General features: G+C 60.2%; 54 protein-coding genes, 1 tRNA gene and 1 pseudogene (2 of these 56 running past the window's edge). 15 read left to right on the top strand and 41 right to left on the bottom strand.

What is annotated here, in order from left to right; translation table 11 throughout:
- The 3 genes from ACX93L_RS09230 to ACX93L_RS09220 all read right to left on the bottom strand — a co-directional run.
- Positions 1-89, bottom strand: the 5' portion of a protein-coding gene (locus tag ACX93L_RS09230) for an Hsp33 family molecular chaperone (protein ID WP_459404579.1). 901 nt of this gene lie to the left of the window's left edge; 89 of the gene's 990 nt are visible here — the first part of the coding sequence; its start codon is at positions 87-89; the stop codon falls past the left edge of the window.
- A 152-nt stretch (positions 90-241) separates the two neighbouring features.
- On the bottom strand, positions 242-1,159 hold the full coding sequence (gene argF, locus ACX93L_RS09225; protein WP_459404578.1) for an ornithine carbamoyltransferase: 918 nt from the start codon (positions 1,157-1,159) through the stop codon (positions 242-244).
- Positions 1,160-1,166: 7 nt separating this feature from the next.
- Positions 1,167-2,378, bottom strand: a complete 1,212-nt coding sequence (locus ACX93L_RS09220; RefSeq protein ID WP_459404577.1) for an acetylornithine transaminase — start codon at positions 2,376-2,378, stop codon at positions 1,167-1,169.
- 430 nt (positions 2,379-2,808) lie between these two features.
- Between ACX93L_RS09220 and ACX93L_RS09215 the strand changes: the two genes are divergently transcribed.
- Complete coding sequence (locus tag ACX93L_RS09215; protein WP_169591085.1) at positions 2,809-3,351, top strand: GcrA family cell cycle regulator; 543 nt, start codon at positions 2,809-2,811, stop codon at positions 3,349-3,351.
- Positions 3,352-3,434: 83 nt separating this feature from the next.
- On the opposite strand, the gene phoB is transcribed toward ACX93L_RS09215, so the two are convergent.
- From phoB to phoR, 7 genes are all read right to left on the bottom strand, one after another.
- On the bottom strand, positions 3,435-4,118 hold the full coding sequence (gene phoB, locus ACX93L_RS09210; RefSeq protein WP_112827844.1) for a phosphate regulon transcriptional regulator PhoB: 684 nt from the start codon (positions 4,116-4,118) through the stop codon (positions 3,435-3,437).
- A 30-nt stretch (positions 4,119-4,148) separates the two neighbouring features.
- Positions 4,149-4,862 (bottom strand): phosphate signaling complex protein PhoU, encoded by a 714-nt coding sequence (gene phoU / locus ACX93L_RS09205; RefSeq protein ID WP_459404576.1) that lies wholly within the window; start codon positions 4,860-4,862, stop codon positions 4,149-4,151.
- 46 nt (positions 4,863-4,908) lie between these two features.
- Complete coding sequence (gene pstB / locus ACX93L_RS09200) at positions 4,909-5,724, bottom strand: phosphate ABC transporter ATP-binding protein PstB (RefSeq protein WP_169591092.1); 816 nt, start codon at positions 5,722-5,724, stop codon at positions 4,909-4,911.
- Positions 5,725-5,736: 12 nt separating this feature from the next.
- Positions 5,737-7,062: a phosphate ABC transporter permease PstA gene (gene pstA, locus ACX93L_RS09195; protein WP_459404575.1), complete on the bottom strand. Its 1,326-nt coding sequence runs from the start codon at positions 7,060-7,062 to the stop codon at positions 5,737-5,739.
- Positions 7,059-8,546 (bottom strand): phosphate ABC transporter permease subunit PstC, encoded by a 1,488-nt coding sequence (gene pstC, locus ACX93L_RS09190; RefSeq protein ID WP_459404574.1) that lies wholly within the window; start codon positions 8,544-8,546, stop codon positions 7,059-7,061. Before pstC ends, pstA begins: the two co-directional genes overlap by 4 nt.
- Before the next feature lie 126 nt (positions 8,547-8,672).
- Positions 8,673-9,698 carry a PstS family phosphate ABC transporter substrate-binding protein gene (locus tag ACX93L_RS09185; protein ID WP_459404573.1) on the bottom strand — a complete coding sequence of 342 codons (1,026 nt, stop codon included), beginning with the start codon at positions 9,696-9,698 and terminating at the stop codon, positions 8,673-8,675.
- 195 nt (positions 9,699-9,893) lie between these two features.
- Entirely contained in the window at positions 9,894-11,180 is a 1,287-nt protein-coding gene (gene phoR, locus ACX93L_RS09180; RefSeq protein ID WP_459404572.1) for a phosphate regulon sensor histidine kinase PhoR, read from the bottom strand.
- Positions 11,181-11,359: 179 nt separating this feature from the next.
- On the opposite strand from phoR, the gene ppk2 reads away from it, so the two are divergent.
- Complete coding sequence (gene ppk2, locus ACX93L_RS09175; RefSeq protein ID WP_459404571.1) at positions 11,360-12,247, top strand: polyphosphate kinase 2; 888 nt, start codon at positions 11,360-11,362, stop codon at positions 12,245-12,247.
- A gap of 24 nt (positions 12,248-12,271) precedes the next feature.
- On the opposite strand, the gene ACX93L_RS09170 is transcribed toward ppk2, so the two are convergent.
- A complete protein-coding gene (locus tag ACX93L_RS09170) occupies positions 12,272-13,456 on the bottom strand; it encodes a hypothetical protein (RefSeq protein WP_459404570.1) in 1,185 nt (394 codons plus the stop codon).
- A 287-nt stretch (positions 13,457-13,743) separates the two neighbouring features.
- Here ACX93L_RS09170 and ACX93L_RS09165 point away from each other — a divergent pair, with 287 nt between their 5' ends.
- From ACX93L_RS09165 to socB, 5 genes are all read left to right on the top strand, one after another.
- On the top strand, positions 13,744-14,703 hold the full coding sequence (locus ACX93L_RS09165) for an NAD(P)H-dependent flavin oxidoreductase (RefSeq protein WP_459404569.1): 960 nt from the start codon (positions 13,744-13,746) through the stop codon (positions 14,701-14,703).
- Positions 14,704-14,749: 46 nt separating this feature from the next.
- The gene (locus ACX93L_RS09160; protein ID WP_459404568.1) at positions 14,750-15,814 is read left to right on the top strand and encodes a DUF1176 domain-containing protein; all 1,065 of its coding nucleotides are present in this window, start codon (positions 14,750-14,752) and stop codon (positions 15,812-15,814) included.
- A gap of 259 nt (positions 15,815-16,073) precedes the next feature.
- A tRNA-Thr gene (locus ACX93L_RS09155) sits at positions 16,074-16,149 on the top strand.
- A gap of 36 nt (positions 16,150-16,185) precedes the next feature.
- Positions 16,186-16,737 carry a type VI toxin-antitoxin system SocA family antitoxin gene (socA, locus tag ACX93L_RS09150; RefSeq protein ID WP_459404567.1) on the top strand — a complete coding sequence of 184 codons (552 nt, stop codon included), beginning with the start codon at positions 16,186-16,188 and terminating at the stop codon, positions 16,735-16,737.
- Positions 16,715-17,434, top strand: coding sequence for a type VI toxin-antitoxin system SocB family DNA replication inhibitor toxin (socB, locus tag ACX93L_RS09145; RefSeq protein WP_459404566.1), 720 nt, complete (start codon positions 16,715-16,717; stop codon positions 17,432-17,434). The genes socA and socB overlap by 23 nt, the downstream gene beginning before the upstream one ends.
- A 5-nt stretch (positions 17,435-17,439) precedes the next feature.
- Here socB and ACX93L_RS09140 read toward each other — a convergent pair whose 3' ends face one another.
- On the bottom strand, positions 17,440-17,736 hold the full coding sequence (locus ACX93L_RS09140) for a hypothetical protein (protein WP_459404565.1): 297 nt from the start codon (positions 17,734-17,736) through the stop codon (positions 17,440-17,442).
- A 115-nt stretch (positions 17,737-17,851) separates the two neighbouring features.
- Between ACX93L_RS09140 and ACX93L_RS09135 the strand changes: the two genes are divergently transcribed.
- A complete protein-coding gene (locus ACX93L_RS09135; RefSeq protein WP_459404564.1) occupies positions 17,852-18,070 on the top strand; it encodes a helix-turn-helix domain-containing protein in 219 nt (72 codons plus the stop codon).
- 354 nt (positions 18,071-18,424) lie between these two features.
- Here the strand turns inward: ACX93L_RS09135 and ACX93L_RS09130 are convergent, their stop codons facing one another.
- From ACX93L_RS09130 to ACX93L_RS09075, 12 genes and pseudogenes are all read right to left on the bottom strand, one after another.
- Positions 18,425-20,725 (bottom strand): virulence-associated E family protein, encoded by a 2,301-nt coding sequence (locus tag ACX93L_RS09130; protein WP_459404563.1) that lies wholly within the window; start codon positions 20,723-20,725, stop codon positions 18,425-18,427.
- Positions 20,718-21,563 carry a hypothetical protein gene (locus ACX93L_RS09125; protein WP_459404562.1) on the bottom strand — a complete coding sequence of 282 codons (846 nt, stop codon included), beginning with the start codon at positions 21,561-21,563 and terminating at the stop codon, positions 20,718-20,720. Before ACX93L_RS09125 ends, ACX93L_RS09130 begins: the two co-directional genes overlap by 8 nt.
- 524 nt (positions 21,564-22,087) lie before the next feature.
- Positions 22,088-22,570: a hypothetical protein gene (locus ACX93L_RS09120; RefSeq protein WP_459404561.1), complete on the bottom strand. Its 483-nt coding sequence runs from the start codon at positions 22,568-22,570 to the stop codon at positions 22,088-22,090.
- Positions 22,571-22,574: 4 nt separating this feature from the next.
- Positions 22,575-23,459, bottom strand: a complete 885-nt coding sequence (locus tag ACX93L_RS09115) for a tyrosine-type recombinase/integrase (protein ID WP_459405358.1) — start codon at positions 23,457-23,459, stop codon at positions 22,575-22,577.
- 15 nt (positions 23,460-23,474) lie between these two features.
- Positions 23,475-23,741: pseudogene (locus ACX93L_RS09110) on the bottom strand (integrase arm-type DNA-binding domain-containing protein); the annotation flags it as partial.
- Between the two features lie 318 nt (positions 23,742-24,059).
- Complete coding sequence (locus ACX93L_RS09105) at positions 24,060-24,956, bottom strand: restriction endonuclease (RefSeq protein ID WP_459404560.1); 897 nt, start codon at positions 24,954-24,956, stop codon at positions 24,060-24,062.
- Positions 24,953-26,566, bottom strand: a complete 1,614-nt coding sequence (locus ACX93L_RS09100) for a hypothetical protein (protein ID WP_459404559.1) — start codon at positions 26,564-26,566, stop codon at positions 24,953-24,955. The genes ACX93L_RS09105 and ACX93L_RS09100 overlap by 4 nt, the downstream gene beginning before the upstream one ends.
- Positions 26,563-27,906, bottom strand: a complete 1,344-nt coding sequence (locus ACX93L_RS09095) for a restriction endonuclease subunit S (protein ID WP_459404558.1) — start codon at positions 27,904-27,906, stop codon at positions 26,563-26,565. The genes ACX93L_RS09100 and ACX93L_RS09095 overlap by 4 nt, the downstream gene beginning before the upstream one ends.
- A 77-nt stretch (positions 27,907-27,983) precedes the next feature.
- The gene (locus tag ACX93L_RS09090; protein WP_459404557.1) at positions 27,984-30,080 is read right to left on the bottom strand and encodes an N-6 DNA methylase; all 2,097 of its coding nucleotides are present in this window, start codon (positions 30,078-30,080) and stop codon (positions 27,984-27,986) included.
- A gap of 78 nt (positions 30,081-30,158) precedes the next feature.
- Positions 30,159-30,422 (bottom strand): helix-turn-helix domain-containing protein, encoded by a 264-nt coding sequence (locus ACX93L_RS09085; protein WP_459404556.1) that lies wholly within the window; start codon positions 30,420-30,422, stop codon positions 30,159-30,161.
- 337 nt (positions 30,423-30,759) lie between these two features.
- A complete protein-coding gene (locus ACX93L_RS09080) occupies positions 30,760-31,239 on the bottom strand; it encodes an ImmA/IrrE family metallo-endopeptidase (RefSeq protein ID WP_459405357.1) in 480 nt (159 codons plus the stop codon).
- A gap of 99 nt (positions 31,240-31,338) precedes the next feature.
- Positions 31,339-31,656: a helix-turn-helix domain-containing protein gene (locus tag ACX93L_RS09075; protein ID WP_459404555.1), complete on the bottom strand. Its 318-nt coding sequence runs from the start codon at positions 31,654-31,656 to the stop codon at positions 31,339-31,341.
- A gap of 222 nt (positions 31,657-31,878) precedes the next feature.
- Between ACX93L_RS09075 and ACX93L_RS09070 the strand changes: the two genes are divergently transcribed.
- The 3 genes from ACX93L_RS09070 (at position 31,879) to ACX93L_RS09060 (ending at position 32,631) form a co-directional block, all read left to right on the top strand.
- Positions 31,879-32,010: a hypothetical protein gene (locus ACX93L_RS09070; RefSeq protein ID WP_008835993.1), complete on the top strand. Its 132-nt coding sequence runs from the start codon at positions 31,879-31,881 to the stop codon at positions 32,008-32,010.
- A gap of 72 nt (positions 32,011-32,082) precedes the next feature.
- Positions 32,083-32,361, top strand: a complete 279-nt coding sequence (locus ACX93L_RS09065; protein WP_459404554.1) for a hypothetical protein — start codon at positions 32,083-32,085, stop codon at positions 32,359-32,361.
- A 12-nt stretch (positions 32,362-32,373) separates the two neighbouring features.
- Positions 32,374-32,631, top strand: a complete 258-nt coding sequence (locus tag ACX93L_RS09060; protein WP_459404553.1) for a hypothetical protein — start codon at positions 32,374-32,376, stop codon at positions 32,629-32,631.
- Positions 32,632-32,996: 365 nt separating this feature from the next.
- On the opposite strand, the gene ACX93L_RS09055 is transcribed toward ACX93L_RS09060, so the two are convergent.
- Positions 32,997-34,166 (bottom strand): Fic family protein, encoded by a 1,170-nt coding sequence (locus ACX93L_RS09055; RefSeq protein WP_459404552.1) that lies wholly within the window; start codon positions 34,164-34,166, stop codon positions 32,997-32,999.
- Positions 34,167-34,837: 671 nt separating this feature from the next.
- On the opposite strand from ACX93L_RS09055, the gene ACX93L_RS09050 reads away from it, so the two are divergent.
- Positions 34,838-36,151 carry a hypothetical protein gene (locus ACX93L_RS09050; protein WP_459404551.1) on the top strand — a complete coding sequence of 438 codons (1,314 nt, stop codon included), beginning with the start codon at positions 34,838-34,840 and terminating at the stop codon, positions 36,149-36,151.
- Between the two features lie 9 nt (positions 36,152-36,160).
- Here the strand turns inward: ACX93L_RS09050 and ACX93L_RS09045 are convergent, their stop codons facing one another.
- From ACX93L_RS09045 to ACX93L_RS09000, 10 genes are all read right to left on the bottom strand, one after another.
- Positions 36,161-37,102: a glycosyltransferase family 2 protein gene (locus tag ACX93L_RS09045; protein ID WP_459404550.1), complete on the bottom strand. Its 942-nt coding sequence runs from the start codon at positions 37,100-37,102 to the stop codon at positions 36,161-36,163.
- Positions 37,066-37,695: a class I SAM-dependent methyltransferase gene (locus tag ACX93L_RS09040; RefSeq protein ID WP_459404549.1), complete on the bottom strand. Its 630-nt coding sequence runs from the start codon at positions 37,693-37,695 to the stop codon at positions 37,066-37,068. The genes ACX93L_RS09045 and ACX93L_RS09040 overlap by 37 nt, the downstream gene beginning before the upstream one ends.
- Complete coding sequence (locus ACX93L_RS09035) at positions 37,685-38,257, bottom strand: LbetaH domain-containing protein (protein WP_459404548.1); 573 nt, start codon at positions 38,255-38,257, stop codon at positions 37,685-37,687. Before ACX93L_RS09035 ends, ACX93L_RS09040 begins: the two co-directional genes overlap by 11 nt.
- Positions 38,254-39,387 carry a glycosyltransferase family 4 protein gene (locus ACX93L_RS09030; RefSeq protein ID WP_459404547.1) on the bottom strand — a complete coding sequence of 378 codons (1,134 nt, stop codon included), beginning with the start codon at positions 39,385-39,387 and terminating at the stop codon, positions 38,254-38,256. The genes ACX93L_RS09035 and ACX93L_RS09030 overlap by 4 nt, the downstream gene beginning before the upstream one ends.
- Positions 39,384-40,655, bottom strand: coding sequence for a hypothetical protein (locus tag ACX93L_RS09025; protein WP_459404546.1), 1,272 nt, complete (start codon positions 40,653-40,655; stop codon positions 39,384-39,386). The genes ACX93L_RS09030 and ACX93L_RS09025 overlap by 4 nt, the downstream gene beginning before the upstream one ends.
- Entirely contained in the window at positions 40,652-42,016 is a 1,365-nt protein-coding gene (locus tag ACX93L_RS09020) for a lipopolysaccharide biosynthesis protein (RefSeq protein WP_459404545.1), read from the bottom strand. Before ACX93L_RS09020 ends, ACX93L_RS09025 begins: the two co-directional genes overlap by 4 nt.
- The gene (locus ACX93L_RS09015; RefSeq protein ID WP_459404544.1) at positions 42,013-43,257 is read right to left on the bottom strand and encodes a WcaI family glycosyltransferase; all 1,245 of its coding nucleotides are present in this window, start codon (positions 43,255-43,257) and stop codon (positions 42,013-42,015) included. Before ACX93L_RS09015 ends, ACX93L_RS09020 begins: the two co-directional genes overlap by 4 nt.
- Entirely contained in the window at positions 43,254-44,237 is a 984-nt protein-coding gene (locus tag ACX93L_RS09010) for a GDP-L-fucose synthase family protein (RefSeq protein ID WP_459404543.1), read from the bottom strand. Before ACX93L_RS09010 ends, ACX93L_RS09015 begins: the two co-directional genes overlap by 4 nt.
- A 447-nt stretch (positions 44,238-44,684) precedes the next feature.
- Complete coding sequence (locus ACX93L_RS09005; RefSeq protein WP_459404542.1) at positions 44,685-45,992, bottom strand: UDP-glucose dehydrogenase family protein; 1,308 nt, start codon at positions 45,990-45,992, stop codon at positions 44,685-44,687.
- A 259-nt stretch (positions 45,993-46,251) separates the two neighbouring features.
- Positions 46,252-46,638 carry a PRC-barrel domain-containing protein gene (locus tag ACX93L_RS09000; RefSeq protein ID WP_459404541.1) on the bottom strand — a complete coding sequence of 129 codons (387 nt, stop codon included), beginning with the start codon at positions 46,636-46,638 and terminating at the stop codon, positions 46,252-46,254.
- Positions 46,639-46,940: 302 nt separating this feature from the next.
- Here ACX93L_RS09000 and ACX93L_RS08995 point away from each other — a divergent pair, with 302 nt between their 5' ends.
- Together ACX93L_RS08995 and pgi are read left to right on the top strand one after the other, a co-directional pair.
- Positions 46,941-48,656 carry a long-chain-fatty-acid--CoA ligase gene (locus ACX93L_RS08995; protein WP_459404540.1) on the top strand — a complete coding sequence of 572 codons (1,716 nt, stop codon included), beginning with the start codon at positions 46,941-46,943 and terminating at the stop codon, positions 48,654-48,656.
- 130 nt (positions 48,657-48,786) lie between these two features.
- Entirely contained in the window at positions 48,787-50,415 is a 1,629-nt protein-coding gene (pgi, locus tag ACX93L_RS08990; protein ID WP_459404539.1) for a glucose-6-phosphate isomerase, read from the top strand.
- Positions 50,416-50,529: 114 nt separating this feature from the next.
- On the opposite strand, the gene ACX93L_RS08985 is transcribed toward pgi, so the two are convergent.
- The 3 genes from ACX93L_RS08985 to ACX93L_RS08975 all read right to left on the bottom strand — a co-directional run bounded on the left by ACX93L_RS08985 (position 50,530) and on the right by ACX93L_RS08975 (position 52,798).
- Positions 50,530-50,958 carry a hypothetical protein gene (locus ACX93L_RS08985; protein ID WP_459404538.1) on the bottom strand — a complete coding sequence of 143 codons (429 nt, stop codon included), beginning with the start codon at positions 50,956-50,958 and terminating at the stop codon, positions 50,530-50,532.
- A 143-nt stretch (positions 50,959-51,101) separates the two neighbouring features.
- A complete protein-coding gene (locus tag ACX93L_RS08980; protein WP_459404537.1) occupies positions 51,102-52,028 on the bottom strand; it encodes a carbohydrate kinase family protein in 927 nt (308 codons plus the stop codon).
- Positions 52,029-52,105: 77 nt separating this feature from the next.
- On the bottom strand, positions 52,106-52,798 hold the full coding sequence (locus tag ACX93L_RS08975) for an orotate phosphoribosyltransferase (RefSeq protein ID WP_459404536.1): 693 nt from the start codon (positions 52,796-52,798) through the stop codon (positions 52,106-52,108).
- 323 nt (positions 52,799-53,121) lie between these two features.
- Between ACX93L_RS08975 and ACX93L_RS08970 the strand changes: the two genes are divergently transcribed.
- Entirely contained in the window at positions 53,122-53,724 is a 603-nt protein-coding gene (locus ACX93L_RS08970) for a ferritin-like domain-containing protein (RefSeq protein ID WP_459404535.1), read from the top strand.
- Positions 53,725-53,796: 72 nt separating this feature from the next.
- On the opposite strand, the gene ACX93L_RS08965 is transcribed toward ACX93L_RS08970, so the two are convergent.
- The 3 genes from ACX93L_RS08965 to pyrC all read right to left on the bottom strand — a co-directional run.
- A complete protein-coding gene (locus ACX93L_RS08965; protein WP_459404534.1) occupies positions 53,797-54,810 on the bottom strand; it encodes a hypothetical protein in 1,014 nt (337 codons plus the stop codon).
- A gap of 897 nt (positions 54,811-55,707) precedes the next feature.
- Complete coding sequence (locus tag ACX93L_RS08960; RefSeq protein ID WP_459404533.1) at positions 55,708-56,061, bottom strand: DUF805 domain-containing protein; 354 nt, start codon at positions 56,059-56,061, stop codon at positions 55,708-55,710.
- A 108-nt stretch (positions 56,062-56,169) separates the two neighbouring features.
- Positions 56,170-56,866, bottom strand: partial view of a dihydroorotase gene (gene pyrC, locus ACX93L_RS08955; RefSeq protein ID WP_459404532.1) — the 3' portion only. It continues 341 nt past the right edge of the window; 697 of the gene's 1,038 nt are visible here — the last part of the coding sequence; its start codon lies beyond the right edge, outside the window; it ends in the stop codon at positions 56,170-56,172.

The following is a 56,866-nucleotide window of genomic DNA, read 5'->3' as shown; positions in this document are numbered from 1 at the left end:
CGTACGTCGAGCCCTTCCACCTGGAAGGGTACGACCCGGTCATCACCGGCGAAACCGAATTCGCCAAGCTCGGCAGGCCTGTTCGTCATGATTTTACTCCTGGCGCCGCAGCGCTCAAACAACGTGAGGCCCACAGGGGCCTCTTTCTCATCCGCACAAATGGGAAGCGGACCGACAAAGGTCAAGCGCGGCGAGACGTGCGCTCAGCCGCGTGATCCGCCCATGCTCGATGGGTCTGCGCTCAGATTGCGCCCAGGCACCAGGCCAGGATCGACTTCTGCGCATGCAGGCGATTTTCAGCCTCGTCGAACACCACCGACTGCGGACCGTCGATGACATCGTCGGTCACTTCCTCACCGCGATGGGCCGGCAGGCAATGCATGAACAGGGCGTCGGTGCCGGCGTGCTTCATCAGGGCCTGGTTGACCTGGAAGGGCTGGAAGATGTTGTGTCCGCGCGCCTTGTGCTCCTGGTTCATCGATACCCAGGTATCGGTCACCACCGCGTCGGCACCTTCGACGGCTCGTTCCGCATCATGGCACAGCATGATGTTGCCGCCGTTATCACGCGCCCAATTGAGGATCTTGTCGTCGGGCTCGGACCCCATGGGCACGGCCATGTTCATCCGATAGCCGAACCGTGCCGAGCCTTCGACGAGCGAATGCAATACGTTGTTGCCGTCGCCGGTCCAGGCGATCGTCTTGCCCTTGACCGGGCCACGATGCTCCTCGAAGGTCATGATATCAGCCATGATCTGGCACGGATGGGTCAGGTCCGTCAGGGCGTTGATCACCGGTACGGTTGCATGTTCGGCCATTTCAAGAAGGCGCGTGTGGTCGGTCGTGCGGATCATGATCGCATCGACGTAGCGCGACAGCACCTTGGCCGTATCGCCGATCGTCTCGGCGCGGCCCAGCTGCATTTCCGTACCCGACAGGAAGAGGGTCTCGCCACCCAACTGGCGCATGCCGACATCAAAGGACACGCGGGTGCGCGTCGACGGCTTTTCGAAGATCATGGCGAGCATCTTGCCGGCCAGCGGCTTGTCGGCAGAGCCGGCCTTGGTCGCCTGCTTGCGGGTCTTTGCATCCTCCAGGATCAGGCGCAGATCGGGCGCCGTCATGGCCGAGAGGTCGAGAAAATGCTTCGCGGATGCCATTTCTTGCTTACCTGCCTTCGTTCTGAGCTGTTACAGCGAGCTTCTCGTGGAGGTGCTCAGCCGCTTTTTCGATGCGCGCCAGACCTTCGCGCGCCTCTTCTGCCGTCGTGACCAGCGGCGGAAGCAACCGGATGACGTTGTCGCCGGCAGGTACGCCGAGCAGATGCTCGTCGCGCATGGCCATGAGCAGTTCGCTGTTCGGGATCTTTGCCTTGATGCCGATCATCAGGCCTTCGCCGCGGATTTCCTCGATGATATCCGGGAAGCGATCCTTCAGCGAAGCGAGCCCCTGGCGGAAGACCAGCGCGACGTCGCGAACATGGTCCAGGAAACCATCGGCCAGCACGACATCGAGCACGGCATTGCCTACCGCCATGGCAAGCGGATTGCCGCCATAGGTCGAGCCGTGCGTGCCGGCCTTCATGCCGGAAGCCGCCTCTTCCGTGGCAAGGCAGGCGCCGAGCGGGAAACCGCCGCCGATACCCTTGGCGACCGCCATGATGTCCGGCGTGACGCCGGCCCATTCGTGGGCGAAGAATTTGCCGGTCCGGCCGACGCCGCACTGGACCTCGTCGAAGATCAGCAGCAGGTCGTTGTCGTCACAAATTTTGCGCAGAGCGCGGAGGAATTCGTTCGATGCGGCGCGGAGACCACCCTCACCCTGCACAGGCTCGATCAGGATCGCTGCCGTCGCGTCGGTGATCGCGGCCTGAACCGCATCGAGATCACCAAAGGGAACCTGGTCGAAGCCCGGCGCCTTGGGTCCGAAACCTTCGAGGTATTTTTCCTGGCCGCCGGCGGCAATCGTCGCAATCGTGCGGCCATGGAAAGCGCCTTCGAAGGTTATGATGTGAAAGCGCTCGGGATGCCCCTTGGAGAAATGGTAGCGCCGGGCTGTCTTGATCGCGCATTCCAGCGCCTCGGCACCCGAATTGGTGAAGAAGACGCGGTCGGCGAAGGTCGCTTCGGTCAGGCGGCGGCCGAGCGTCTCCTGGCCCGGCACGTCGTAGAGATTGGACAGGTGCCAGACTTTGCCGGCCTGTGCCGTCAACGCCTCGATCAGATGCGGATGCGCGTGGCCAAGAGAATTCACCGCGACGCCGGCGGCAAAATCCAGATAGCGCTCGCCATTCTCAGTGAAGAGCCAGACACCCTCGCCTCGCTCGAACCGCAAGGGTGCGCGCATGTAGGTCTGGTAGAGTGGCGAGGCTTCAGCCATGGCGGAAACACTCCTTCTGGAGAGCGTGACGGAACGGGGCGACTTCGACTTTCCAAACAGGGTCCGAAAAATCAAAAATGCCGCCTTGCGGCGGCGGGTCGCACTATCATCATTTCAGCCTTGCCTGTCAACGAAACAGCGCAGTGCAGCGGAATTTTCGGGTACGCGGAAGTCGCAACGACGGGACTTGAGGAGCCCGGTCGAGATCAACACGGGCAGGTAGCAAGTTGGGGAAAACTTTAAAATCGATTCCCGATGATTCGCCCGACTCTTGTCAGCGAGTCAGCCCGGCACTAGGTTAATAATCAATAAATTGATTGCATGCGGCGGAAATAGTCACCGACAGTATCGAGGCAAGTTTGTTTCGGATTCATCCGAAGCAACGGTGAGCGATTCTGCCATCACACAGCGCGAGCGGCGGAGATATAGCATGAACTGGACTGATGAGCGAGTTGAAAAACTCAAGCGCCTTTGGTCGGAAGGCTTGAGCGCAAGCCAGATCGCAGCACAACTGGGCGGCGTGAGCCGAAACGCCGTGATCGGCAAGGTGCATCGCCTCAACCTCCCGGGCCGTGCGAAGGCCGGCGGCAGCACGACCACGGTTCGCGCAGCAAAGCGTCCGGCGGGAGCGCAGCGCACCCCGAACTACACCGCCCGCAACACCACGACGACCCGCACGGTCACCCGTGCCGCCGGCGCGAACCTGCTCAAGGAAGAGATCGAGATCGACGGCCTGGAGGAGATCCAAATCTCGCGCTCCACCAACGTCGTGCTGCCGATTTCCCGCAAGCTCGCCCTGACTGAACTTACCGAACGCACCTGCAAGTGGCCGATCGGCGATCCGATGAAGGACGACTTCCACTTCTGCGGCTGCGAGTCCGCCGACACGTCGCCCTACTGCAACTACCACGCCAAGCTCGCATACCAGCCGGTGGGTGAGCGTCGCCGGGCGGCCGCAGCGGCAGCCCGCTGAAGGCGCCCGACACACGCCAAGACAAACGAAAAACGGGCCTTACGGCCCGTTTTTTTATTCTGTTGTCAAGAGGTTGACGGAAGCTAGGCTTCCATCGAATAGCCCGCGCCGCGCACGGTGCGGATGACATCCTGCATGTTGGAGAAGTTCAGCGCCTTGCGCAGCCGACCGACATGCACGTCGACGGTCCGTTCGTCGACATAAATGTCATGGCCCCAGACACCATCAAGCAGCTGCGAGCGCGAGAAGACGCGGCCCGGCGACGCCATCAGGAACTCGAGCAGGCGGAACTCGGTCGGACCGAGGCGCACTTCGCGGCTCTTGCGGTGTACGCGATGGGTCTCGCGGTCCAGCTCGATGTCTCCACAGCGCAGGACGCTCGAGAGCACCTCCGGACGCGCCCGGCGCAGCATCGCCTTCACGCGCGCCATCAGTTCCGGCGTGGAGAACGGCTTGACGACATAGTCGTCGGCGCCGGTCGCAAGGCCGCGAACGCGCTCGCTTTCCTCACCGCGTGCCGTCAGCATGATGATCGGCAGGCGCTCGGTCTCCGGGCGCATGCGCAGCCGGCGGCAAAGCTCGATGCCGGAGACGCCCGGCAGCATCCAGTCGAGGATCAGGAGATCCGGGACGCGTTCCTGCAGGCGCAGTTCGGCCTCGTCTCCGCGCAGGATCGTCTCGACCTCGTAGCCTTCCGCTTCAAGATTGTAGCGCAGAAGCACGCTCAGCGCTTCCTCGTCCTCGACGACAGCTATTTTCGGCAGCATCGGTTTCGATAACCTCTCGAATGCGATCGATTATTCGGTGACGGCGCCAACAGTGGCGGTCAGATCTTCCTTCGGTCGCTCACCTTCCGGCTGGGCGCCCGTCGTCATGTAGTAGATCGTCTCCGCGATGTTGGTCGCGTGGTCGCCGATGCGCTCGATGTTCTTGGCGCAGAAGAGAAGATGGGTGCAGCTGGTGATGTTGCGCGGATCTTCCATCATGTAGGTCAAGAGCTCGCGGAAGAGCGAGGTGTACATGGCGTCGATTTCCTCGTCGCGATCACGGATCGACTTGGCCTTTTCGGCCGAGCGCGAGGTGTACACGTCTAGTACTTCCTTGAGCTGGACCAGAGCGAGCTCGCTCAGGTGCTCGATGCCGCGGGCGAGCTTGCGGGGAACGCCGGTCGCCTGCACGGCCATGACGCGCTTGGCATTGCTCTTGCCGAGGTCGCCGACGCGCTCCAGGTCGTTGGCGATACGCAGTGCACCGATGATTTCGCGAAGGTCGGCCGCGACGGGCTGGCGGCGGGCGATGGTGATGATGGCCTTGTCGCCGATCTCACGCTCGGCGGCATCCATGATCACGTCGTCGGAGATGACCTTCTGGGCGAGTGCACCGTCGGAATTCACCAGCGCGCGCACGCTGTCGCCGACCATCTGCTCGGCAAGACCGCCCATCTCGGAGATGCGGCGCATCAGATATTTCAGTTCCTCGTCATAGGCCGAGTAGATATGCGATGAAGACATGTTCGTTTATCCCTGAATTGAAAGAGCGATCACAGCGCGGCGGACATCAGCCGAAGCGGCCCATGATGTAGTCCTGCGTACGCTGATCGTCCGGATTGGTGAACATCTTGTCCGTGTCGTTTTCTTCGACGAGCAGACCAAGATGGAACATCGCGGTACGCTGGGAAACACGCGCCGCCTGCTGCATCGAGTGGGTCACGATGACGATGGTGAAGTTCGAACGAAGCTCGTGGATCAGTTCCTCGACCTTGGCGGTCGCGATCGGGTCAAGCGCCGAGCACGGCTCGTCCATGAGAATGACTTCCGGGCTGACGGCGACGGCACGGGCAATGCACAGGCGCTGCTGCTGGCCGCCGGAGAGGCCGGTGCCGGATTCCTGCAGACGGTCCTTTACCTCATTCCACAGACCGGCCTTCTGGAGGCTCGTCTCGACCACCTGGTCGAGTTCGGCCTTGGTGCGAGCCAGACCGTGAATGCGCGGACCGTAGGCGATGTTCTCGTAGATCGACTTCGGGAACGGGTTCGGCTTTTGGAAGACCATGCCGACGCGGGCGCGCAGTTCAACGACGTCGATCGACGGATCGTAGATGTCCATCTCGTCGAGCGTGATCTTTCCGGTGACGCGGCAGCCGTCGATCGTGTCGTTCATGCGGTTCAGCGTCCGCAGGAAGGTCGACTTGCCGCAACCGGACGGCCCGATCAGGGCGGTCACGGTATGCTCCTGAACGTTCAGGTTCACATCGAAAAGGGCGCGCTTCTCGCCGTAGTAAACGGAGACGTCCTTGCCGATCATCTTGTACTTGGATTCGGTCATTTTCTGATCCAGCGCCTTTTCAACTGCTGCTTCCGACATCATGTTCATGTCTAACTCCCTCTACCAGCGCCGTTCGAAGCGTCGCCGCAACAGAATTGCACCCACGTTCATCACCAGAAGGAACAGGAGCAGAATGATGATCGCTCCGGAGGTTCGCTCGACGAAAGCTCGCTCGGCCTCGTTCGCCCACTGGTAGATCTGAACCGGCAGGGCGGTCGACGGATCGAGCGGCGTGCCCGGATAGTCGGCGACGAACGCCACCATGCCAATGAGCAGCAGCGGAGCGGTCTCGCCGAGGGCGTGTGCCAGGCCGATGATCGTGCCCGTCAGGATGCCCGGCATGGCGAGCGGCAGGACGTGATGGAACACGGTCTGCATCTTCGATGCGCCGAGGCCAAGCGCTGCGGCCCGGATCGACGGCGGCACGGCCTTGAGGGCTGCGCGCGTCGCGATGATGATGGTCGGCAGCGTCATCAGGGTCAGAACCAGGCCACCGACGACCGAGGCCGAGCGCGGCAGGCCGGCGAAGTTGATGAACACCGCGAGGCCGAGCAGACCGAAGACGATCGACGGAACGGCGGCAAGATTGTTGATGTTCACTTCGATCAGGTCGGTGAAGCGGTTCTTCGGGGCGAATTCCTCAAGATAGATCGAGGCCGCGACACCGATCGGCAGGGACAGAACCAGCACGATCAGCATCATGTAGGCCGAGCCGATCAACGCCACGCCGACGCCAGCGGCTTCCGGACGGCTGGAGGCGCCGTTGACGAAGAGACCGGTATTGAAGTGCTTGGACAACGCGCCGCTTTCGGCCAGCGTGTTCATCCAGCCGATCTGGCGGTCGGAGACCTTGCGGTTGCCTTCATCGACCGAAAGATCGATCTGCCCCTTGAAGGCGGAGTCGATGTTCGCATTGGCGAGCAGCGCCACCGGTACCGTCCTGCCGATCAGCGACGGATCGGCGATGACCATGTCGCGCAGCTGGACGCGGACGCTATCGGACAGCATCTCGGTCACCGGCTTGGCGATCGTCTTGTCGGCGGGATCAAGGCCAAGGGCCGTTGCAAGAGCGTTGCGCGCGATCACGGGATAGTTCGCCATGACCAGCGTGTTCGGATTGGTGGCGCGAACACCCTTCGGATCGATAACCTTCTCGCTGAACTCGATCGGCAGCGTGATCTTCGACTGCAGGAAGGCGGTGTAGCCCCTGGACGTGACTGACGCGACGAGGATGAACAGGAAGATCAAGCCGAAGGCGATGGCGGCCATGCCATAGGCACGGAAGCGGCGTTCGGCACGGTAGCGGCGCTTGATGCCGATATCGCGGCGCACGGGCGCGGCGGCGGCGGTGTTGAGACCCGGCACGGGGGTAACGACCTGGCTCATTCGTACTGCTCCCGGTATTTGCGCACGATGTAGAGCGCATAGATGTTGAGGCAAAGCGTGATGGCGAAGAGCGTGATGCCAAGGGCGAAGGCAACCAGCGTCTGCGGCGAGGTGAATTCAAGGTCACCCGTCAGCTGATTGACGATCTTGACCGTCACGGTAGTCATCGGCTCGAAAGGATTGATCTGCATGCGGGCAGCAACACCAGCAGCAAGCACGACGATCATGGTTTCGCCGATAGCGCGCGAGGCGGTCATCAGCAGGGCGCCGACGATGCCCGGCAACGCCGCGGGCAGGATGACCCGCTTGACCGTCTCGGAGCGCGTAGCACCAAGGCCCAGCGAGCCGTCACGAAGGGCACGCGGGACGGCCGTGATGATGTCGTCCGACAGCGAGGAGACGTAGGGGATCAGCATGATACCCATGACGAAGCCTGCAGTCAGAACGCTCTGGGCCTGGATGAAGTTGACGTAGTTGCCGGTCGCAAGACCGTTCAGCTGGGCCGAGATGTCGCGCAGGAAGGGACCGACAGTGGTCATGGCGAAGAAGCCGTAGACGATCGTCGGGATACCGGCGAGAACCTCAAGCAGCGGCTTGGAGATCGACCGGAAACGCGGCGAGGCATATTCGGCCATGTAGATCGCCGAGAAGAGGCCGACGGGTACGGCGACCAACATCGCCACGAAGCCGATGTAAAGCGTTCCAAGAAGGAGCGGGATCAGGCCGAACTGGCCGGACGAGTCCGTGGAGCCGGCCGCCGCGAAGCGCGGATCCCAGACGGTGCCGAAGAAGAACTCCCAAGCGGGAACCATCTGGAAGAAGTGGGTTGCTTCGGACAGCATGGAGAGCACGATGCCGACCGTGGTCAGGATGGCGATCGAGGATGCGAGAACCAGACCGACCAGCATGACCTGCTCGACGCGGTTGCGCGCCCGGAAGCGAGGTGCGACGGCTCGAAGGCCGAGGAATGCGCCGACCAGGGAAACAGCGATCACGGCACCCGTCATCACGAGCTTGTTGAAATCACTGTCGACGATCAGCGTCTGGGCGGCGGTCAGCATGTAGGGCTGCGGATCGTCGGCAAGTGGCACGCCCTTGTCGGCAAGCAGCGCGCGAATATCGGCCGCCGGCATGGTGGCGACCTTTTCGCGTTCCGATGCATCGAGCAGGCGGAAGCCGCGGGCAATCGCGTTGATCATGCCGTAGTTCAGATTGACGGTTGCCTCGGGGAGAGCCTTCACCTCTTCAGGGAAGGTGGCGCGCACCCGATTTTCAATGAGACCCGGCGCAGCAGCGGACCAGAGGCCCAGCAGGATCACGGCCGGAAGCACCGCGGCGATCGCGGCGAACGAACCATGGTAGCCATACCGCGAATGAAGATTGGACGGCTTTCCGGCAGCCAGGCTGCTGGCTCTCGATGTCGCGAGAAGATAGGCGACAACGCCTATGGCAATCACGATCAACAGCAAAAACGATGTACTCATTCGCACTTCCCCCGGCGCGACTGCCTCAGGCAGCCAGTCCAAAAACACCCCGGCGCGGTTCGATCAGGGATCGAACGTCGCGAAAAGAGACTGGCGCGGCATCCCTGCCGCGCCAGTCCTGATCAATTACTTGCCTTCGGCAAACTGGGTGCGGGCGGCTTCGCGCTCAGCATCCGGAGCCGGAACCAGGCCGTAGGCTGCGAGCGGACCTTCCGGACCGACCATCTGGTCGTCGAGGAAGAACTCTACATATTCCTTGAGGCCCGGGATAACGCCCAGGTGAGCCTTCTTCACGTAGAAGAACAGCGGACGCGAAACCGGATATTCGCCCGAGGCAACGGTCTCGACGCTCGGCGTGATGCCGTTGATGGTCGCAACCTTCAGCTTGTCGGCGTTGTTTTCGTAGAAGGACAGTCCGAACACGCCGATGGCGGTCTTGTTGGCGTCGATGCGAGCGAGCGTCTCGGTGTAGTCGCCGTCGATGTCGACAGCCTTGCCGTCCTTGCGAACCGCGGTGCACTTCTTCGGAGCGGTCTTTTCGTCGACGAGGGTCTTGATGACGTCGGCAGCCTTGGTGTCCTTGCAGCCGTGGGTCATGATCTTCTCTTCGAAGACTTCGCGGGTGCCGTGCTTTTCGCCCGGAATGAAGGCGGCGATTTCGACGTCCGGCAGTTCCTTGTTGATTTCGGACCACTTGGTGTAGGGGTTCGGAACCAGCTTGCCATCGACAACGAGTTCAGCAGCCAGGGCCTGATAGAGGTCGGCCGGGGTCAGGGCGAGGTCCTTGTTGGAAGCGTCGACAGCGAAGACGATACCGTCATAGCCGAACTTGACTTCCTGGATTTCGGTCACACCGGCGGCCTTGCAGGCCTCGACTTCGGAATCCTTGATCTTGCGCGAGGAGTTGGCGACGTCGATGGTTTCCGGGCCGACGCCCTTGCAGAATTCCTTCAGGCCGGCAGACGAACCACCGGACTCGACGACCGGGGTCTTGAAGTTGGTGAAGGTCTCGCCGAAGGTTTCGGCAACGATCTTGGCGTAAGGCAGAACCGTGGAGGAACCAGCGATCTGGACCTGGTCGCGGGCAGCAGCCGCGCCAGCGAAGGCGACGGAGGCAACGAGAGCTGCAGCCGAAAGTTTCAGAATGTTCATTTAAATTCTCCCGTCGATGGGCTTGTGGGTCGGTGTGACCAAAACGGCATTGCCTGCCGCCGAAGATCAGCACGACGTTCATAGCGACCGTTCCCTCAAGCTTTTATGTCAGTTTGACGAAACATTTGTGACAGGTCATGTATCTGTATTTTAAAGACAATTTTCGGCACCGACGACAACCGGCCGTCCTTTATGTCAAAAACGCACCGTAAAGTCGGTTCCCTCACCGATTTCGGACTTCACGATGAGCCTTGCGCGATGGCGCGTCAGGATATGCTTGACGATCGCGAGGCCGAGGCCGGTCCCCTTCTTGGACCGGCTGTCGGTGACGCTGACGCGGTAGAAACGCTCGGTCAGGCGCGGAACATGCTCGGCGGGAATGCCGGGGCCATGATCGACGACGCTGACCTCGACCGCGCCTCCCTCCGGCTTGCGCACATACACATCGACGAACTCGCCTTCCTGCCCATACTTGCAGGCGTTCTCAATCAGGTTCTCGAAAACCTGGACCAGCTCGTCCCGGTCGCCGATGACCTCGACCTTGTCCTCCGGGACATGAAGGCGGATTTCAACCGCCAGGTCGGCGGCGAGCGGCGCCAAGCTGTCGCGCACATGGCCGATGACAGGAACGAGATCGACCAGCTGATCAGGCGCGATATGAGCCTTGAGTTCGAGGCGGGATAGTGACAGCAGGTCATCGACGAGCCGGCTCATGCGGTTGGCCTGATCGAGCATGATGCCGAGAAACCGCTCCTGCGCCTTCGGATCGCTACGCGCCGGCCCCTGCATGGTCTCGATGAAGCCGCGAAGCGATGCCAGCGGCGTGCGCAGCTCGTGGCTGGCATTGGCGACGAAATCGCTGCGCATGCGGTCAATGCGGCGCAATTCCGAAATGTCCTTGAAGGAGAGCAGGAAGAAATCGTCCTGCCGCCCGCCCAGCCTGACAGGGGCGATCCGTACGATATAGACCCGTTCGGACGGCAAGCGTTCCGAATGCTCGATCTGGTTTTGCACGCCCGTGGCCATGGTTTCGCGGACCATGTCGAGAATGCTTGGCGAGCGGAACCGCGCGGAAATGTGCAACCCGTCCGGCGAAGGGCCGAAGGCTTTTTCTGCCGCTGCGTTCTGTCCGCGCAGCGCCCCGTCCCTGCCGACAACGAAGACGGGGAGTTCAAGCGCATCGAGGACGGCAGCAACCACACGCTCCGCAGCAATCGACTCGTCCTGGGATTGGGGCGCGGTCGCCGGCACCGCAGGCGTCTCATGATCCGGATGGCCGTTGCGCATGAGAATGGCGACAATACTCAAGCCGAACAGGATCGCCGCGAAAAGAGGGTCGGCGCCCGAAAGGTAAGCCGACACGGAAACAAGACCCGCGGCGATCAGGAAGATCCAACCCGACAGCATGCGTCGGGACAAGGGGCGCCGGACAGGGTTGGTTTCGCTCAAGACACGCCGCCTCTCGGTTTCGTCGCTATTCATCAAACTTCCCTCATAGCGTCGATTCATGACAGATGTTTGCGACGCGCACCATTGCATTCACAGGGTTTTCCCCGTCGCCACGCGAGATTGCGGATATCAGCAATGGCTTGAATTCACCGGGCAATTGTGGCCTGACTAGATGTCGCCGGCATTGCATCGGCAGACGAAGAGGAAGAACAATGGACACTGCACCGGAAAGCCGCGCGGTCAAGCTGACGATCGACGGCGAGCAACGCATCTTCGATATCGACGACCCCAAGCTGCCGAAATGGATCGACGACGAGTCGCTCGCCTCCGGCGGCTATCCTTACGACAAGAAGATGGATGAGGACGAGTTCGAGGACGATCTCGAAAGGCTCCAGATCGAACTCGTGAAGGTGCAGTTCTGGCAACAGAAGACGGGCAAGCGCGTGATGGCCCTGCTAGAGGGACGCGACGCGGCAGGAAAGGGCGGCACGATCCATGCAACGCTTTCCTACATGAACCCGCGTTCGGCCCGCGTCGTGGCGCTGACCAAGCCGACCGAAACCGAGAGCGGCCAGTGGTACTTTCAGCGATATGTCCCGCATTTCCCGAGCGCCGGCGAGTTCGTGCTGTTCGACCGCTCCTGGTACAACCGGGCCGGTGTCGAACCGGTCATGGGTTTCTGCACACCCGAACAGTATGAGGACTTCCTCAAGCAGGCACCGCGCTTCGAGAAACTCGTCGAGCAGGACGACATCTATTTCTTCAAGTTCTGGCTCGATATCGGCCGCAAGATGCAGCTCGAGCGCTTCCATGACCGGCGCCATGACCCTCTGAAGGTCTGGAAACTGTCGCCGATGGATATCGCCGCGCTCAACAAGTGGGACGACTACACCGAGAAGCGCGACCGCATGCTCAAGGAGACGCATACCGAGCATGCTCCCTGGACGATCGTCAGGGCAAACGACAAGCGCCGCGCCCGGCTCAACGTCATCCGCCACATCCTTCTCTCTCTCGATTACGAGGGCAAGGACGAAGACAAGATCGGCAAGCTGGACAAGAAGATCATCGGCTCGGGGCCGGATTTTCTTGAGAAGAAGTAGGATTACACGCGAGATGCCGGGCGATCATTCGCCCGGCAGGATCCGCACCGAATAGAGATTCACCCCGCGGTCTTCGCCGCCAAGATCTCCGTTGAGGAGAATTCGGCCCGGCGTTCCCGGGGCCATCGCCCTCTCGAAGGAAACGCGGAACAAGGCATCGGACTTTTCCGGATTGACTGTGAAGCGATGCCGCGCGCAATCGCCCAGCCGGCCGAAGTCGCAGGAAACCGAAATCTGGACCGGCTTGTCGTCCGACGACTGGACCGTCAGCGCGATGGTCGAAACCTTGCCGGCCATCTCCCGGAGTACTTCCGCCGGAACCGTGATCTCCACGCTGCCGTCGGCATCGCTGCTGCGCGAGACCACACGCACAGCCGTACCGTCGCTCGCCGTGACGACATCGACCAAGGCATTGCTGCGCGGACGGATCGAGGCGATCTGCTTGGGCTCAAAGACCTCGACCCAGTTGTCGGAAAAGCCGCTCTGCGCGTCCAGCGCCTTCGGTTCCTGGGTCTCGACGGATGTCTGTTCGTTACCGGTGAAATCCTCTTCCTCGGCCTTAGGCGGGGGATTGGGAACGCTGGTGTCGCGCTCGGCCGCCGTCAGAAGCACCCCGGCCGAATAGACCCACCAGGCGCCCATTCCGAGCGACACCAGGAGAACGGCCATGATGAAGATGCGCGAATAGAAGCCACGACGTCGCGGCTTGCGGGGGCGCATCGGTTCTTCGACACGAACCTCGGCCGCGCGATCGACGTCGTCGCGAAGCGGGGTACCGACCGACATGTCCGCCGACGGCTCGATGCGCTCGTCACGGGACGCTGTCAGGCCATGATCCGACTGAACGGACGGCGGATGGGTTTCGCCGCCGAACAGATGCGGTTCAGACCGGGTCGGCGCCGGTGCTGCGGCGGGAGATTCGACGTCGGGCGTGGAAACAGGTGCCCCGGAAAGCGCCTGGCGGGCCGGCTCGTCGGGCGGCGCCACGGTGTCGTCCAGCCGGTTGCGCTCTTCCAGTTCGATCGAATGGATCAGCGCCTCCAGGCGGTGCCGCTGGTAGGCAATGGTTTCCGGGTCGTTGATGTTCTGCTTGCGCAGGCCGCTCTCGAGCGCCTGTCGCGCTGACTGATAAATGCGGGCACGGGTTTCCGCATTGGTGCGATCCGAGCGCTCGAGAGCGTTTCTGATTGCCGTTTCCAATCCGTTCAAGGGTGCACTTTCTCCTGTCGGCGGCACACGATCCGCCCGCGGCCTGCCCTTTTAACGATTCGGTAACGGCTGGAGGCGCGATCCGCAAGCCCTGCCCTTGCCCTAAGCTCAGATACGCAGAAGAAAGTGGCGCCTTCGAGAAGTGCTGGCTATCCTTGCCGCGAGCCCGTTCACCGGTGCGGCTGCGCGGCAGGGTCGGCTGCCGGCACCTGAGTGGCCTTTTCCTGCCGCGGCACATCTGCTAGCGTATTGACGTTTCCGTAAACGTAACTCTTTGTGAGGTTTCCATGGCACTTCCGCCGGTCCTTTCCGATCATCTCAGGCTCCCGGTGGTCGCTTCGCCACTCTTCATCATCTCGCATCCGCAGCTGACGCTCGCCCAGTGCAAGGCTGGTATCGTCGGCGCGTTCCCGGCACTCAATGCGCGTCCCGAGGCTCAGCTCGACGAGTGGCTGGCCGAGATCACCGAGGAACTGGCGAACCACAACGCCCGCAATCCAGAACGACCGGCGGCGCCGTTCGCCGTCAACCAGATCGTCCACACATCCAACAAGCGTCTCGAACACGACCTGATGATGTGCGTGAAGTACAAGGTTCCGATCGTCATTTCCTCGCTCGGCGCCGTTCCGGAGGTCAACGCCGCGGTCCATTCCTATGGCGGTATCGTGCTGCATGACGTGATCAACAACCGCCATGCCAATTCGGCGATCCGCAAGGGTGCCGACGGCCTGATCGCGGTGGCGACCGGCGCCGGCGGGCATGCCGGAACGCTCTCGCCCTTCGCCCTCGTGCAGGAAATCCGCGAATGGTTCGATGGCCCGCTGCTGCTGGCCGGTGCGATCGCCACCGGCGGCGGAATTCTCGCCGCGCAGGCGATGGGCGCCGACATGGCCTATATCGGCTCGCCCTTTATCGCCACGACCGAGGCCCGCGCCTCGGATGCCTACAAGCAGGCGATCGTGGAGGCCCATGCCAACGACATCGTCTATTCCAACTACTTCACCGGCATTCACGGGAACTACCTGAAGTCATCGATCATTGCCGCCGGGATGGATCCGGACAATCTGCCGGTCGCCGATCCCTCGAAGATGGATTTCGACAAGGCGACGACCGGCGCCAAGGCCTGGAAGGACATCTGGGGCTGCGGCCAGGGGATCGGCGCAGTAAAGGCGGTCGAACCGGTGGCCGCCGTCGTCGACCGGCTGGAACGCGAATACATCCACGCAAAAAAGGCGATTTGCGGCTGAGACCGCGGCTGCTAGCGTCTCCGCATCATCATGTTGCGGGGACACCATGCGCCATACAAGAATCATCGGCTCTTCCCTGCTGTGGCTACTCGCGGCCACGGCAAGCTCGTCCGCCGGGGACGGCGCCTTCAAGGAGTTCAAGAACTGGCAGGTCATCTGCGGGCAGACGCAGAGCTGCAGCATGCGGCAGTTTATCTCGGATGACCCCATCAGCCAGTTCGAGCTGCGGCGCTCCGGAACCCCGGAAGCACCAGTAGTCCTCGTCGTTTCCCCAAGAGAAAGCGGACTGACGGAGGGCGACGACCCGACCGCGGTCACGCTGAGCGTCGACGAAGGCGAAGCGATTGCACTAGACGGTGAAGCCGTCAGCATCGACAGCTCCTCAGGCACAATCAGCGTGTCGTCCGATTTTATCGGTGGCGGCTTCATTGACCACTTGAAGAACGGAACGACGCTCAAGGTGGGTATTGTCCACGGTGAGCAGAAGGCGAACGGTGAAATCGGACTGGCCGGGGCTGCGGCAAGCCTGCTCTTCATCGATGAGTTCCAGAAGCGCAACGGCCACACCGATGCCATGACGGCAAAGGGCGACAAGGCACCCAACCCTCCCCTTCCGGTATCGGACATCGTCACACTCGCGGATTTCCCGGAGAAGATGCGCGGCTTCTTCAAGGAAGGGGCACTCTGCGCAGACACCGAGGAGACGCTCTTCGACGGCAATGCCCTGGCCCACAAGATCGATGAGAATACTTCCATCTATGTGACGCCCTGCGGCATGGGCGGCGCCTATAACCTGCCGTTTGCCGTTTTCGTCGACAGTTTCGACATGGTGACCCAGATGGCCTTTCCGGTCATGCAGGACGGCGCCCCGAGCGCGATGGCCGTCGGTTACAATGTCGGCTACGATTACGAGACGCGCAGCCTTACCGGCTTCTTCAAGGGCCGCGGCATCGGCGATTGCGGGACCTACAGCCAGTGGAAGCTCGCGGAAAATGCGAACGGCCCCGCACTGATCCTGGAAGCCGAAACCTTCCGGGACTGCCCAGAGCAGTTCGACGAGAACGGTATGATCGATCCCGGGACCTGGCCCAAGACCTGGCCGGTCAAGTAAGCCTCGGCCAACCGCGATGCGCCGCCGGAATTTTTCCCCGACGGCGGAAAAGCGGCTTGAAATCGCCGGGCAATGGCTGTATCAGCCCCTCACCAATCGCCGTGCGGACGATCCGCCCGGCCGGGCCGCTTTAGCTCAGGTGGTAGAGCACATCATTCGTAATTACCGGGTCCGCTCGGGAATGATGTTCTAAGCCAATGGCTTGGCGGATGAAGGAATAAAATAGTAGGGCGATAGTAGGTTGCCCTGCGCTTGGTGAGCCGCTTTAGCTCAGTCGGTAGAGCACATCATTCGTAATGATGGGGTCACGTGTTCGAGTCACGTAAGCGGCACCACTTCCACCTTAGATGAAGGAAAGCGGAAGTGTTGCGATGAGCGGTGGTCCATATGATCCGAGAGCCATCGCCAACCTGATGTTGGACGAGGCCGATCGTTCCGGGATCAACGTCACCAACCTCGCCCTTCAAAAGCTCCTCTACTTCGCCCATTCCATTTTCCTGATCGAATCGAAACGCCCCCTCGTCAGCGGCTATTTCGAGGCTTGGCAGTATGGCCCGGTGCATCCCACCGTTTACTCGGCCTTCAAGATGGCCGGCAGCAGCCCCATCGATTTCCGCGCCACCGGGCAGAACGTGATGACCGGCGAGCGCCATGCGCTGGACCTTCCCGTGGACCCGGCCATTCGGCGTCATCTGGCGCGGATCATGACCTCCTATGGTCAGCTCTCTCCCGGTCGCCTTGTCGATATCTCCCATGCCAAGGATGCGCCCTGGGACTACATTGCGGACAAAGGCAGAACATCTGTTGCCTTGGGATTGCGAATCCCCGATGATGTCATTGTTAAGCGATTCAAGTTCCACAAGGTTTCCGTAGGCGCGGCCCCGGTCGCGGGAGAGCCAGATGAAGATACGCCGCTTACCTGAAATCGACCTTGCCCGCATCGCGCCGCTGGCGAGCGATCGGAAGCGTGTAGAACTCGAACGGTTCAAGCTCGCGCGTCCGACGATAACCTACAAGCCGGTGCGAGCGTGGTTCGCGGATATCTTCAACGTCAAGCCGGACCTGTTTGCCGCGACAGACCCGACCGCATGGCCGGTCTTGGAACGCCTGATCCGGGCGAAAGCGACGTCCGAGGAGGAACGGGGCGCCAATCTGCTTGTGGCCAAAGGGCTCTACGAATTCGCCAGCACCAATGCCCTGCGCAGCCGGTCTCACAATTTCTTCTCGCTATCCCTTAGTGTTGGAGAGAAGGTCGAATACTGGTTGCCGATGATCACCGCACTGGACGGCGCACCACTCGTCGTCTTCATCGATCCCCGGCGCGGCAAGCGCCTGACCGCCGAGGCAAGGCGGTTCGTCTTCTCGATGATGCATGAACATATCCGGGCGGCCAATCCCGACTTCGCCGAGGCTCGCTTTGGTATCCTCCAGTTCGGCGACGCGGCCGAAGACCAACGGCCGGTCAAATTCTGGACTGATGCTGGGATCGCCCTCTATAGTTTCGATGAACTCGACCAAATGGTTCGAGAGACCTACGACATCTGGCGTGAAGTCAGCGAGGCCCGTGAAAGCGAGACCCGACGCAAGTCGGCCGGTGGATACGGACCCCTGTTCGAATAGCGGCCTCACAACCGCTCCAGCCGCTTCCTGACGGCCTTCCGCACGCGAAGCCAATAGGTCTGCTCCGCGCCATCGCTGCGATACCACGCGCGCTCGTGTCGGGCGAATGCTTCCTCTTCGGGGTCGGGGTTGTTCGCGATAATGTCGTCAGCCATGCGGTTGATGTCGCCTGCGGGAATCAGCCTCGGCTTTATTGTATCGGTCCAGGTCATCCATAGCATGAGGCCGATAAAGATAACGGCCTGCCCGCCGAAGAAGATTAGCAGCAGCCATGCAACGCCCCTAAGGAAAATATCCCACATCGCACCACCCCTAATGGAAGCGCGATGTAGCCTATAGTCTACAAGCGCAAATTGAAAGCGAATTGTGACTCATAGTCCGTGGCCTCATTGTCTACATTTCTGGCCTATCGTGCGTATGGAAGACGTGTGCGCGATACTTGCTAAAAACATCAAGGGTGCCCGAAACCTTCTCGGCTGGTCGCAAGAGGAGCTTGCCGAGCGCGCAGAAATAGACCGCACCTATGTCTCAGGCGTGGAACGGCAGGTACGGAACCCGACGATTACCGTGGTCGCTAAGTTGGCCAAAGCTCTCGGCACCACGGCGGCGGACCTCCTGACCGACCGATCTCGATAGCCCTCGGCCCCATGGCGCACCTATCCACGACCTTGCGTACACAATGCCACAGCACCCGCCCGTAACCCCGCTCAGCAGGCCATCAGAGGCCGTCAGACACGTGCGGCTGGCAGAGGGGGGCATAGTTTGGCCCCACCGCTTCTGGCGGCTTCAGAAGGCCGTCCGAGGCCATACCTATAGCGGGTGGCATACTCCAAAAAAGCAGGCAGAGCCTGACCCCTCCTGTAACCTGTAACCGTAACCTTGGCCCCAAAATGATAAATGGCAATGGGGGGAGCACAGGCACTCCCCCGCCCCGGCACGTGGCCTATAAGCCGCAGGGTTACAGCTACAGGGCACACGCCGGGCGTTCCCTTAAAACGGTGGGTTGGCTTCGACGCTGTCGTTCTTGAGGCGGGCCAACGCAACGATGCCGCCCTCGACACGCTTTGCGACCAGTTCGGCCTTGCGCTCGTCTTCAGAGCCTCGCGCGAACCCCTTGCGGGGCGCGACACCCGTTTGAGCAAGATCGTGAAGCCGGTGCGAACCGTACTCCCACCCGAGCCTTTCCATGATCATTTTGAGCCGCTGAGCCTCGCTGGGCCGCATTTTGCCGCCCTCGAAGCCGAGGAGCAGCTTGACGCTTTCCAGCGACACACGCCCGGTGCTTTCGGAAAACCATCCCTCAAGAACGACATCGAAGGAATCTTCAACCAAACGCACGGTCTGCAGCGCTTCCGCTGCCTGCCAGAGATGCGGGGACAGAGAAATCGCCTCCCCCGCCTGCTCTCGCACCACCGCCTCGGCCCATAGCTGATGCACATCCTCCTTGACCCGCCCCAAATCAATGTTGCCTACCCTGACCGGCCAGAATCGGCGATTGCCGGTGACGTCGCGAAGATACGAGTCCTCGTTGGTGGTGCCGAGAATAATGCAATGCCGCCTATAGGCCCGTGCATCGTGCCCGTAGGCCTTGCGGTAGTTATCGGTGTCCGTGCTGAGAAACTTCTTAAGGTTCTGGCTGGTCGTGTGGTTCATGCCGTCAAGCTCCTGGCATTCGACAATCCATGCGCGGGCCAAAAGCTCTGCCTTCGTCTTGTCGTCGCTCTTCAGATCGAGATTACCGCAAAACCATTCGTTCCTGACGGCGAGGCGGGCAGCAAGGCTCGATTTGCCGACGCCTTGCGGACCTTTGAGCACGAGCATCGTGTCGAATTTTACGCCGGGTCGTTTGATGCGCCTGACGCCGGCGATCAGCAGCTTGGAGCCGAACTCGCGATTGAGTTCGGTGTCCTCCGCGCCGCAATAGTCTCGCAGCCAGGTATCAATGCGCGGCCTGCCGTCCCACGCCAAACCGTCGAGATAATCGATGACCGGATGAAACGCCTGGTCGTGAGCGACGGCGATCAGCTCCCGCTTGACGGCGCTGGAAGAGGCCTTGAAATGCAAATCGCGCAGGAACTGACTGCTCAGGATTTCGCAGATGTCGTTGAGGTCGCGATCATCTAGGCCCTGGCCGGTGATTTCATCCGCATTGACGAAGAGGTTCCGCCGCGCGTCGATGCCAAAGCGTATCAGGGCATGGCGGATATTGTCTGGGTGATCCTTCAGAGGACTGCCGTCCAGGTTCGTGTGGGGCCAATCGCCCCGCCTGGCTTCTATGTAAGCCATCCCCCGCGCCACCTGCCTTTGGGCATAGAGAAGCGGATTCGGCTTTTCGAGGACATGCGCACTGATCTTCATACCGGGGTCGGTGATGACCGAAACCACATGACCGGGCTGGACGCCGTTTCCGAGCATCCAGATGATGCAGGCAAGGACAAGCTCCGATCGAGAGCCATAGTTCTTGCCGGGCGGGTCGATACCATCGACCAACGCGGCCACCCATTCCGGGCTCGGCGGAATGATTTCGGACAGGTCATCCGGCAACGGGAGGGGCCGAATTTCTGCCGCTTCTGGCACGGCAAGTGCGTGCGATGGACCGGGCGAAACCTTGGCCTTACCAAGCTTGAGCTTGAAGTCTCCCGGCTCATATTCGGTGGGCAGGCTGGTGAAATCGACCGGTTCGCCCACGAAGGCGAGCGCCGGTTCACGCCCGGCGTCACGCTTCTTCTGGTTCAGCCAATTGACAGTGAACGGCACGCGCATCAATTGTGCGGGGCTGTGGGTATTACCTTCGCCCTCATAGGCTTTGAGGATGGCAAGGTTCATCTCCCGCGCCTGATCGCAATCCATCGATTCTTTCAAGCGCCAAAACGCCTGATAGCCCCCGCCCGAAAAGCAGATCGCGGTCGGTGCCGGTAAGCCCTTCGGCATCCGCTTCGGATCAGTCAGGAGAGCAAGAATGGTTTCAAGCTGTTCCTCGCGCGATCCCGCGTAATCCTTGCCGTCGAGATCGACATGCAAGAACCGCGCGGCGGAAAGATTGCTCTTGCCTCTCTCCCCGGTGAGGAACTCACCGTTCGGCAGGAAATAGATGTTGCGTCGTAGGCTATCGGCATTGTTCATGCCGATAAACTTTTCCGCGGACTCCCTTTCCTGAGGACCGTAAGTCTTCTGAACCGGACTTTCGGGTCCGACGCTGTTCATGCGTTCCAGATGCAGCGGCGCGCCCTGCGTCAGCCAGGAGAGGAAGGCGATTGCAAGTTTGGGATTCGGTTGGAGATGATCACTCATGGTCGTCACCTCCCACGTTGCGTTCGCGACCAGGGGCGGCGTTGCCGCTACCACCCTCTATCCCAAGCCACTGCCTCAGCGTGTCCGCCATCGGTTCGATGCCAAGTTCCCGGCACAATTCGGCGACATTCATGACGTACTCGCCGGCATCGATCCGCGCGCGTATCCCCGCAGCTCCGGTGCCGCGCCTGAACCAATCTTCGTCTTTTGCGAGAAACGCGACCTTCTCAACGAACACTTCGATATCACCGGGGTGGAGGCCTGCAAGGGCAAGAACGCCGGTCAGAGCCTCACATATGACGTCCCGATTTCCAGGCGAGCGCCCATAGGCGTAAGCGATAACTGCAAGCGCTGCAGTCGTTCCGCCGGCGTCTTCGAGTTCACCGTCTTTCCAATATTCAGGGTTGTTCGGAAACCCCCACCAGGCCAGGCCCTCGCCTTCCGCGTTGAGAGAGGGAGGAACAACAGCCTCGTGGCCGTCGCTTCGGAAGCCTATAACGACGGAAGGTCTATCGCCGAACAGAGGCGCGGCCACAGACGGGATTTCAAAACGCAGGTGATCGTTGCGCAGATTTCCGCGTGCAAGGCGATGGCGAAGCGGGTGGCTCCTTGGGCCATAGGCCGGCAATGAGTCCAGCAGTTCCAGCGCAAGCTCCTGCGCCTCGTCCCAGCAAAGTTCGATATCGATCAGACTGCCGGAAGGCTGGCCGAGCACGATACGAGTGTCACGCCGCTCGTCATGCGCTTCGGTCGCTCCAGAAGAGCGCAAGACCGGCCACCAACCGAGTGATTTATAAAGCAGGGCGAACACGCCTAACCGTAGATCGTTGTCACGCATGGTCGCCGCTCCCGTTTTTGCATTCGCCGGCTGCGAGCCAATCGAGAATGTCGGGAAGACGGTAGCGGATCGCACCGACCTTGCTGTTGGCATTCAGGCGAAGGAACTTTGGTCCCCCGCCATAAATCCTTCTCTTGTTGAAAAACGAGGCACTGAGCCCGGTGAAGGTGGCGACCTCTTTCGTGGTGAGAAGCTTTTCCGGATGAGCGAGCGGACGCAAGGGAGCGGTGCCGCTCGCGCGAAAGGATGATGATCTAGGGTACATTTTGAACCTACCGATGGTAGGCCCTGCCAAGGCCGATTATGTCACTCGGCGATCGGCATCGTTCAACGACGAGGCAGGGAATAATCCCCTAAAGAGTGTAGTCCAGAGGGTCAAAGCCCAAGGTCACCCGCCTACGGATATTCATCCGCTGGATGCTGTCCGCTCATCCAAAATCAGCATTACATATCGCTACGGCAGGTTCAACCAGCCGGCAGCCACGTCCAACCTTTTATGCGCAATCGTTTGATTAGAAGAGATTTTATCTCCTGGAGGCGTGGGGGATATCCCATTCGGCAAGCTCATCAAGGATGCGCTGTACGGCTTCGTCCTGCATCGCCTCAGATGCAGGATCATATGCGACCGAGAAATGTACGGGATCCCGCCGATGAGCTTGGCAAAGAAAATTCGCCGCAACGCTGATCTCGCTCACACATGTAAGTCCGAGGACATCGCGAGCGGCCACTTCGGCCAATTCCGAAACTGACCGCGCGGCGGACGGGACAATAACCGAACCGGTTGCAAGCATCGACATCTCGGCATCGCAAATGTCCTTTTGGCGTTCACGAGCCATAAAGGCGAGTGCTTTGTCAGCAGCCTCCCATTTTGCGGGCGACCTGCCCAAGAGTGCTGCCATTGCCTGTTGTAACCGGACGAACGGGCGTCTCTCGAATTCCGATGATGGATGCGCTTCAATGATCGCCAACAGCACGCGCTCCAGCACCGTTTCGGCATAGACGGTCATGGTGTCAGCCCTCTGCATTGACCAACTCCAATATCCTTTGCGCAACGTGCTCCACCGGCACGCGCAGACGCTCGGCGTTGACGACGATATAACCGCCCGTGACGTCACCGTTGGCGCGGTGGTTCAGCAGCCGCTTGAGCGCGTAATAGGGAACGTCAAGACTTTCGGCGATGGTGATGAAGGTACGCCGCAAGTCGTGTAGGGTGAAGCTGACGCCAGAACCGGTGCTGACGCGAAGCAGAAACTTCTTGGTCTCCACAAGATGACCGTCCCGGCCTGGCCCAGGGAACACGTAGGGCGAGGCGTCGGCACGCGCGAAACGCTCCGCCAAAAGCTCCGCGAGAAATGTCGAGAGGGGTAGGTTCAGGGGATCGCCGTTCTTCGTCTTCGGCAGGTGCAGAGTGCGCGCCTTGAGGTCCACGTTGTCCCAACGCAACGCCATAAGCTCGCCCCTGCGCATGCCTGTGAACAGCGCCGTGAGCAGGAAATCGCGGGAGTGGTCCGGCTCGGCCATGACCGCTTTCCACCATGACGGCAGGTCAAGTGCGGTCACCAGGGTTTGCCGCCGTTGCTCGCGGTGCCATGCCCGCGCCTGCGTCAAAATCTGCACCGGGTTCGGCGGGAACTCGTCATGGGTCGCGGCGGCGAAATTGTAGACCGAGCGCAAATGCCGCATGACATTATTGGCCGTGGTCTTACCGATCTCGGCGGAAAGTTCCTGATGCCGCTTCAGCACCATTTGTCGGGTAATTTCGTTGATCGGCTTTTTGCGCCATGCCTTGAGATAGAGCTTGGCAGTCCGCGTGTAGTTCTGCACGGTATGGGCCGAAAGCTGCGGTCGGGCGGCGAAGAATGTATCGAAGGCATCTGCCAGTGTCAGCTTGACCACCGCCTCCCGGCGCTTCTCGGCATTCGGATCCAGGCCTTCCGCCATTTCGGCGAGCAGCGCCATAGCCTTCTTGCGGGCGATTTCCGGCGCGAAGACATCGGCGCGGCCGATGGTTACGCGGCGGGTTTGGCGGTTTACCTGCCCCTCGGCATAATAGACCTTGGATTGGGTGCCGACACGCAGGCCGAAGCCGGTCAGCAGAGTGTCACGATAGAAAATCTGGCCGCTGTCGGCATGGGGAAGATCATCGATCGCGCGGCGGGTGAGACGTAAATTCGGCATTGAGACCTCCTGTTGGCCTCAACTCGAAATAACGTGATTATTCTAAAAATACAAGTAATATCAGATATTTATGAAAATCAATCTTAGAGTGGGAAAGAAGATAACACCCGGTCCAACACCTGCGCACGCGCGATCAGACGAACATTAGCAACGCCAGGTTCAGTTTAGCCATTCGTAGCCTTTCCTTCGGTCAGAGCTCCTAGTGACTAAGCGACTTGGCGTTTTCCGCTGCTATGACAGAGCCAAGGATTCCCAGCCAACCAGTCGGTTTTCGACGAGGTAACGGGTGCTGGTAGGTCTTCAATCTTCATGCCAGCACTATGCTTGCTTCTGGTAGGCCGCGAAGAAATCGCGGTCGATTGTGAGCGCCTTTGTTTCCCTCACCCCCAAGCCTTCCTCGATCAGGAGTTCAAGCAGCCGGTCGATATCGACAAGCTCAATAGCCGTCGTATTCTCGCGTGCGGCCTCTTCGCGCGCAGCCTTTGTGAATGTGCCGGTCGTGAGGAAAATCCCGCGCTCGGCACGGCCTTGAATGGCGCCGCGAAAGTCTCGGATTTCTTTCACCTGAACCGAATTCGTGTAGCGCTTGCACTGGAACATGATCTTTATGCGGACGAACCGGTTGATGAGAAGATGACCTTCGCCATCAATTCCGTGGTCTCCCGTTTGGCCTGTCACTTTCAGGTTCTCAAAGCCAATGTGCCGCAGAAGGCGGGCGCAAAGCTCCTCGAAACCCTTGTCGGTTGTACTTCTCAGAAGACGAACCAATTCCTCTTGGATTTCATCTTGATTGAAATAGGTCTTTTCGTCGGGTGCACTGGCGTCAGCCTCATCGACGGCCTTCTCGGCTTCTGCTTCGCCAGCCTGGCCGCCTTCGCGCTGAAAGCCATCGTGGATCGACTTAAAAAGATTGTAAGCGTCTTCGTGGGAAAGGTTCGTTTTGCGCCCGCTCTCAGTTAGGACCCACACGCCGCGTTGTTCGGTATCGATCAACCCACCTTTGGCCAGATAGAAGCGCGCCCAACCGACCTTATTCTCGAACTTGGACTGTCCGCCCTTGGTCGTGCTTTCGATCTCTTCTTTCGGTATGGGATGGTGCTCCGCAATCCACGTATAAACTTCACGCGGCTTTGCCGATGAACCAAGATCACGCAAGCCGTCAATGACCGGTTGAAAATATTGGATAAATCGTGGACCTTTGAGTTTTGCCATCATTTCAACTTGTAGAACTGTTCAAGGGCATCGATCAGCATTTTGACCAGCTCCAAGGTGTCTGGAAACCTCAGCTGCTGCCATGCCCTGAGATTGAAGCCAATGTCTTTGTCACCAGACAATTTGCTCTGGTCGGCGATCAAGATGAAATTGTTCTGTTCACCGCCACGGCCTTTGTTCAAGCCCATCATGAAGCCGACTTCGTGATAGACGTTCTTGTTTCCCTGGGTGAGGTCGGCAATCAGCAACCCAGAACCATCAATAACACTGAGGATTTCGCTGTCGATGGTGTATGAATGGCCCTTGGAAACGCGATCAATTCGCACGGGGCGTAGCGCTAAGTCCAAAGCCTCTAACTTATGCTTCTCATTGACCTTCGCGATGGCCTCTTCGATTGCTTTGTAGACGGCGTCCGTTTCGGCGCCGAATTGCATCGAGACAAAAACCTCGCGGCTGCGGGCCTTGAGGATACTCTCAAACACCTCTACCAGGCTCGCGGCATCGACGGCCTGCGTCTGCCCCAGATGGTAGTGATAGCCCAGTCCACGGGTAGCGTGCGATGGGGTGAGGCGATCGATCCGGTTGTTTGTCACCCAGCGAGCAAAAACAGGAAGCTGCGCACCGTTGTTCTTGAAGGCAAAATACACTGCGGCGGTTAGGACGCCGTGACACCCTGCCTCGCGCAGCTGCTGGTGTTGCGCGTCTTCATACATGGCGTTGGTGCGTTTTAGTGCTTCGCGGACTGGGGCGATCTGCCCTTCAATCTGTTCAACGGTTGTAATCTTCGTCAATTCGTCATCCCGCACCATCAGGAATTGCGATAATGCGAGAGCGAGCGTATGACGGTTCTCGAAGTGCTTCGACAGGCCCGACAGGAAGCGAGGATCGAATTGGGGCAGAAGCTTGCGCGCCATCAGATAGGCAGGGCCGAGGCTTGGATTGTTGATCAGATCGGCGTCCTTGAAGAGCGACCCATCGCCCTCTTCAAGAATCAGCCGCAAGTTTTCCTCGGAGGTCAAAGGTATTTGTTTGGCGTTAATGTTGTGGAAGACAACCTTTTCGAACTGCCGGGCCAGTGTCGGGTCCTGATGCAGGACTATGCAGAACGGTGTGCCAAGATTGTAGGTGTCTTGCCCAGGTCTAAGCCCATTCGCTGCGCTTAGGCGGTGGTTTCCGTCGATGCGGAAAAGCTTCAATTCGTCATCGGCTTCCAATTCAGCATCAGGCATTTCCAGATAGACAAGCGTTGGGGCATTCATACCGCCGACTGTTTCGAGAGCTTTTGGCAGCTTGATTGATTGGACTGTGATCTTGAGACCGTTTACGTTGGAAACAAACCCTTTGCCGGTGAATAGGTCGCCAAGGGGGTCGACCAGGCGACCGCGCGCTTTTTCGAAGTCGAACTTAAGAGAGGCTGAAAGCACGACCTCAGGAAAGAAAAGGAACTGTCGATCCGCCAGGAAGCGTTCGATTTCTGCTCTGTGGGTTTCGATAAGGTTGCGCTGATAGGCAGGATCAAAACGAGAGCATCGGGCGAGTTCGCCCAAGGGTGCAACGCCCCGGATCACCATGAACCCGCCCAGCGAAGAATGAAGGATGCCGGACAGAATCATTGTGTAACCTCGCTCAGTAGTGAATTTTCAAACGATGCACGGGCCGCACGCCAAATAGTGCCTGCCTCATCCTGGAGTTCACGTGCGTTGCGCTTGCGGTCTCGAACTTGAGCTGCAATACGCAATTGTTCGTCGATCGGAGGCACAGGAATGCGTAGCTGTCCGAGGGTCGCGGTGTTTATGCCCGCTTGATTATTGAAATAGGTGCTCAGCGCCTTGAAGTATCCGAGCCCGCGTAAGGCATTCAGCAGGGCGGCTAGATAGTAAGGATCAATTTGATTGCTCACTGTGATTCGAGTCATGTGGTTTGAGCACGCACAATCGGTGGTGAGATCAAAAACCGCTGTTTTCCCAACCCATTCGGCAGAGTTGGTGTTGTTGAAAAGGACCTCTCCGGGCTTCAAAAACTCGCTCTCTGATACGTTATCGCGCGGGACACTTTTCGTGCCTTCCAGCGTCAGTTCTCCATAGCCATTCAGATTGAGCGGGCGAAGGTGGGGTATAGATGCAACTCCATCGCGGGCTTGGTCTTTAGAGCCTGCGGCAAAGCCAGAGCGGATCGACACGACAAGGTCACGCAAATCGGCACTGTGAAACGACGATTGCTCAATCGCTCTACGCAGTATCTCAAAACGTGGGCTGTTAAAATCTGCGTCAAGCCTCGTTTTCGCGGCTCGTCTTGACACCGCGAAAACTGCCCGGTCCCCTCCTTGGAGGTTTATCTGCAATTCATTGAGAACGAATGCGTTGATTCCCGTCATTAGTGCTTCGGCAGCCTTAAGAAGCTGATCGCGTTCGGCGATACGCGCCTCATACTCCTGCAATATGGATTCTTGCACAGAGACGGGAGGCAGAGGGACATCAAGCTCCTTAAGTTCCTCCGCGTTGACATTTGACATGCCCGCTATCTGACGGCTTACCTGATCGATCTGCATTCGCCCGGCTTCTGTATTCAGGAAGGCCGATACGAATTCGGGCAAAGCCTTTCGGCGATCCAATCGGACACGAATAAGGTATGACGCGAATACCCAGTCGCCCGGTTCGTTGAAGACCTCGCACTTGCCCACCAACTCTTTGGAGTTGGTTCGGTTGAACAAAATGTCACCTGGTTCGAGCCGATATTTGTTGAGTACGACTTCCTCCAGTTCGATATGCTTCAGGTCGGAGAAATCCCAGCCCAGGGGTTGCAGGTTGTTCATGCGGATCATAGGCACGCCCGCGCCATCTGTATTCGCGCGTTCGGAAATGCCGTACTGGATGAAATCGGCCAGTGTGTCGATTTTCGTGAGCGCATAAAGTGGGAGCGCGTAACGGATTTCCTTCCGCCGCTTCAACTCCAAGAACTGAGGGTCCAGTCTGGCGCCCGTTTCCCCCCGTTGCACCGCAAAGCAGATAGCCTGCCCAGCGAGAACGGGGGTTAGACGAAAAAAGGCGTCGGGTCCCTTTGGAAAGCGGCGTATTGGCCCAGAAGGCCGCTGCCGGGTGTCACTTCACGGTGGCGTTCGTTCCAAGTGCCGGGCTTCTTTCCTTCGCCCGGTTTCCAGTCATACGTGACTTTCCAGTCGAAGAGATCGGAGCGGTGGCGCTCGATCCGCTGCGCTCCCGGCATCTCGCTCAGGATTTCAATCTGGTAGGTGTTTCGACCAGCAGCATCGTAGCCGACGTTCTCGGCCATCGCCATAAAGATCGGCTCGTCGTCGCTGGCTCCGCTGACAACGACAAAATCCTTCCCGCTTCTCTTGATTGTGGAGAAGGGGCGCTTTTCGAGGAAGACGACACTCGACTTCACGCCCGCGCCAAAGTGGGCGAAGGCAAATTGTGGCAGCGAGACCACCGCCAATATTTTGAACCGCTCCAGCAGCCAATCGCGGACGCCCTGAAGGCTCGCATTGGTCAAGAGGCCGTCTGGTAGAACTACGGCAGCTTGACCACCGGGCTTCAAAAGCTGCCAGATGCGCTCAACATAGATTATCTCGGTCTTGACGCTGGCACGTTGCTTGATCGCCTTCTTGCCGGACCGTGGGCTACCTGCATCGTCCGTCTCGTCGTCGCCTGCGGCGCCTTTAGCGATATAGCGGGACAGCTCGTAGCTACTTAGATAGGTGTGCAATTCTTCCTTGACCACGGCACCAAAGGGCGGGTTCGTTGGAATTTTCGAGAAGCCTTTCGTCTCATCACGTCTGCCGGTGGCTCGGTCGATGCCCATGATCCTGGCAAACGTCTCGTTGCGATTGGCTATGACCGTCAGTGGCTCCAAGGCATCATTACCAATTACATTGGTGTGGCCATCGTCATGGACGATCATGTTCATCTTGGCGACGCGCGCAATCTCCTCGTTGATCTCGATTCCGAAGAGACGCTTTTCCGCGAAGTCATGCCAGTAATTGAAATGCTGGGGCGTGTCTGCGCTGTAGAAATCACTTGCCTGTCTGCGAACATGGTCGAGGGCATGAAGGAGGAAACCACCCGATCCGCATGCTGGGTCAATCACGGTATCAGTGTTCTCGATCCCGAGCATCTGGATCGAAAAAGCGATGATGTTGCGGGGCGTGAAATACTGTCCAAAATCGCCCTTGAAGAAGCCATCCATGAACTGTTCGAAGGCGACACCTTTCGTGTCAAGGTCAGTCGCCGTGAGGTTCACTCCTTCGAGGTGAAGGACGACATTCTTTAGGGTGACATCGTCAATCCTAATGCCCTCGTTGAATACCTCTGGATCGTTTGCCTGCTCGGCCTCGTAAAGCGCGCGGATACGTTTAGCCAGCCTGTCAGGCGTTTCATTCGTCTTAATCTGAAACTCGTAGGGCTCGCCCTTTCGGCGTGGCTTCTTCTCATCACGCGTCTTTACAAAAATCAGCTTGCATAGTTCGCCAAAGGCAGTGGGCGGAGACAGCCGCCCGCCACCCCAAAGGGTTTGGTGGCATTTCCGAATTGTCTTTATTAGGTCGTCGCGACCAACAGCCGAAATATCTGGCTTCGGCGGGGCTGCGTAATAGTACTTGAACTCTTCCGGCTTGCCGTATTTTACGGGCAGGTCTGCGACGATGTTAGCTTCACGCTCAAGTACACCGAAGCGATCGGAGCAATCGTAAAAGGCACGGGTCTGGCCCGCGATCACGCCGATGTACTCCGCGCGGAATTTATGCGCATGGCCGTTGCCGAATGCCTGCTCAACGGCTTGCCGCAATTCCGTGTCGGTAACCCCGTCGCGTTTGCACTCAATGACGGCGAAGGGCCGTGTGCGGGCTTTGTCTCGAAATACCACGAGGTCCGCACGGTCGTAAGGAACGCGGTCTGGAACTGTCACTTCCACGCCAATGACCTCGGGTGCATACCCATATCGATAGATGAGCTCCGCATAGTAGGATGCACGCACCTTTTCTTCCGGGTCGTTCCATCCCTCAGTGATATTGGTAGCAACGTAGCGGATCTTCTCGCTTCGACCAGACTGGATGAGCTGGAGGTGCCCGTCGCTAAAGGCCTTCTCGACCCAATTTGTTGTTGGTTCAGCCATCCGTATTTTTCCACCCTCGACGCAAATTCACCTATGCCAGCGTAGGCTCAGCACTTTTCGACCTGAATTTCAGATATCTTACGCATCTTTTCGGCCAAGCCCCCTGATTGAGTCCAAGGCGTACTTGGGATCGAAGCCCAAAATCTCAGCTAAATCCAAGAATTCCACTATATCCACTCGACGCTGCCCGCTTTCGAGGCGCGCAACGAAAGATTGGTACTCCCCCAGCTTCTTGGCAAGCTCAGCTTGTGTGAGACCTGCCGCTTCGCGTTTCTGAATCAGGAGCGCGATCAGCGCTTCGTGCCTGGCCGTTCCTAGAGTTTTGACCACTCTTCGCCCCACCCTGAATCAGATGAGGCCTTCACGTATATCTGATTTTCAGTTATCTCAAGTTCAGATAAGTGGCTCGGGGAATTGTGAGGCCTACGAGACGAGGGCTGGGAAACTGTCGGCCTCCCAAGTGCTGCCCCTAATCGCTTCACGAGGTAGCAGCCTGTAGGCGTGAAACGGCGACCTGTTGAAATCTACGAAATTGACGAAGCATTCTTTGCTGAGAAATTTACCCGCGAGGAAATCGAAGATGCCGCGCCGATCGCCGATGACTCATAGACCATGTTCGAACTCATATCCGCGGATTGGCCACGATAGACTTCGATGATCTTGTTCCGGCAACGGCCGATTACACAGTAGCCTTTCTGCGCCCATATCCAAGCTGATAGTCGACGCCAGTCATCCGGAAGCGCCATTTCAGCATTTCTTCGCTGGCTTGAAATTTATTCATTGCGGCTGCGTCACTGAGCCCATCCCTCCTGATCCTAAGCAAGGCAGGGCGAGGCAGGAGCAATGTCCCTCCAAGCCAATCGGCTTCATCTTCTTGATCCTGGCTGTAGTTCGAGGGGATTAGATGACCGTCGTCCGTTAGGCTTGCGGAATGCAGTTCGTGGCCGAGAACGATGTGGGCCAACTCGTGCATGATCACGCTGTTTTGTCTTGGTGGTGACTGCGACGAATTGAAAACAATAAGATGTTGATTGCCAATTCTAAGCGTGAATGCTGACCAGCTCGGACCATCAACGACCGTAAGCTGTTGCAGGTCAGACGCAGATAGCCCGGCAACGTCTCTCTCGCTCCAGACTGTTACACTCGACTGCCGCGCCAAATCGGCGCCATGAAGCGGGTCGTCATTAGAAAGTCCAAGGGACTTTCTAATCTCCGCAGACCGACGCTCACATTGAGATTTGAAACCTCGGCGCAGCAATTAATGTCCTTCCACTTCGATTTTCGCAGCAAACTGCTTACTGGCCAGCTCGATAAGGGATGCCAATGATTTTGCCGTTTCTGGAGAGATTGCCTGATTCTTCTTAAAGGCGATCTGTAAACCGCCTATGCCCGTGAATTTCTCCATGTCCTCTTCGAGCCAAGAGCATATCTTTTCCAAAGTTCCCATATCGGGAATATGACCACGTTCGATTCTGGACAGCGTGGTTGGGCTAATTCCAATCTCGGCGGCCGTCGCTCGGACACCCATACTTCCCTTTTTCTTTTGGACGAGACCGGCAAGGTCTTCGATTTTCATTTCACTCCCCTTGTGTTTCAGATGGTGGAATTAGTGTGCCACGCACTGGACAAGCCTCCATCGAATCGGTAGCTTCCGTACCAGTCTGCGGCACACTAATTGAATCACCGCTGATTCGGTCGGTCAAGGACTAAAGACGCCCCTGCGACAATTTGGAGGGGTGTCGCACGAAAGGATGGGTCGAATGGTCCATATTAGAGAACCAGAAAGGAGGTGAATTAGATGGCGAATAAGGAAGTTACGAGCGCGAAGGCGGCTTCGGCGGCTGCGAAAGTGCTCAGCAACCCCAATTCGAGCAAGGCTGCCAAGACTGCGGCGGCATCGGCTCTCACGCAGCGTCCCAACAAGAAATAGGGCACGCATCTTGGTGGGCCGGAAAACTTCGGCCTGCCGCTCTCAAGTGTTATCGGCTCAAGGAGGTTAACGGTGATCTACGCAATTAACTACGATCTGAAGCGTCCGGGTCAGAATTATGACGCTCTTTATGATGCCATCAAAAGCTGCGGTGACTGGTGGCATTTTCTGGGTTCGACGTGGCTTGTCGATAGTGCACTGAGTGCGCAGGGCATCTGGAAAAAGCTCGAACCCCATGTCGATAAGAACGACTTCTTTCTCGTGATCGGCGTGACCCGCGATTATGAGGGTTGGTTGCCCCAAGAAGCCTGGGACTGGATCAATAGCCGCAATTTCAAGATGGCGGCATAAGGAGAAATGACGATGCGCATTCAAGGTGCCGTTATCCGCGAACAAGGCCAGACCTTCGCCGTCGTGGTTGTTAAACCGTATGTAGTTCAAAACCATACCGAAGCGGCGAGCGCTGTCGAAAGCTTTCGGCCTGTATTCGGCGTCCCTGTCGTTCTGATGGCTCAAGACAGCCGTGGTCGCGCCACTTATTTTGGTCGCCCGGACATCGCGAAGTTCATGTCCTCGGTCCCCATTCATAGGATTCCGTGGCGCGAATATTCCATCAACTAAGATAACGCCGCGTCCCCGTACTCTGCCACGGAAGGCCTGCCAGAGCGACCGTACGGAGACGTGTGGAGCAGCGCGAAGATCAAGTTATTGCATTTTTTGCAACAACTGAATGCCGAAGGGCAGACCGAATTCGTTGTTTCCACATGGCCACGGATTCCCCGCGCCGGTTTTATTTGTGAAATCCATCGGCGGGGAGGCGAGCGCCCTGCTATTGCCTCACAAACTTGCCCATCGCCAAGATGCCGAGGTAGGCGCTGTGGGCAGGCATGCGACCGCGTTGCGCCGGACGGCAGTGTCACAGGGTGGCATGGCAACGGGCTGGCAACCTATAAGGAAGCCTTACAAGTTCGAACCGCGCAAGCGCCTCACAACCCCGCCCCTTCGCTTAAGATGTCGAGATAGGCGCTATAGGCAAACACGCGACCGCGTTTGCGCCCGGTGATTTCCTTGACGATCCCGAGCGATTGAAGCTGAGCCAGGGCCGCATTGACAGTCGGCATGGTCAACGTGGTTTTCTCCGTCACTGCAACAGCGGTCAAGAATGGACTGGTGCGCATCAGGTCGTGAACCTGAAGAACTGAGGCCGTGCGATCAGCTTCCGCGATTATCCGTTCACGGTCCGCCGCCAGAAGGCTGGCAATTCGGTCGGCAGTATCGAAGGCCTGATTGGCTGTCTCGGCAATGCCATCGAGGAAGAATTCAAGCCAGGCTTCCCACGCGCCGCGCTCCCGCACTTCTTGCAACAGCCGATAATAGTCGGCACGGTGCGCCTTAAAATAGAGCGATAGATAGAGAAGCGGCTGCCGCAGAACGCCTTCAGCGCAGAGAAAAAGCGTGATCAGCAGACGGCCAAGCCTGCCGTTGCCATCCAGAAAGGGATGGATCGTCTCGAACTGGACATGCAGCAGACCGGCCTTGATGAGCGGGGGAATTCCAGGCGTCTCCGCATGGACGAAGCGCTCCCAGTCGCCGAGGCAGTTCATCACCTCGTTCGGAGGCGGGGGGACGAACATCGCGTTGCCTGGACGGGTGCCGCCGATCCAGTTTTGCGAGGTACGGAACTCGCCGGGATTTTGCGTCGCACCGCGCCCGCTGTCGAGCAGTCGGCCATGCATCTCGCGGATCAAGCGCAAGGAAATTGGCAGCTCGGCCATGCGCTCCAGGCCGTACATCATCGCATCGACATAGTTGGAGACTTCGCGGACATCGTCCAGCGGCTTGCCGGTGACGGCTTCGGTTTCAAATCGCAGGAGGTCGGACAGGGTGGATTGCGTGCCTTCGATCTGCGAGGATAAAACCGCTTCCTTGCGGACATACATATAGAGGAAGAGTTCCTTGTTGGGCAGCAGGATGGACACGCCATCAAGCCGCCCAAGCGCACGCTCCGCCGCGCTCAGGCGCGTCAGCAGATGGGAAACATCAATAGGTGGCTCCGGCGGCAAAGGCGGCGGAACGAAAGCTCTGACACGCTCACCGGCAACAGCAGTTTCAACAAATCGACCGAGGCGATCGTCAAGGTTGGAGATATGGGGCACGGCTTGGCTCCGAATCCTAAATGTATGAGATTTAATTAGCAGGGCACGTTAATTAAAGAAATGGCACTTCTGTTTATTAGTGCCGGCCGATAATTAATGGCGGAAGCCAACAACGCGGGCGAGCCTTCATTTCAAGAATCGCCAGTTTCCCGACATCGTCGAGACAGCGGACTCCACTCCCCCGGTCAATTGTCAGAACCCGTTGATGGGGGGGAGGTCCGGCGCAGGTTGTTCAGATTGCTGTTTAGTAGGGCAATTCTGGACCTGTAGTGGGTTAGTAGCGGGACAGGGTGACAGGGGGTGCAATTGGGTGACACGATGTGCTATGGTTCGACCATTGAAAGCCGAGTCAGACCAAGGCGTTGTCCAACGCTGGGACACTCGGTGAAATCTCGTCCAACTATCTGAAATAATTACGAAAAACAATTCGTAATGATGGGGTCGCAGGTTCGAGTCCTGCAAGCGGCACCATTTCCCTCCAAATCTCCACCTCTTTCGACCGTGACTTCGCAGTTCCCGCGACGGGCATCGGCGTTTTCGTGCGGGCAAAAAAATCGTGAAAAGCACCTTCTTTTCAAGGCTCCTTGTAGACGAACGTCCCCGTGGGGGCCTGGATCGCTAGAGTCTCCCGACAGCGCCGGTGCATCGGCGTCTCAACAAGGGAGCTTCCGGTGGTCCAGATCAGTCTTCGTCTTTCGCCCGGCGCCAATCCTATGCGAAGGGCGTTCAACCGCAGCATCGTCGCCTGGGGAGACAGCCTGACGGCAGGGAGCGGAGTTCTCGGGAGCCTGACCTATCCGGTCCAGGCGGCCGCGCTTTTCGACGACGCGCGCGGCGTCATCGCGAAGGGGATCGGCGGGCAGACCGCCGAGCAGATCGCCGCCCGACAGGGTGGTCGCGCCATTTTCGTCAGCCTCGCCGGCGATGCCATCGGGGCGAAGGGATCGCCGCTCCAGTCCTGGAGCTTCGATTTCGCCAGCATTGCCGGCTGGACCAAGATCGGCAGCTCGGGGCTTCTCGACAACAGCGGAAACATCCTCAGGCGGAGCGGCGTGACGGACAATCTGGGCGGCACTGCCATCGCATTCGGAAAGACGGTGCCGAGCGGACACACGATCACCGCGACCTTCGACCTCACCGAATATTCCGGCGGTTCGAACGCCGTCAAGATCAAGATCGGCCCGGCCAGCAGTTCGGGATCGGTCGGCACCTGGCAGGGAACGGAGAGTGTCGCGGTCGATACGATCGGCCAGCACGTGGTCAGCCACAGCGTCAGCGGCGCTTCGGCACTCGCCTATGCCTTTCGGTTCAATGGCACGCCGGCGACTGCAGCCAGTTTTGCGATCGACAACCTGGTCATCGAGGAACGCGCACCCTATGCCGGAGACGTCGTGACGACCAGGACGATCAACATCCTGCAGGACAGCGGGGTCTTCACCGGCAGCGCCAGCGGAACGCTTGCCGGCCAACGCGGGACAATGCTGACGGACAGCGCCGGGAACTGGACCTTTTCACGCATCGACGACGGCGATGCCGTACCCTGCCCTGCCGGCACAGTCTTCTTGCCGGACGAGGCACACTCGCTTCGTGAGCATGTTGCCTGGATCTGGGCCGGCAACAATGGCGTCACGGCCGATCCGAGCACGGTCAGCGACACGCTCTCGCATATCGCCGCCATGGTCGAACACCTGAGCCACCGGCGTTTTCTCGTCGCGGGCACGCTGACCCGCTCGTCGGACAGCGAAGACCTGAAAGTGCAAAGGCTGGACCTCAATGCGCGGCTCTCGGCGCGCTATGGCGCCCGCTATGTCGATCTCCCAGGCGTGCTCCGGCAGGCCCACAACGGATCGGCAGAGGATCTCGCCGACGTCGCTGCCCAGCTTGTTCCTCGTTCGTTGCGGATCGATGCGGTGCATCTCAACGGCGCCGGCTATGCCGTCGTGGCCGAGGCGATGCATGCGGCGACGACAGCGAGAGGGTGGTGAGGTCGAAGTTCAAAGGGAAAGCCCGGTCAGCCGGGCGAGCTCCTTCCGCTTGTCCTCCGCCGTAACATGCCGTCGAAGCGCACGCTCCCATTCGAAGACCTTGGCGCCGACCAGGAAGCGATACCAGAAGCCTTGCAGCCCGTGGTAGATCAGCCCCTCCCGTCCATCGAGAAAGCCCAGCTGGACGACATAGCGGAACAGGAAGTAACCGAGCGCAGCGAGCGGAAAGGGCATGCGGTCGTAGACCTGTTCCTTGATGCAGCGTTTACGGGCGACACCGGGGGCGGTGTGGTCCTGCCGACCCCGTATGTCACGCTGGAACAGTCCATGCCGCCGGTTGAGAATTTCGACCGCTTCGCGCGTAGCATAGCGATTGTGCTTTTCGACGAAGAAACCGAGATCGTTCAGATTGTGATCGGCGAAGGGTTGCTGGAGGCAGACGATCCGGCCGCCATCGATGACCACGTGCTCATCCATCCAGCGATCCTCCACCCGTCCCCGTCCATGCCGCCAGATGCGGGTGAGGACCAGCGGATAGCGACCGCCGTGGCAGATCCAACGTCCGAGAAAGATCTGCTTCCGCTTTAGGGCGACACCTGACACGTCCGCTGCCATGGCCGGCAGTGTTCCGCAAATCTCCTCCGCGAGTTCGGCGCCGATCACTTCGTCGGCGTCGAGGCGCATCAGCCATTCCGTTCGGATACCGGCCTGCCTGACACCCCATTCGAACTGCCGGGCGTGACTGGTGAAAGCGTGCTGCAAGACCTCGGCACCGGCCGCAAGGGCGATCTCAACCGTGCGGTCGGCGGAGAAGGAATCGATCACGACAATTCGTTCGGCGAAGGGCTTCACCGAACGGATGGCCCGCTCGATATGCCGTTCTTCATCACGGGTGAGGATCAGGACGGTGATCATCAGCAGAAGTAGACGTCCGTTCGCGTGATCCCCCATCGCCCCGGCCCCGGCCCGACGAAGGACTGCCGGCCTTTCAGCGCTGCGCCTTGGTCGAGAACGAGGTGATCATAGCGCCACGCGTCGTCTAGAATGACAACGCCACCCGAACGCACATGCCGCGCCGCATGGGCAAAGCAGCGCGGCCGCAACGGGGCGCCGGCCGCTCCTGCAACATCGTCCAGGCCGTCCACGAGGATTACGTCATAGCGACGGTCGAGGGCCTCGACGTAGCGATCGAGTTCGGCGTTTTCCGGGCGCCCGATGTTCACGCAACGAAGACGCACGACGGCATTGGCGGGGTTGGCGTTGCGGGCGAAAAACGCATGCCACTCCGGCTGATGCTCTACTGCGGTCACGTCCCTCGCACGCCGGGAGAAGAACACGGTGGAGCCGCCACTGCCATATTCGAAGACCGACATGTCCCGCGTGAGGAAGGTCTTGAGGAAATCGATCGCCGGCCAGGAAATCCAGGGAAGCCCGGCCTCAAGCGGGTTCAGCGTGGCACTCGCGGCATAGCGCCCAAGATCGGTCGGGCGTTTCAGAAAGTGGCCGGCAAGGCGTGCGGAGCGTGTCAGGTAACTACCCTGCATGCGCCACCTGCCTCCTGCGCGGGATCGCTCGCGCGGGGTTGCCGGCAACCGTGGTCGAGGCCGCGACATCGTGAGTGACGACCGAGCAGGCGCCGACGACCGCACCTGCCCCGATGACGACGCCCGGCATGACAAAGGCGCGGGCACCGACGAAAGCCTCCGGGCCGACGGTGATCGGGGCCGTGATCAGATGGCGCGAGGGTCGGTCGAACGCGTGAGTGCCGGTGCAAAGATAGGCCTCCTGGGCGATCGTTGCTCCGGCGCAGATCTCGATCCGCCCCAGGCTGTAGAGATTGACCCGATCGCCGATGCAGGCGCGATCACGAAGGACGACATTCCACGGGGTGTGAAACCGCGCCCTCTGGTGAACGAAGGGGCGCCCCTCGATCAGAGTTCCGAACATCTTGAGGATGAAAAGCCGCCAGGCATTGGCCGGCTTCGGCGTCCAGACACACAGGAACATCCAGACATAGTCGAACACCAACATTCCGAGGCGAGTCCTGATGGACCAGGGGCTGTCGCCGGGTTTCTGCTGGTGGAGGAAATGTCGCGCCTCGTTCATCGCGCCGCCAGCTCCGACAGGTCCGCGAGCATCAGATCGGCAATACGTTCCGGCGTAAAATGCCGTGCCGAATCCCGGGCGGCGTCGGCCAGCCTTTCGCGCAAGACGCCATCCTCCAGCAGCGTCTTCAGACACTCGGCGAGGTTGGCGACGCCACCTTCGCGATGGTCAAAGACCAGACCGTTTTCACCGGGAACGAGATAGTCGCGAAAACAATCGAGGGCAGAGACCACAACAGCGCAGCCACAGGCCATGGCTTCGAGCGGCGCCAGCCCGAAGGCTTCACCCTTTTCTGCGACGGAGGGATAGACGAAGACCGCGGCGCGCCTCAGCCGGTCCACCAGCACCTCGCCGTCATAGATCGGCGGCTCGAAAGCGGTGCGGGCATTGCCGTTACATGCGAGCGCCTTCAAACCCGCCAGATAGTCCGGCCCGTCGCCGCCGCGCTTCGTGTCCGAAGGGCCGATGATAGTAAGCCGCCAGTCCGGAAAACGGGGGGCGACCTCTTCGAAGGCTTTCAGTAGCAGGTCGATCCCTTTTTCGCGGCTGAGCCGACCGAGATAGACGATCTCGCGATCGCGGCAGCCGCGCTCGGCCCCGGCTGCGCGTGCAAAATCATGGCTGAGTGGATTGGGGACCACCCGCACCCTCGCGACGGCTTCCGGCGTCTGCCTGCCGATCGTCTCGGCGACATGGTGCGACGCGGCATGGAACCTTGCCGCCCGGCGATAGAACCGCATCTGCCCCTTGGGATGGCGCCCGACGCTGACGGCGATCCGGCCGGCCTTTCGCAAGGGCAGCAGGATCGGGGCCGCGACGCTGTTGGTGATCGTGACATCGGCCGGCGGCATTCTCCAGGCGGCAAACAGGCAATAGACGACATCGATCAAACGGTAGAGCCATCCGACCGGCGGCGGATCGCAGGACGGCAGACGGATATGGCGGATCCCATTTTCCAGCTCGTCGCGGGGCAAACCGGCAAACCGGCGGGACAGCATCGTCACGGCATGCCCCCGCCGGGCATACTCAAGCGCCATGGCATATTGCCGCCGCTCGACGGCGAGGCCCCGCACGGGCGGCACCGGAAAGAATGGGCCAAGCACGATGTTGATCCGAAGTCTGCGCATCATCCCGTCTCCGACTTCGGTAAAGGCAAAGACCAAGGCGAAATCGGCAAGCCATGGTGCCCGCGAGCCGAGAGGCGCCCCTTCTGCAAGGCCGCACCGAGGAAGCATGACCAGACGACCAGGTAGCAGCCGTCGAACGTGGCGAAGAACTGGTAGCCGTTCTTGAAGCTGAATACCGACCAGATCAGCAGAACGGCGCCACTGGCGAGGGAGAACCCCATGCGTGACACAAGAACGACAAACCATGCCGTGCCGACAAGGCCGACCTTTGCGAGCATGGACCAGTAGCCGTTCTCGACATCAAAGCGGGAGTACTCCTGCCAGCGCGGGTCGCTCGACGAAATACCGGGCCCGACCGGCAGCATCAGCCCCCTTCCGAGCAACAGGGTGCCCGCATCGGAAAGGACGGTCTTTTGGGCATAGCGGATTTCTTCGGCTCGGGTTTCGTCAACGCTGCCACCGTCACTCCAGAACGTTTGCAGGCGCTCGAAGGCGACCGGACTGCCGACCGAGATCACCAGGCCGAGGACGGCGGCCGACAGGATGCCGAAGACGGTATTTCGGACAGAGAAACGGACGAAGAGAGCGATCACGAAGAGCATTCCCATGATGAGCAGGATGCTCTTCGCACCGGATTCCAGCAATGTCAGGCCGACGATCAGCAGCAGCCCGTATCGCTGCGTGACGGCGGCATAGAAGAAGATCAGCAGGGCGGAGGTGGTCGGATAAAGGAGAACACGCGAACCGTCCTCGGAAAACGAAGCGATGTTCGCGACCTTGATGCCGGCTCGAAACAGCAGGACCTGGAGCGCCTGACTGACGGCGAAGATGTAGACGAAGACATCGACCGGAGAGGATAACCGGCGTGCGAACCGATGACGGGCAAGGATGCCTGCAATCGTCCGTGACATTGGCCGGTAACCCGCAAGCAGCACGCAGAGGAACGCGAAAGGCACGCCCTGGCGAAACAGCTGGAAGTAGGAATAGGGCTCGCCGGCAACGGACACCTGAACGGCTGACCAGAGCACCACCAGCAGAAGGAAGGGGCCGGCCAGCAGCACGCCCGACCGCGCCAGGAAGAGGTACGGCAGCAGGGCCAGAAGAGAGAGGGGCTGGGTCATGCTGTTGCCGATCCCCATCGGAACGGCAAATACCAGCAGCGGCAGCGCGACAACAATCGAGCTCCAGGTCTGCCCGTCGCCGCGCGGCGCCGGACGGCGCGCCGGCATAGATGGGTAGACCGCCCGCCGACGAACCGCTTGACTGCTCATGGCCGAACCACCTGACGGGACAGGCGCCCGATCCTGATGGCGCAGGCGTGACTACGCCTCAGCTGCCAAGCCACAAGGAAGAACATGACTGCTTCAATCACCGCCATCGCCAAAGCCACATCCAGCACGCCGGGATCCGACGCCATCAAGGGAACGAGGGCCAGGGCGAAAGCCAGCAGCAGATAGACATGGGAAAACTGACCCTGCCTGTTGATTGCCACCAAGGGACTTGCGGCCGCGGTCCAGAGGGCATTGCAGCAAACGGCCACAGAGCAGAGTGCGAACAGGGCCGGGTCGGCATGAAGCCGGCCGCCGGATAGCGTTGCGAGGACCAAAGGTCCGAACAGCACGAGCAGAATTCCGGACGGTACGGTGACAGCAGCCGCAAGGCCTAAATTGAAACCTGTCACACGTGCGGCGGTCACCGGATCCCCCAGGGCCAGGGCGCGGGAGAGTTCCGGCACGCTCGGCCGCAGTGCAAGGCCGGAGAATTGCAGTGGGACCCGGGTCAACAAGCGCGCGGCCGCTAGCACTGCCACAGCTGCCGATCCGGCCACCCAGCCGAGGGTCATAAGCGTTCCCTGGATCACAAGAACACCAGCCAGGGTCAGCGACACGTTGGCGAACGAAGGGCTTGCAAGGCGCTTCAATACCGACCAGTGGCTCTTACTCGACGTGTCGCCATTCAACCAGGGATACGCATGGCGAAGGTGGAGATGCGACAGACCATGCCCGATCAGGCGCACGGCGAGGCACGCGAGCATTGCCGCCGTGAGCGTGCCTCCCGACCACGCAATCCCGAGAACGACGAGGCCTTCCAGCAAGGCGAGGCTGCCGTTGAAAGCCGCAGCCGTCGCATAGCGGAGGGATGACCGACAGACGGCCATCATCAAGCCGATATGGGCAAGACTGACCGAATAGACGGTCACGATCACAAGGCTCCAGGCCATTTCTGCATTGGCCATCCGATCGACCGCCGACGAAGAGGAAGCGAAGAGAAGATGGCCTGCATAACCGAGAGGCAGCAATGCCAGCACGCCTGTGGCCAGCGTGACGAACAACCTTCCGGCATGGACGATTTCACGCGCTCCGGCGTGGTCACCGCGGGCAAGTCTCCCAGTGAGTTCCACTCCAGCGGCCGTCCCGATTCCAAGATCACCAAGCTGAAGAAACATCGGGATCGTCATCAGCAACAGCCAGTTGCCGTATCCTTCCGCACCCCATTTCGCCGTCAGCACCGGGATTGCAGCCGCCTGGACAAGGAGGGTCACGGCCTTCTCATAGAAGCTCGCCAGACCGCCGCGCAGGATGCGTGCACGGACGGACGACGCTGCCAACTGCTGTAACGACCACCGCATCACGCGAATACCCCGAGGATGCCTACCCAGCAGATCAAGTCGGCAATGCGCGCCAGAGCGCCAGGGCGCGCCAGAAGCCGGGCGCGCCGCAGCCGTCCGTCGCTAGGCCCGACCTGACGCCGGCCGGCAGATCTGCGGATTTCGCCCACCATCGCCTTCAGATCGCCGGGCGCCACGAGAACGGCCTCGTGTCCGAGAAAATCGGCGATTTCCGTGCCGGGCTCGGCATTTACCAGAATCGGCTTTCCGGAGGCGAGCATGCCGCCAAGCTTGGAGGGCAAGACCAGATCGGCAACACCCCGTTCCTGCGGAAGCACATGGAGATCGGCCATGTTCAACAGTTCATTGAGGCGGGAGGCCGGTTGGAACGGCAGGAAATGGAGATTGCCGAGTTGACCGAACTGCGCCTCCAGTTCCGCCTTCATCGGTCCCTCGCCGGCAATCACAAAGTGAACCCGCGGCTCGTCGACCAGCGCTTCCGCTGCCATGAGAAGTGTGCGCAGGCCGTGCTTGGCGCCGACGGTTCCGGCATAGAGCACGACGAAATCCTCATCCGCGAAACCCAGCGACCGACGAAGATCGCCCCGTTCCTCCAGCGGAAAGATGTTTTCGAGATCGACCCAGTTGCGGACCACCGAAAGGCGCCGTTTGTCCACTCCCTTCGCCAGAAGCTTTTCCGCCATCCGGTCGGAAATGGTGACCACCTTGTCGAATCGGGGCAGGACAAGCTTCTCGAAGGAAAATGCAATCGTCTTCAGCCATCCGCGGTCCCAGAGATGTCCAACCGCGAAGGCCGCATCGACTTCCAGATCCTGCACGTGGAGCACCGTCCGTGTTCCGGCGATACGTGCTGCGAGCAGGGCAATGGGAGCCGCACACAGGGTCGGCTCGACGCAGAAGAGCACATCCGGCCGGCGACGGATCATTTGCCAGACGATCACCGGTGCCGACGTCAGGGCGAAGGTCAAAGGCGCAACCAATCGCCGGAATCCGCCCATGTTCCTGCTCAGGACAAGCGGGCAACGAAGGATACGCAACCGGTCGTCATGTTGAGAAGAGTAGCGATTCGAAAAGCCCGCAGACACCCTCCAATCGGGATAATGGGGCGGCGTCGTCACGACGGTCACATCCATGCCGAGGCTCGCCAGGTGTTCCGCGATCTCGCCGGTGTAACGTCCGACGCCGGCCATCTCTGGGGCATAGTTCATGCCGTAGATCACGACGGTCTTGCGCGCCTCGTTCATGATGGCGAGCCCTGCGCTGCAACTGCGCGACCGGCAGACCGCCCTGCCCGGCCTTCTGCGAGAAAGGCCGCGTAAGTGTGGGCTAGTCCTTCTCGCAAACCGATGTGCGCCGTCCATCCAAGCGCTCTGAGACGGCCACCGCTCAGCAGTCTGCGCGGCACGCCATCCGGCTTGGCGACATCGCGGGCGATATCTCCGGAAAAGCCGACCACGTCGCCGATCATCTCGGCCAGGTGGAAAATGCTGATTTCTTCGCCCGAACCGATGTTGACAGGGCTCGAACCGGAATAGGATTTCATCAGCGCGACGCAAGCATCTGCACAGTCGTCAACGTGCAGGAATTCACGGCGCACTTCGCCACTCCCCCAGATCGAGATCGTGGCATCACCATCAAGCTTTGCCTGGTGCGCCTTGAGAATCAAGGCCGGGATGACATGGCTTGAGCGGAGGTCATAGTTGTCTCCGGGACCATAGAGATTGGCCGGCATGGCCGAGATGAAGTCGTTTCCGTATTGGCTGCGATAGGCCTGGCAAAGCTTGATGCCAGCGATCTTGGCGATCGCGTAAGCCTCGTTGGTCGGTTCAAGCGCTCCGGACAACAGAGCATCTTCCTCGATCGGAGATTGTGCGAATTTCGGATAGATGCAGGCGGAACCCAGGAACAGGAGTTTTTCGACGCCAGATCGGTGCGCGGCCCGGATGACGTTCAATGCGATCGCCAGATTGTCACCAAGGAAATCCGCTGGCGCCTCGCTGTTGGCAAGGATCCCGCCGACCCTAGCCGCGGCAAGAAATATGGCATCCGGCCGGTTTTTCTCGATCCAGTCCTCCACCACGGCCTGCCGGGAAAGATCAAGTTCGCTGCGATCCGCAAAAAGGATTGTACAATGTTCACCAGCAAGACGACGCATCAAGGCCGACCCGACCATTCCGCGATGGCCTGCAACCCAGACCCTCTTCCCCACGAGATCATAGGCCATCGCAAGCCTCGCATTGCTGCTCTTGAACTCTCGCTCGGGCCAGGTCGCATGTCACCATTTCCCGGCACAGGTCACGAGCGAAGGCGTGCGCCTTCAAGTGGGTTCCGCGATCGAATCGCGACCTACGCTTCATGCCGTGAACAAAACAGCCTCTGGAAAGAGAAATTCGATCCAGACGGGCCCCGGCCTGCTCCGCAATTCCGGCCATCAACGCAAAACTGGTCAAGCGCTCACCCCCATCGCGGGCAGGAAACGACGATCTACATATTCAACTTTCGAGATTCATTAAAGCTTTATGCAACCAAATATAGCGAAAAGAACGCCGGACGCAACGCGAAATTTCTCGCTTCGCAATTTTTGGGTGCAACGAATTGCGTGAATGCCGACGCAGGGCCTTTCGACGTGCGTGGAAGAGGTCTGTCAGGGTTCAGACAACTCTAGTCGGTTCTAGTCGGTACGACCGACGCTTTCATAGACAAAGCCCTGTCCGCGAACTTCAGCCGGGACGAAGACATTGCGCAGATCAACAAGAACCGGTTGTTTCATCAGCCCGCCGAGCCGCCCGAGATCCAGGTCTCGGAACTCCTTCCACTCGGTGATGATGACGAGTGCATCGGCGCCGCCGGCAACGGTCTCGACGCCGTCGCAATAGGACAGCTCGGGCATCGCCAGCCTTGCCGCATCCATTCCCTCGGGATCATAGGCCTTAAGGACGGCGCCCTTGTCGAGCAGAGCCTGCACGATCGACAGAGCCGGAGATTCGCGGATGTCGTCCGTGTCCGGCTTGAAGGTCAGACCGAGAATACCGATGGTCTTGCCGCGCAGCTCGCCTCCCACGGCACGCTCGACCTTGCGGGCCATCGCCCGCTTGCGCGTCTCGTTGATGCCGACGATCGTCTCGATCAGGCGGATCGGGCTGTTGTGGTCCTGTGCAGTCTTGACCAGCGCAAGCGTGTCCTTCGGAAAGCACGAACCGCCATAGCCGGGGCCGGCGTTCAGGAACTTCTGTCCAATGCGGCTGTCGAGGCCCATGCCCCGCGATACGTCCTGCACGTTTGCGCCGACCTGTTCGCAGAGATCGGCGATCTCGTTGATGTAGGCGAGCTTCAAAGCGAGGAACGCGTTTGCCGCATACTTGGTGAGCTCTGCCGAACGGCGCGAGGTGAAAAGCGTCGGATGCCGCGTCGCGTCGAGGGCACCATAGACTTCACTCATGATGGGGCGCGCGCGTTCGTCGTTCAAACCCACCACGACGCGGTCGGGCGCCATGAAGTCGTCGATTGCAGCCCCTTCGCGCAAGAACTCGGGATTGGAGACGACGGCAACATCAGCGTTCGCATTGGTCTCGGCGATGATTCGCTCCAGCTCGTCGCCGGTTCCGACCGGCACGGTCGACTTGGTGACGACGACGGTGAAGCCGCGAACAGCCCGGGCGATCTCGCGCGCCGCGGAATACACATAGGTCAGATCCGCATGGCCATCGCTCTTGCGGGAGGGGGTGCCTACCGCGAGAAAGACGACATCAGCCGCGGCGACCGGTTCGGCGAGATCGGTGGTGAATTTCAGCCGGCCGGCTTCAGCATTCCGTTCGACCAGCGCCTCAAGGCCTGGCTCATAGATAGGAACCTGGCCTGCATTCAGCATCGCGATCTTGTCGGCAGCCTTGTCGATACAGACGACGTCGTGACCAAATTCTGCAAGGCAGACCCCCGACACGAGCCCGACATAACCAGTACCGATAATCGCAATGCGCACAGCTTACCCCATTTTCCGGAATGCCCGGTCCATAAAAAATCGCCCCGGCAGGCCATCAGCGCACGAATAGCGCACTTGGCCGCTTGGGACGCCCCGCGGCCTCGACGTCCGGAAATCCCTAGCCCATCAGGCGCAGGAAACCAAGAGGACGCGAACTGCGGCCGGATCGATAGAGGATTTGTATGCATCGGTTGTGACGGGTGCAGGTGACAACAAAAGGCCCCGCGATGCGGGGCCCTCGCAAGTTCACTCTGGGCATTCAGATCCAGTACGGCGAGACACCGTAATAGTCGTAGATCTCTCGGCCATTGTCGCGATACCAATCGTGGTCGGTTTCGCGAAGGCGCGGTGCGTTTTCGATCTGCTCCTTCGTCAGGTCGATGCGATAGCCGTCAAGGCGCTCGTCATAGGTGAGCTTTTCCCACGGCAAGGGATAGTAGTCGTCGCCGATCCCGAGAAAACCCCCGAAACTCAGCACGGCATAGGCTACGCGGCCGCCACGCTTTTCCAGAATGATCCGCTTGATCGACCCGATCCGGCCATCGTCCGAACCGTAAACGGCAGTGCCGTCGACCTTGTCGCTGGCGATCAGCGACGGAGTGTCCTTGACATAGGGGTCGTTCTTCAAAGTCTGGGCATTGTGCATGACGCACCTCCTCGTTTCCTTGTTGATACCCATTCGAAACGAACGGCTTGCCATGAAAGTTCCTTGAGATCCGGTCCGGCGTCCAACGACCGGCCCATTTCGCGGCAATCCCTATTACAGCAACACCTAAACAGCACTGCTTGCCCGTGAGACGAATTGACGCTTACGTCAAGGTTATATAGAGCTGTGAGGGCTTGAACCGGGTCGCCAAAGGCATAAGCTCGATGAAAGCATCTGGGAGGATAACATGCCGGCGGCAACGCGCCGCGGCATGAAGCAGGAACGACTACGGGAGGAAATGCATGTCGGACGTCACGAGCCGCCTCAGTGGCCGCGCAGCTGAAAAGATATGGCTTTCGTCATATCCATCCTCGGTGCCGGCGGAAATCGCGCCGCATGCGCATGCCTCGCTCGGCGCGCTTTTCGAAAGCAGCTGCAAGACCTATGCCGACAGGCTCGCCTTTTCCAGCATGGGACGAGGCATGACGTTCCGCGAACTGGAGATCGAGTCGCGCAAGGTTGCCGCCTGGCTGCAGTCGAAGGGACTGGTCAAGGGCGACCGCGTAGCGGTCATGACCCCGAACATCCTGCAGAACCCGATCACCGTTTACGGCATCCTTCGTGCCGGCCTGACCGTCGTCAACGTCAATCCGCTCTACACCCCCCGGGAGCTGGAACATCAGTTGAAGGACGCAGGCGCCAAGGCGATCTTCGTGCTCGAGAATTTCGCCAACACCGTGCAGCAGGTGCTACCCAGGACGCCGGTGCAGCATGTGGTCGTCGCCACCATGGGCGACATGCTGGGCTTCAAGGGTCACATCGTCAATATCGTGGTGCGCAAGGTGAAGAAGCTCGTCCCGGCCTGGTCGATCCCGGGACACGTCAGCTTCAAGCGCGTGCTGTCCGAAGGCGCAGGCAAGCCCCTCAAGCCGGTTGATGTGACCGGCAACGATGTGGCTTTCCTGCAGTATACCGGCGGCACGACGGGCGTTTCCAAGGGCGCCACGCTCACCCACGCCAACCTTCTGGCCAACAAGCAGCAGATTTCGATGTGGCTCGAGGCCGCCTTCGAACTCAAGGGCCGGCCGGACGTTATGACGTTCATCTGCGCGCTGCCGCTCTACCACATCTTCGCGCTGACCGTGAACTCGCTGATGGGCATTGCGACGGGCAGCCACAACGTGCTGATCGCCAATCCCCGCGACATTCCCGCATTCGTCAAGGAACTGCAGAGCCACAAGGCGCATATCTTCCCGGGGCTCAACACGTTGTTCAACGCGCTGATGAACAACCCGGACTTCAAGAACCTCGATTTCTCGTCGCTGCTGCTCGTGCTCGGCGGGGGCATGGCCGTGCAGCGCCCGGTGGCCGAGCGCTGGTACAAGATGACGGGCTGCCCGATCACCGAAGGCTATGGGCTGTCTGAGACATCGCCGGTGGCAACCGTCAACCGGCTGGACAGCACCGAGTTCAGCGGCATGATCGGCCTGCCGCTTCCCTCGACCGACATCGAGATCCGCGACGAGGACGGCCATACGCTGCCGGTCGGCGAGGTCGGCGAGATCTGCATTCGTGGCCCTCAGGTCATGGCGGGCTACTGGCAGCGCCCCGAGGAGACGGCCAAGGTCATGACCGATGACGGCTTCTTCCGCTCGGGCGACATGGGGATGATGAACGAAGGCGGCTACATCAAGATCGTCGACCGCAAGAAGGACATGATCCTGGTGTCCGGCTTCAACGTCTATCCGAACGAGATAGAGGAAGTGGCCGCCATGCATCCCGGCGTTCTCGAATGCGCGGCGATCGGCGTGCCGGACGAACATTCCGGCGAGGCGGTCAAGCTGTTCGTGGTCAAGAAGGATCCGCAGCTCAGCGAGGCGGACGTCAAGGCCCATTGCGCGGCGAACCTCACCAACTACAAGCGGCCCCGCTACATCGAATTCCGCAGCGAATTGCCGAAGTCGAACGTCGGCAAGATCCTGCGCCGCGAACTGCGCGACAACCCACCCGCCAAGTAACCAGCGGGCAGCGACGGCAAAGAGCCTCGACCGGATATCGCCCTCGACATCCGGTCGGCATCCTATGCTTGATCGCATCTTCCTCGCAGAATAGTGTCTCCGGCATCTCCGTCAAATCAGGGACACGACGATGCAATCCATCATCGACAAACTCACGAGCACCGCAGCCGCCACCCGTGCGGAAGACTTGCGCGCCGCCTTTGCCGCTGATGCACAGCGCTTCGACCGCTTCAGCGCCTCGCTCGACGACCTGCTGATGGACTACTCCAAATGTGCCGTGAACGAGGAGATCATGGCCCTGCTTGAGGAGCTGTGCGACGCCGCCGGCGTGGCCGCGAAACGCGATGCGATGTTTTCCGGCGAAGCGATCAACTTCACAGAAGGCCGGGCGGTGCTGCACACGGCGCTTCGCAACCGCTCAAACGCCCCGGTGCTTGTCGACGGACGCGACGTCATGCCCGACGTCAACGCCGTCCTGGCCGCCATGGGCAATTTTGCCGAAGGCATTCGCTCGGGAGAGCTGAAAGGCGCGACGGGCAAGGCGATCACCGACGTCGTCAATATCGGCATCGGAGGATCTGATCTTGGTCCGGTAATGGCGACGCTGGCGCTCGCCCCCTTCCACGACGGCCCTCGCCTGCACTTCGTGTCGAATGTCGACGGGGCCCATATCGGTGATACGCTGAAGGTCCTGTCAGCGGAGACCACCCTCTTCATCGTCGCCTCTAAGACATTCACCACCATCGAGACGATGACCAATGCCCAGGCCGCGCGCCGCTTCGTCGCGGAAGCGCTGGGCGAAGCCGCCGTCGGCAAGCACTTCGCCGCCGTCTCCACCGCGCTCGACAAGGTCGCCGCCTTCGGCATCGACGCGACGCGCGTGTTCGGCTTCTGGGACTGGGTCGGTGGACGTTATTCGATCTGGTCGGCGATCGGCCTGCCGCTGATGATCGCGGTCGGCAGGGAGGATTTCGGGCGGTTCCTCGACGGCGGTCACTCGATCGACGAGCATTTCCGCTCCGCCCCGTTCCGCCAGAACCTGCCGATGCTGCTCGGCGCGATCGGCGTCTATCACCGCAACGTGCTCGGCTACCAAACCCGGGCGATCCTGCCCTACGACCAGCGCCTGTCGCGATTTCCCGCCTACCTGCAGCAGCTCGACATGGAATCGAACGGCAAGAGCGTCACGATCGACGGCAAGCCGGTCGCCGGCGGTTCGGGCCCTGTCGTCTGGGGCGAGCCGGGGACCAACGGGCAGCATGCCTTCTACCAGCTCATCCACCAGGGTACGAGTATCATCCCCGCCGAGTTCATGATCGCGGCGAACGGTTTCGAGCCGGAGCTGCGCCACCAGCACGAACTGCTGATCGCCAATTGCCTGGCGCAATCCGAGGCGCTGATGAAGGGACGGACGCTCGCCGAAGCTAAGGCACAGCTGACGACCAAGGGCATGGACGAGGCACAGGCCGATTTCATTGCACCGCATCGCGTCTTTTCCGGCAACCGCCCGTCGATCACCTTCGTCTACGACCAGCTGACGCCGTTTGCGCTCGGCCGCCTCATCGCACTCTACGAACACCGCGTCTTCGTCGAAGGCGTGATCTTCCGCATCAACTCGTTTGACCAGTGGGGCGTGGAACTCGGCAAGGAACTGGCCACGGGACTGCTGCCGGTCGTCGAGGGCAAGGTCGCGGCCACGGGTCATGACAGCTCTACGGCGGGATTGGTCTCGGCGCTGGCGGAGCGGAAGATGGGGTGAGCACAGCGTGTCGTGAGGCTGTCGTCGCCGACGCGCTGTCGTATGGGGCTGCATCTGGAAGCATAAAGGCTTCCCTGTCAGGTTGCAGTCCAATCGCCGTGCCGGCCGGCTGCCTCACCGGCTTGCAAGCATCTTCTCAAGTGCATTCCTCAACAGATCGGCGGATGCATAGTCGAAATGAGACTGGTAGAATTCGATGCCCTGCCGCGCTTTATCGGTAAAGTCGATGCGGGAAGTATCGGTCGCCATATCCACCGGTTCGCCGGTCGCCGCCGAAATCTTCAATGTCATGCCCAGAAAAGCCGAGCTTTCGTCAAGGGACATCCCGCCAACGCGGATCTGGTCATTCATCCAGTCAAACAACTCCTGCCGGGTAATGCTGGTGAAATCGAGCATCTGGCCTCCGGCGCTGCTGCCGGTGGCTTCGCGCGTGTCCGCGGCGCGTGCGCGAAGTGCAGCGCCGAACTCCTGCGTGTCGGTGCGCGTTCCCACAGGGTTCCGTGAACCTGAGGACATATAGCCGGCGCCTGTATCAACCTTCATGACCTCTTCCCTCTGCCTCGCTCTCAGTCGCAATCTATTCTTGCGTCAAGCTGTAACGAGAGAGGGCCGTCGAAAAGAAGTCTGCCTGACCCCGGTGCAGCGGGATCCAAATTCCTTGGAAAAGTCCGCCTTCCGGCCTAACCTCAGAACCCGATCTCGGCTGCCGTCGGCGGGTTGGCCCCGGCCCGCGACACCGTCACCGCCGCCGCCTTGGCGCCGATGGCCAGCGCCTCGCGCACGGCGTCTTCCGGCAACGTCGCGACCTTCTCCTTGGTGAGCAGGCCCTGACGCTTGAGAGAGGCAAGGATACCGGCATCAAACGTGTCGCCGGCGCCGACGGTGTCGACCACTTCGACCTTGTTCGAGGGCACGGAGACCTTGAAGTTAGCGGTATAGGCGGTCGCCCCTTCCGCCCCTTTGGTCAGTACCACGAGCTTGGCGCCACGCGTCAGCCAGTAGGCGGCGCGTTCGTCCTGGCTGCCGGGCAGGTCGAACCAGTCCAGATCCTCGTCGGAGAATTTCAGGATGTCGGACATGTCGGCCATCCGGGCGATGCGGGCCTGATGGGCGGCCTTGTCCTTGATGAAGCCGGGGCGGATGTTGGGGTCTAGCGAGATGACGCGGGTCTCGTGCTCGCGCGTCATCAGCGCCTCGTAGGTCGAGCCGCAGGGTTCCGGAATGAGGCTGATCGCGCCGAAATGCAGCGCCTCGCAGCTGTCGTCCAGGGTCGGCAGGTCCGCCTCGGTGATCATCCGACCGGCGGTGTTTTCGTCATAGAAGGCGTAGGACGCCTGACCGTTGGTGAGCTTCACCAAGGCGATGGTGCAGGGGCGCGAAAGCGTCGCGCAATAGCTGAAGTCGACGCCCGAGGACTTCAGCGTGTCACGCAGGATGTCACCCAGCATGTCGTCGGACAGACCGGTGAAGAAGCCGGTCGGGATGCCGAGGCGCCCCAGCGCAATCGCCGTGTTGAAGATCGCGCCACCGGCATAGGGCGCGAAGGCGCGCTCGCCGAGCGTCGTTTCGCGTGGCAACATGTCAATCAGCGCTTCGCCGCAACACAGGATCATCTCGACCTCCCCGATATTCGCTTCAATCGATTTAAACGAATTCCCCCGGCTGCGCCAGTGCGCTCGTGAGCATTTGCTCAGGCGAGCGACGAAACCCCGCCATTGCGACCGGACCAGGCGAGCGGGGCATCGAGGAAGGCCTCGACTTCCGACAGCGTCTTGTCGTCGAACAGCCTCTGCTCGCGGGCGACGGCGAGAACGTTGCGCCAGGTGGCGATATGGTGGAGCTTGACCTTGCCGTCGGCAAAACGCTGCTCGGCCTCGGGGAAGATCCCGTAGTAGAACAGCGCGATGCCATGATCGACGGTTCCTCCGGCCGCACGAATGGCATCGATGAACTTGAACATGCTGCCGCCGGCCGTCGTCAGGTCCTCAATGACCAGAACCCGCGCGCCTTCCGGCATGTGGCCTTCTATCTGAGCGTTGCGGCCATGCCCCTTCGGCGCCTTGCGCACATAGATCATCGGCAGGCCGAGGCGTTCGGCCAAGAAGGCGGCAAAGGGAATGCCGGCCGTCTCGCCGCCGGCCACCACGTCGAACTGCTCGAACCCGGCATTGCGCATGACGGTCGCCGCGGCGAAATCCATGATCGCCGAGCGGATGCGCGGATAGGAGATCAGCTTTCGGCAATCGATATAGACGGGGCTCATCATGCCCGACGAGAGCTTGTAGGGCTTGTCCGCCGAGAAATGGACCGCCTTGATCTCCCACAGCATCTTCGCCATCAGTTCCGCCATGACGGCGGGTTCGGGAAAGGTCGTGGTGGTCATGGCGGGCTCTCCTAGGGTCACGGTTGCGCTCTCGCGCATAGCAGTTCAAGCGACGCTCCGCCAGAGCGCGATTGCCGCCGGCAGATCACCCTCACCCCTGACGCGGGGCGACACCCACGAACCCTTATGATCCGATTTCGTTATTTGTTACAGAGAGTTAATCTTCCGCTTACGGCAATTTAATCCGCTGCCGCCTTATATACATATAGATTTCCATATATTTATTGATTGACGGCGGCCATGAGGCAAGCCGGCAGCGACCGGGACCGGACCGGGCGGTTCGGACCGAATGTCGCCGAGGAAACATCAAAAGGAGAATGGGAATGAGCCATATCACGCGCACGTTGCTCGCAGCCACCATGGCGGTGGCTGCCGCCGCAACGGTCGTTATCGCACCGGCCAGCGCCGCGACACTCGACGCGGCCGCTCACGCCGCCATCCAGGCAGCGCTCGAGGACGAGCACAGAGCTGAGGCCTTTTATGCAGCCGTAATGGAGAAGTTCGGCGAGGTCCGGCCGTTCAGCAACATCATCCGCGCCGAGCAGAAGCATGCCTCCGCGCTCAACGGTCTGCTCAAGAGCTACGGGCAGGAGCAGACGATCGACAACCCCTATCTCGGCTCCACCGAGGTGGCGGCCGCGGTTCCTGCAACGCTCGCCGAAGCATGCCAGATGGGCGTCGATGCGGAGATCGCCAATCGTGAACTCTACGACACGAAGTTGATACCAGCGGCCCAGGGCTATGCCGAGCTCAAGTCGGTGTTCGGCGCCCTTCGCGATGCCTCGGAAAACAGGCATCTCCCAGCCTTCGAGCGGTGCGGCAGCGGCCAAGGGCACGGTCAGGGCCAGGGTCAAGGGCATGGCATGGGGCATGGTATGGGGCACAGCATGGGCATGGGTTACGGAAAAAGCGTCGGGGACCTTTGATCTCCATGCCCGACAGCAAAGAGGCCCGCGCTGACGCGGGCCTCCTTTCGGACGAACCGGCTTGTCCGGCGGTCAGTTCGAGGCTTCGCTGCTGCATTCCGGCTTGAAGCGCAGGAGGAAGGGGGCCGCGGCGCTGCAGCTGCCGGAGCTGGTGCGCAGGGACGCCGTCTTCACAGGCTTTTCCGGAGCAGGAACAACGACAACCGAGATCGGCTTGGCAGGATGGTGAGGCTTCTTGCCGCCATGCTTTCCATGATGCTTGTCGTGGTGCTTGCCGGGCTTGTCATGGTGTTTGCCGGGTTTGCCATGGTCCTTGCCAGGCTTACCGTCATGCTTGCCGGGTTTGCCTTCACCCTTGCCGGGCTTGCCACGGTGATCGCCGTCGCGACCGTCATGCTTGTCCTTGCCGCGCTTGTCCTTACCCTTTTCCTTGTCATCGTGACCATGGCGGCCCTTGTCCTTGCCGCGCGACTTGTCACGCTCGCTCTTGGGTTCCTTGGCATCGCGGTCATGCTTGCCCTTACCCTTGCCGTCGGACTTGCCGCGCTCGTCCTTCGGGCCTTTCATATCGCCGTCCTTGGAACGGTCCTCGCCACGGTTGCCGTCTTCCTTGCCTGAAGGGCCTTTGTCGTCACCGCCCTTGGAGCGGTCTTCGCTACGGTTGTCGTCTTCCTTGCCGGAGGGGCCTTTGTCGTCGCCGCCCTTGGAGCGGTCTTCGCCGCGGCTCTCGCCTTCCTTGCCGGACGGGCCCTTGTCGTCACCGCCCTTGGAGCGGTCTTCGCCGCGGCTCTCGCCTTCCTTGCCGGACGGGCCCTTGTCGTCACCGCCCTTGGAGCGGTCTTCACCACGGTTGCCGTCTTCCTTGCCGGACGGCCCGTTGTCGTCGCCGCCCTTGGAGCGGTCCTCGCCGCGGCTGTCGCCTTCCTTGCCCGACGGACCCTTGTCCGAACCCTTTTCGCTTCCGCCCGGACGATCACCGCCGCGCGAACTGCCTCCCTTGTCCTGGCTGGACTGTGCCGCATAGGCAGCCCCGACGAATTGTGTCGACGGCAGTCCGATGGTGGTAGTGGCGAACAGGGTCGCCAATACGTAAACAGCGCTCTTCCTCACAGAAATACTGCCGGCTGAGCTATACAGATTTCGGATTTGATGGATGCGACGCATTACTCTCTACTCCACACAAGCAAAAGACGAAAAACTCGTCTTGTGTTCGAGAGTTATCCACAGTTTTATTTCTGCTTCAATTGCAAATTAGCAATTCGTAAACCATGGTAAATTTCAGAAATTTTCACTTGTACTCATTTTTAGTAAAATTTTAACTCATCACTACTGTTAACTACTTTCGCTTACCAATTAAGGGACAAGGTCCGGAAAGCTGAAGGAACGCGCCAGGACACTCAGAAACACGGTCCAAACCGGCCTGAAACAGGTCACAGAGCAGGCGTCCGGAAGAAGAAAAACCGTTCAAAATCAAACGGCAGGATCGGTCGATCAGCGCTCGACCCGCAAACGGGCGGACGCTCCGCCAAATGTCTCGCCCCGCACTGACGGCGCTCCCGTCGGGCTGCGGTTGCCCGCATCCGGCATCTCGCACCACTGTGCCGGAACAGCCCGAAACGAAGCCTTCGCAGCTCTGGGCGAAAGGCATTTTGATGAGCAACACCGCGCCGACGGCCCGGCGGCAACAGCGGAAAAGGGGGGATGCCGACAAGGCAGTTCAAGGTGACGAGGACGTCACCCACCAGTTTTCACAAGGACCGGGAACGGAAGAGATGCGCAAGAAGCCGCGCCGGGAAGGCATCACGAGATGCGCAGGCTTGGCAATGTGCGGATCGGGAGCAGCCCCAGCGGCTCAGATCAGCCAGCACAGGGAGAGAGGTCCGCGGACTTGGCGAAGAGGCACCGGATTGCCGGCGCCTGCAAAAGAACCGGGCGACCCTTCAATCGGGCCGCCCGGTGGGACTATTCGAAAGCAGGGGCGCCTCAGGCAGCCGGCTGCGGTCCGAAGCGGTTATCGCCCTGCTGGCCCGGCTGAACATTGAAGTAGATGAGCACAATCCAGCCGATCACCGGAATGAGACCGAGAAGCAGCCACCAGCCGCTGCGGTCGATGTCGTGCAGGCGGCGAACGCCGACGGCAATGCTGGGCAGGATCAGCGCCAGACCGGTCACCGTGTTCAGAACGGGCGAACCGAACACAGCGCCATCAATAACGCTCGTCACCAGATTGACGAGGAAGTTGAAGAGAACGAACCACCAGAACTCCGGACGGCCCGCGCGGCCGGTGAAGGTGGCATATTTCGACAGAACGGTACGAATTGAATCCTGAAAACTCATCTAGATCTAGCCCCGAATGAAGAAACGATAATTCAACGGCATCTAGGCTAGACAGGGCAACGGAACAAGACAATCACCCGATGAAGTCAAAATTGGCCGATCGGGCGGTTATTCCACGTCCCAGTGCAACGGGAACATCGGATCGAACACCGTGACCGGTCCGGCCCCCGTCTCGATCTTGGCCGGGAAGTCGACAGCGTCCTCGCGCCGAACAAGGGTGATCGTATCCGTGTTCGGAGCAAGGCCGTACCAGGCAGGACCGTTCAGCGAGGCGAAGGTTTCGAGCTTGTCGAGCGCGCCCTCGTCTTCGAACACATGGGCAAGGCAGCTCATGGTGTTGATCGAGGTGTAGATGCCGGCGCAGCCGCAAGCGCATTCCTTGAGCGGATCGACATGGGGAGCAGAATCCGTCCCGAGGAAGAAGCGGTGGTCGCCGGACGTGGCAGCAGCGCGCAAGGCTAGGCGATGGCTTTCGCGCTTGGCGACGGGCAGGCAGTAATAGTGCGGCTTGATGCCGCCGACGAGGATGGCGTTGCGATTGATGATGAGGTGATGGGTGGTGATGGAGCCGGCGATGTTGCGTTCGGCGGAACGGATGTAGTCGATGCCGTCCGAGGTGGTCACATGCTCCATGGTGACCTTGAGTTCCGGCAGCTTCCGGCGCAGCGGATCGAGGACCGTGTCGATGAAGACCTTCTCGCGATCGAAAATGTCGACCTCCGGGGTCGTGACTTCGCCGTGAACGCAGAGCGGCAAGCCGATCTTGGCCATCCGCTCCAGCACCGGCATCGCCTTTGCCATGTCA

This window comes from Rhizobium sp. CAU 1783, assembly GCF_054551725.1.
This window is presented reverse-complemented; position numbering and strand designations above follow the sequence as displayed.

Bases quoted from the DNA above. Each gene is read 5' to 3' on its own strand.
- argF (WP_459404578.1), bottom strand. From the start codon at position 1,159: ATGGCATCCGCGAAGCATTTTCTCGACCTCTCGGCCATGACGGCGCCC.
- ACX93L_RS09220 (WP_459404577.1), bottom strand. From the start codon at position 2,378: ATGGCTGAAGCCTCGCCACTCTACCAGACCTACATGCGCGCACCCTTG.
- ACX93L_RS09215 (WP_169591085.1), top strand. From the start codon at position 2,809: ATGAACTGGACTGATGAGCGAGTTGAAAAACTCAAGCGCCTTTGGTCG.
- phoB (WP_112827844.1), bottom strand. From the start codon at position 4,118: ATGCTGCCGAAAATAGCTGTCGTCGAGGACGAGGAAGCGCTGAGCGTG.
- phoU (WP_459404576.1), bottom strand. From the start codon at position 4,862: ATGTCTTCATCGCATATCTACTCGGCCTATGACGAGGAACTGAAATAT.
- pstB (WP_169591092.1), bottom strand. From the start codon at position 5,724: ATGAACATGATGTCGGAAGCAGCAGTTGAAAAGGCGCTGGATCAGAAA.
- pstA (WP_459404575.1), bottom strand. From the start codon at position 7,062: ATGAGCCAGGTCGTTACCCCCGTGCCGGGTCTCAACACCGCCGCCGCC.
- pstC (WP_459404574.1), bottom strand. From the start codon at position 8,546: ATGAGTACATCGTTTTTGCTGTTGATCGTGATTGCCATAGGCGTTGTC.
- ACX93L_RS09185 (WP_459404573.1), bottom strand. From the start codon at position 9,698: ATGAACATTCTGAAACTTTCGGCTGCAGCTCTCGTTGCCTCCGTCGCC.
- phoR (WP_459404572.1), bottom strand. From the start codon at position 11,180: ATGAATAGCGACGAAACCGAGAGGCGGCGTGTCTTGAGCGAAACCAAC.
- ppk2 (WP_459404571.1), top strand. From the start codon at position 11,360: ATGGACACTGCACCGGAAAGCCGCGCGGTCAAGCTGACGATCGACGGC.
- ACX93L_RS09165 (WP_459404569.1), top strand. From the start codon at position 13,744: ATGGCACTTCCGCCGGTCCTTTCCGATCATCTCAGGCTCCCGGTGGTC.
- ACX93L_RS09160 (WP_459404568.1), top strand. From the start codon at position 14,750: ATGCGCCATACAAGAATCATCGGCTCTTCCCTGCTGTGGCTACTCGCG.
- socA (WP_459404567.1), top strand. From the start codon at position 16,186: ATGAGCGGTGGTCCATATGATCCGAGAGCCATCGCCAACCTGATGTTG.
- socB (WP_459404566.1), top strand. From the start codon at position 16,715: ATGAAGATACGCCGCTTACCTGAAATCGACCTTGCCCGCATCGCGCCG.
- ACX93L_RS09140 (WP_459404565.1), bottom strand. From the start codon at position 17,736: ATGTGGGATATTTTCCTTAGGGGCGTTGCATGGCTGCTGCTAATCTTC.
- ACX93L_RS09135 (WP_459404564.1), top strand. From the start codon at position 17,852: ATGGAAGACGTGTGCGCGATACTTGCTAAAAACATCAAGGGTGCCCGA.
- ACX93L_RS09130 (WP_459404563.1), bottom strand. From the start codon at position 20,725: ATGAGTGATCATCTCCAACCGAATCCCAAACTTGCAATCGCCTTCCTC.
- ACX93L_RS09125 (WP_459404562.1), bottom strand. From the start codon at position 21,563: ATGCGTGACAACGATCTACGGTTAGGCGTGTTCGCCCTGCTTTATAAA.
- ACX93L_RS09120 (WP_459404561.1), bottom strand. From the start codon at position 22,570: ATGACCGTCTATGCCGAAACGGTGCTGGAGCGCGTGCTGTTGGCGATC.
- ACX93L_RS09105 (WP_459404560.1), bottom strand. From the start codon at position 24,956: ATGATGGCAAAACTCAAAGGTCCACGATTTATCCAATATTTTCAACCG.
- ACX93L_RS09100 (WP_459404559.1), bottom strand. From the start codon at position 26,566: ATGATTCTGTCCGGCATCCTTCATTCTTCGCTGGGCGGGTTCATGGTG.
- ACX93L_RS09090 (WP_459404557.1), bottom strand. From the start codon at position 30,080: ATGGCTGAACCAACAACAAATTGGGTCGAGAAGGCCTTTAGCGACGGG.
- ACX93L_RS09075 (WP_459404555.1), bottom strand. From the start codon at position 31,656: ATGAAAATCGAAGACCTTGCCGGTCTCGTCCAAAAGAAAAAGGGAAGT.
- ACX93L_RS09070 (WP_008835993.1), top strand. From the start codon at position 31,879: ATGGCGAATAAGGAAGTTACGAGCGCGAAGGCGGCTTCGGCGGCTGCG.
- ACX93L_RS09060 (WP_459404553.1), top strand. From the start codon at position 32,374: ATGCGCATTCAAGGTGCCGTTATCCGCGAACAAGGCCAGACCTTCGCC.
- ACX93L_RS09045 (WP_459404550.1), bottom strand. From the start codon at position 37,102: ATGGGGGATCACGCGAACGGACGTCTACTTCTGCTGATGATCACCGTC.
- ACX93L_RS09040 (WP_459404549.1), bottom strand. From the start codon at position 37,695: ATGCAGGGTAGTTACCTGACACGCTCCGCACGCCTTGCCGGCCACTTT.
- ACX93L_RS09035 (WP_459404548.1), bottom strand. From the start codon at position 38,257: ATGAACGAGGCGCGACATTTCCTCCACCAGCAGAAACCCGGCGACAGC.
- ACX93L_RS09030 (WP_459404547.1), bottom strand. From the start codon at position 39,387: ATGATGCGCAGACTTCGGATCAACATCGTGCTTGGCCCATTCTTTCCG.
- ACX93L_RS09025 (WP_459404546.1), bottom strand. From the start codon at position 40,655: ATGAGCAGTCAAGCGGTTCGTCGGCGGGCGGTCTACCCATCTATGCCG.
- ACX93L_RS09015 (WP_459404544.1), bottom strand. From the start codon at position 43,257: ATGAACGAGGCGCGCAAGACCGTCGTGATCTACGGCATGAACTATGCC.
- ACX93L_RS09010 (WP_459404543.1), bottom strand. From the start codon at position 44,237: ATGGCCTATGATCTCGTGGGGAAGAGGGTCTGGGTTGCAGGCCATCGC.
- ACX93L_RS09000 (WP_459404541.1), bottom strand. From the start codon at position 46,638: ATGCACAATGCCCAGACTTTGAAGAACGACCCCTATGTCAAGGACACT.
- ACX93L_RS08995 (WP_459404540.1), top strand. From the start codon at position 46,941: ATGTCGGACGTCACGAGCCGCCTCAGTGGCCGCGCAGCTGAAAAGATA.
- pgi (WP_459404539.1), top strand. From the start codon at position 48,787: ATGCAATCCATCATCGACAAACTCACGAGCACCGCAGCCGCCACCCGT.
- ACX93L_RS08985 (WP_459404538.1), bottom strand. From the start codon at position 50,958: ATGAAGGTTGATACAGGCGCCGGCTATATGTCCTCAGGTTCACGGAAC.
- ACX93L_RS08980 (WP_459404537.1), bottom strand. From the start codon at position 52,028: ATGATCCTGTGTTGCGGCGAAGCGCTGATTGACATGTTGCCACGCGAA.
- ACX93L_RS08975 (WP_459404536.1), bottom strand. From the start codon at position 52,798: ATGACCACCACGACCTTTCCCGAACCCGCCGTCATGGCGGAACTGATG.
- ACX93L_RS08970 (WP_459404535.1), top strand. From the start codon at position 53,122: ATGAGCCATATCACGCGCACGTTGCTCGCAGCCACCATGGCGGTGGCT.
- ACX93L_RS08960 (WP_459404533.1), bottom strand. From the start codon at position 56,061: ATGAGTTTTCAGGATTCAATTCGTACCGTTCTGTCGAAATATGCCACC.